General features: G+C 38.7%; 57 protein-coding genes and 1 other annotated feature. Of the genes, 24 read left to right on the plus strand and 33 right to left on the minus strand.

Translation table 11 applies throughout. The annotated features are described in order from the left end of the window. Window positions 1-141 precede the first annotated feature (141 nt). On the minus strand, window positions 142-900 hold the full coding sequence (locus MLE14_RS10845; protein ID WP_243298393.1) for a hypothetical protein: 759 nt from the start codon (window positions 898-900) through the stop codon (window positions 142-144). A 154-nt stretch (window positions 901-1,054) separates the two neighbouring features. Here MLE14_RS10845 and MLE14_RS10850 point away from each other — a divergent pair, with 154 nt between their 5' ends. From MLE14_RS10850 to argS, 5 genes are all read left to right on the plus strand, one after another. Then, window positions 1,055-2,377, plus strand: coding sequence for a hemolysin family protein (locus tag MLE14_RS10850; RefSeq protein WP_243298394.1), 1,323 nt, complete (start codon window positions 1,055-1,057; stop codon window positions 2,375-2,377). 232 nt (window positions 2,378-2,609) lie between these two features. Then, on the plus strand, window positions 2,610-3,020 hold the full coding sequence (locus MLE14_RS10855) for a MerR family transcriptional regulator (RefSeq protein ID WP_243298395.1): 411 nt from the start codon (window positions 2,610-2,612) through the stop codon (window positions 3,018-3,020). 54 nt (window positions 3,021-3,074) lie between these two features. Then, on the plus strand, window positions 3,075-4,436 hold the full coding sequence (locus MLE14_RS10860; RefSeq protein WP_243298396.1) for a hemolysin family protein: 1,362 nt from the start codon (window positions 3,075-3,077) through the stop codon (window positions 4,434-4,436). 757 nt (window positions 4,437-5,193) lie between these two features. After that, window positions 5,194-6,369 carry an FtsW/RodA/SpoVE family cell cycle protein gene (locus tag MLE14_RS10865; RefSeq protein WP_243298397.1) on the plus strand — a complete coding sequence of 392 codons (1,176 nt, stop codon included), beginning with the start codon at window positions 5,194-5,196 and terminating at the stop codon, window positions 6,367-6,369. A gap of 41 nt (window positions 6,370-6,410) precedes the next feature. Continuing rightward, window positions 6,411-6,617 (plus strand) — a binding site (T-box leader). Between the two features lie 49 nt (window positions 6,618-6,666). Next, window positions 6,667-8,346 (plus strand): arginine--tRNA ligase, encoded by a 1,680-nt coding sequence (gene argS, locus MLE14_RS10870; protein ID WP_243298398.1) that lies wholly within the window; start codon window positions 6,667-6,669, stop codon window positions 8,344-8,346. Between the two features lie 221 nt (window positions 8,347-8,567). Here argS and MLE14_RS10875 read toward each other — a convergent pair whose 3' ends face one another. From MLE14_RS10875 to MLE14_RS10920, 10 genes are all read right to left on the minus strand, one after another. After that, complete coding sequence (locus MLE14_RS10875) at window positions 8,568-9,341, minus strand: ABC transporter permease (protein WP_243298399.1); 774 nt, start codon at window positions 9,339-9,341, stop codon at window positions 8,568-8,570. Then, window positions 9,319-10,302 (minus strand): ABC transporter ATP-binding protein, encoded by a 984-nt coding sequence (locus tag MLE14_RS10880; RefSeq protein ID WP_243298400.1) that lies wholly within the window; start codon window positions 10,300-10,302, stop codon window positions 9,319-9,321. Before MLE14_RS10880 ends, MLE14_RS10875 begins: the two co-directional genes overlap by 23 nt. 207 nt (window positions 10,303-10,509) lie before the next feature. Beyond that, window positions 10,510-11,022: a hypothetical protein gene (locus MLE14_RS10885; RefSeq protein ID WP_243298401.1), complete on the minus strand. Its 513-nt coding sequence runs from the start codon at window positions 11,020-11,022 to the stop codon at window positions 10,510-10,512. A 193-nt stretch (window positions 11,023-11,215) separates the two neighbouring features. Continuing rightward, window positions 11,216-11,422 (minus strand): copper chaperone CopZ, encoded by a 207-nt coding sequence (gene copZ, locus MLE14_RS10890; protein ID WP_243298402.1) that lies wholly within the window; start codon window positions 11,420-11,422, stop codon window positions 11,216-11,218. 16 nt (window positions 11,423-11,438) lie between these two features. After that, a complete protein-coding gene (locus MLE14_RS10895; RefSeq protein ID WP_243298474.1) occupies window positions 11,439-11,765 on the minus strand; it encodes a metal-sensitive transcriptional regulator in 327 nt (108 codons plus the stop codon). Between the two features lie 182 nt (window positions 11,766-11,947). Further along, window positions 11,948-12,295, minus strand: coding sequence for a cytochrome C oxidase subunit II (locus MLE14_RS10900; RefSeq protein WP_243298403.1), 348 nt, complete (start codon window positions 12,293-12,295; stop codon window positions 11,948-11,950). Window positions 12,296-12,505: 210 nt separating this feature from the next. After that, window positions 12,506-12,922 (minus strand): DUF350 domain-containing protein, encoded by a 417-nt coding sequence (locus tag MLE14_RS10905; RefSeq protein ID WP_243298404.1) that lies wholly within the window; start codon window positions 12,920-12,922, stop codon window positions 12,506-12,508. A 20-nt stretch (window positions 12,923-12,942) separates the two neighbouring features. Next, window positions 12,943-14,208, minus strand: a complete 1,266-nt coding sequence (locus tag MLE14_RS10910) for a glutathionylspermidine synthase family protein (RefSeq protein WP_243298405.1) — start codon at window positions 14,206-14,208, stop codon at window positions 12,943-12,945. Further along, window positions 14,201-14,509: a hypothetical protein gene (locus tag MLE14_RS10915; RefSeq protein ID WP_243298406.1), complete on the minus strand. Its 309-nt coding sequence runs from the start codon at window positions 14,507-14,509 to the stop codon at window positions 14,201-14,203. Before MLE14_RS10915 ends, MLE14_RS10910 begins: the two co-directional genes overlap by 8 nt. A 3-nt stretch (window positions 14,510-14,512) precedes the next feature. After that, on the minus strand, window positions 14,513-14,974 hold the full coding sequence (locus tag MLE14_RS10920) for a hypothetical protein (protein ID WP_243298407.1): 462 nt from the start codon (window positions 14,972-14,974) through the stop codon (window positions 14,513-14,515). A gap of 144 nt (window positions 14,975-15,118) precedes the next feature. On the opposite strand from MLE14_RS10920, the gene MLE14_RS10925 reads away from it, so the two are divergent. Then, a complete protein-coding gene (locus MLE14_RS10925; RefSeq protein WP_243298408.1) occupies window positions 15,119-16,156 on the plus strand; it encodes an ion channel in 1,038 nt (345 codons plus the stop codon). A gap of 23 nt (window positions 16,157-16,179) precedes the next feature. Here MLE14_RS10925 and MLE14_RS10930 read toward each other — a convergent pair whose 3' ends face one another. Then, the gene (locus MLE14_RS10930; protein WP_243298409.1) at window positions 16,180-17,274 is read right to left on the minus strand and encodes a citrate synthase/methylcitrate synthase; all 1,095 of its coding nucleotides are present in this window, start codon (window positions 17,272-17,274) and stop codon (window positions 16,180-16,182) included. Between the two features lie 107 nt (window positions 17,275-17,381). Between MLE14_RS10930 and MLE14_RS10935 the strand changes: the two genes are divergently transcribed. Both MLE14_RS10935 and MLE14_RS10940 read left to right on the plus strand, forming a co-directional pair. Then, entirely contained in the window at window positions 17,382-18,260 is an 879-nt protein-coding gene (locus MLE14_RS10935) for a LysR family transcriptional regulator (RefSeq protein WP_243298410.1), read from the plus strand. 153 nt (window positions 18,261-18,413) lie between these two features. Next, the gene (locus MLE14_RS10940) at window positions 18,414-19,760 is read left to right on the plus strand and encodes an HD domain-containing protein (protein ID WP_243298411.1); all 1,347 of its coding nucleotides are present in this window, start codon (window positions 18,414-18,416) and stop codon (window positions 19,758-19,760) included. Here the strand turns inward: MLE14_RS10940 and MLE14_RS10945 are convergent. Both MLE14_RS10945 and MLE14_RS10950 read right to left on the minus strand, forming a co-directional pair. Continuing rightward, the gene (locus MLE14_RS10945; RefSeq protein WP_243298412.1) at window positions 19,753-20,316 is read right to left on the minus strand and encodes an HAD hydrolase-like protein; all 564 of its coding nucleotides are present in this window, start codon (window positions 20,314-20,316) and stop codon (window positions 19,753-19,755) included. The genes MLE14_RS10940 and MLE14_RS10945 overlap by 8 nt on opposite strands. Window position 20,317: 1 nt before the next feature. After that, window positions 20,318-21,289, minus strand: coding sequence for a hypothetical protein (locus MLE14_RS10950; RefSeq protein ID WP_243298413.1), 972 nt, complete (start codon window positions 21,287-21,289; stop codon window positions 20,318-20,320). A 173-nt stretch (window positions 21,290-21,462) separates the two neighbouring features. On the opposite strand from MLE14_RS10950, the gene MLE14_RS10955 reads away from it, so the two are divergent. Continuing rightward, window positions 21,463-22,011 carry a DUF2569 domain-containing protein gene (locus tag MLE14_RS10955; RefSeq protein ID WP_243298414.1) on the plus strand — a complete coding sequence of 183 codons (549 nt, stop codon included), beginning with the start codon at window positions 21,463-21,465 and terminating at the stop codon, window positions 22,009-22,011. Between the two features lie 32 nt (window positions 22,012-22,043). On the opposite strand, the gene MLE14_RS10960 is transcribed toward MLE14_RS10955, so the two are convergent. Then, window positions 22,044-23,030 carry an HD domain-containing protein gene (locus tag MLE14_RS10960; RefSeq protein ID WP_243298415.1) on the minus strand — a complete coding sequence of 329 codons (987 nt, stop codon included), beginning with the start codon at window positions 23,028-23,030 and terminating at the stop codon, window positions 22,044-22,046. Window positions 23,031-23,301: 271 nt separating this feature from the next. On the opposite strand from MLE14_RS10960, the gene MLE14_RS10965 reads away from it, so the two are divergent. From MLE14_RS10965 to MLE14_RS10980, 4 genes are all read left to right on the plus strand, one after another. After that, the gene (locus tag MLE14_RS10965) at window positions 23,302-24,072 is read left to right on the plus strand and encodes a sporulation protein (RefSeq protein ID WP_243298416.1); all 771 of its coding nucleotides are present in this window, start codon (window positions 23,302-23,304) and stop codon (window positions 24,070-24,072) included. A 1,025-nt stretch (window positions 24,073-25,097) separates the two neighbouring features. Continuing rightward, window positions 25,098-25,841, plus strand: coding sequence for an ABC transporter ATP-binding protein (locus tag MLE14_RS10970; protein ID WP_243298417.1), 744 nt, complete (start codon window positions 25,098-25,100; stop codon window positions 25,839-25,841). After that, the gene (locus tag MLE14_RS10975; protein ID WP_243298418.1) at window positions 25,819-26,880 is read left to right on the plus strand and encodes an ABC transporter permease; all 1,062 of its coding nucleotides are present in this window, start codon (window positions 25,819-25,821) and stop codon (window positions 26,878-26,880) included. The genes MLE14_RS10970 and MLE14_RS10975 overlap by 23 nt, the downstream gene beginning before the upstream one ends. Before the next feature lie 30 nt (window positions 26,881-26,910). Then, window positions 26,911-27,579: a TetR/AcrR family transcriptional regulator gene (locus MLE14_RS10980; protein ID WP_243298419.1), complete on the plus strand. Its 669-nt coding sequence runs from the start codon at window positions 26,911-26,913 to the stop codon at window positions 27,577-27,579. 25 nt (window positions 27,580-27,604) lie between these two features. Here MLE14_RS10980 and MLE14_RS10985 read toward each other — a convergent pair whose 3' ends face one another. Next, the gene (locus tag MLE14_RS10985; RefSeq protein ID WP_243298420.1) at window positions 27,605-28,309 is read right to left on the minus strand and encodes a nucleotidyltransferase domain-containing protein; all 705 of its coding nucleotides are present in this window, start codon (window positions 28,307-28,309) and stop codon (window positions 27,605-27,607) included. A 167-nt stretch (window positions 28,310-28,476) separates the two neighbouring features. On the opposite strand from MLE14_RS10985, the gene MLE14_RS10990 reads away from it, so the two are divergent. Next, window positions 28,477-29,247 (plus strand): class I SAM-dependent methyltransferase, encoded by a 771-nt coding sequence (locus MLE14_RS10990; protein ID WP_243298421.1) that lies wholly within the window; start codon window positions 28,477-28,479, stop codon window positions 29,245-29,247. 19 nt (window positions 29,248-29,266) lie between these two features. Here MLE14_RS10990 and MLE14_RS10995 read toward each other — a convergent pair whose 3' ends face one another. Together MLE14_RS10995 and MLE14_RS11000 are read right to left on the minus strand one after the other, a co-directional pair. Next, entirely contained in the window at window positions 29,267-29,611 is a 345-nt protein-coding gene (locus tag MLE14_RS10995) for a hypothetical protein (RefSeq protein WP_243298422.1), read from the minus strand. A 42-nt stretch (window positions 29,612-29,653) separates the two neighbouring features. Further along, window positions 29,654-30,436: a serine hydrolase gene (locus MLE14_RS11000; RefSeq protein ID WP_243298423.1), complete on the minus strand. Its 783-nt coding sequence runs from the start codon at window positions 30,434-30,436 to the stop codon at window positions 29,654-29,656. Between the two features lie 91 nt (window positions 30,437-30,527). On the opposite strand from MLE14_RS11000, the gene MLE14_RS11005 reads away from it, so the two are divergent. Continuing rightward, complete coding sequence (locus MLE14_RS11005; protein ID WP_243298424.1) at window positions 30,528-31,250, plus strand: YwaF family protein; 723 nt, start codon at window positions 30,528-30,530, stop codon at window positions 31,248-31,250. Window positions 31,251-31,287: 37 nt separating this feature from the next. On the opposite strand, the gene MLE14_RS11010 is transcribed toward MLE14_RS11005, so the two are convergent. Continuing rightward, window positions 31,288-32,577: a polysaccharide deacetylase family protein gene (locus MLE14_RS11010; protein ID WP_243298425.1), complete on the minus strand. Its 1,290-nt coding sequence runs from the start codon at window positions 32,575-32,577 to the stop codon at window positions 31,288-31,290. A 159-nt stretch (window positions 32,578-32,736) separates the two neighbouring features. Between MLE14_RS11010 and MLE14_RS11015 the strand changes: the two genes are divergently transcribed. Together MLE14_RS11015 and MLE14_RS11020 are read left to right on the plus strand one after the other, a co-directional pair. Then, on the plus strand, window positions 32,737-32,991 hold the full coding sequence (locus tag MLE14_RS11015) for a YciI family protein (RefSeq protein WP_243298426.1): 255 nt from the start codon (window positions 32,737-32,739) through the stop codon (window positions 32,989-32,991). A gap of 62 nt (window positions 32,992-33,053) precedes the next feature. Next, on the plus strand, window positions 33,054-33,782 hold the full coding sequence (locus MLE14_RS11020; protein WP_243298427.1) for a glycerophosphodiester phosphodiesterase: 729 nt from the start codon (window positions 33,054-33,056) through the stop codon (window positions 33,780-33,782). Window positions 33,783-33,867: 85 nt separating this feature from the next. Here the strand turns inward: MLE14_RS11020 and MLE14_RS11025 are convergent, their stop codons facing one another. Further along, window positions 33,868-34,395 carry a hypothetical protein gene (locus MLE14_RS11025; RefSeq protein WP_243298428.1) on the minus strand — a complete coding sequence of 176 codons (528 nt, stop codon included), beginning with the start codon at window positions 34,393-34,395 and terminating at the stop codon, window positions 33,868-33,870. A gap of 324 nt (window positions 34,396-34,719) precedes the next feature. On the opposite strand from MLE14_RS11025, the gene MLE14_RS11030 reads away from it, so the two are divergent. Then, a complete protein-coding gene (locus MLE14_RS11030; protein WP_243298429.1) occupies window positions 34,720-35,034 on the plus strand; it encodes a winged helix-turn-helix transcriptional regulator in 315 nt (104 codons plus the stop codon). 161 nt (window positions 35,035-35,195) lie between these two features. Here MLE14_RS11030 and MLE14_RS11035 read toward each other — a convergent pair whose 3' ends face one another. Further along, window positions 35,196-35,729: a YceI family protein gene (locus MLE14_RS11035; protein ID WP_243298430.1), complete on the minus strand. Its 534-nt coding sequence runs from the start codon at window positions 35,727-35,729 to the stop codon at window positions 35,196-35,198. A gap of 689 nt (window positions 35,730-36,418) precedes the next feature. On the opposite strand from MLE14_RS11035, the gene MLE14_RS11040 reads away from it, so the two are divergent. From MLE14_RS11040 to MLE14_RS11050, 3 genes are all read left to right on the plus strand, one after another. Further along, window positions 36,419-36,928 carry a hypothetical protein gene (locus MLE14_RS11040; protein WP_243298431.1) on the plus strand — a complete coding sequence of 170 codons (510 nt, stop codon included), beginning with the start codon at window positions 36,419-36,421 and terminating at the stop codon, window positions 36,926-36,928. Window positions 36,929-37,000: 72 nt separating this feature from the next. Further along, window positions 37,001-37,144 (plus strand): hypothetical protein, encoded by a 144-nt coding sequence (locus tag MLE14_RS11045; protein ID WP_243298432.1) that lies wholly within the window; start codon window positions 37,001-37,003, stop codon window positions 37,142-37,144. A gap of 99 nt (window positions 37,145-37,243) precedes the next feature. Then, window positions 37,244-37,666: a hypothetical protein gene (locus tag MLE14_RS11050; protein WP_243298433.1), complete on the plus strand. Its 423-nt coding sequence runs from the start codon at window positions 37,244-37,246 to the stop codon at window positions 37,664-37,666. 81 nt (window positions 37,667-37,747) lie between these two features. Here MLE14_RS11050 and MLE14_RS11055 read toward each other — a convergent pair whose 3' ends face one another. From MLE14_RS11055 to MLE14_RS11085, 7 genes are all read right to left on the minus strand, one after another. Further along, window positions 37,748-38,503: an iron ABC transporter ATP-binding protein gene (locus MLE14_RS11055; protein WP_243298434.1), complete on the minus strand. Its 756-nt coding sequence runs from the start codon at window positions 38,501-38,503 to the stop codon at window positions 37,748-37,750. Beyond that, the gene (locus MLE14_RS11060) at window positions 38,497-39,447 is read right to left on the minus strand and encodes an iron chelate uptake ABC transporter family permease subunit (RefSeq protein ID WP_243298435.1); all 951 of its coding nucleotides are present in this window, start codon (window positions 39,445-39,447) and stop codon (window positions 38,497-38,499) included. Before MLE14_RS11060 ends, MLE14_RS11055 begins: the two co-directional genes overlap by 7 nt. Continuing rightward, window positions 39,440-40,390 carry an ABC transporter permease gene (locus MLE14_RS11065; protein ID WP_243298436.1) on the minus strand — a complete coding sequence of 317 codons (951 nt, stop codon included), beginning with the start codon at window positions 40,388-40,390 and terminating at the stop codon, window positions 39,440-39,442. Before MLE14_RS11065 ends, MLE14_RS11060 begins: the two co-directional genes overlap by 8 nt. 199 nt (window positions 40,391-40,589) lie before the next feature. Beyond that, window positions 40,590-42,752, minus strand: a complete 2,163-nt coding sequence (locus MLE14_RS11070; protein WP_243298437.1) for a heavy metal translocating P-type ATPase — start codon at window positions 42,750-42,752, stop codon at window positions 40,590-40,592. Continuing rightward, window positions 42,749-43,111 carry an ArsR/SmtB family transcription factor gene (locus tag MLE14_RS11075; RefSeq protein WP_243298438.1) on the minus strand — a complete coding sequence of 121 codons (363 nt, stop codon included), beginning with the start codon at window positions 43,109-43,111 and terminating at the stop codon, window positions 42,749-42,751. Before MLE14_RS11075 ends, MLE14_RS11070 begins: the two co-directional genes overlap by 4 nt. Before the next feature lie 239 nt (window positions 43,112-43,350). Continuing rightward, complete coding sequence (locus tag MLE14_RS11080; protein WP_243298439.1) at window positions 43,351-45,507, minus strand: type IA DNA topoisomerase; 2,157 nt, start codon at window positions 45,505-45,507, stop codon at window positions 43,351-43,353. A gap of 198 nt (window positions 45,508-45,705) precedes the next feature. Then, on the minus strand, window positions 45,706-46,926 hold the full coding sequence (locus tag MLE14_RS11085) for an amidohydrolase family protein (protein ID WP_243298440.1): 1,221 nt from the start codon (window positions 46,924-46,926) through the stop codon (window positions 45,706-45,708). Window positions 46,927-47,079: 153 nt separating this feature from the next. Between MLE14_RS11085 and MLE14_RS11090 the strand changes: the two genes are divergently transcribed. After that, the gene (locus MLE14_RS11090) at window positions 47,080-47,712 is read left to right on the plus strand and encodes a GntR family transcriptional regulator (RefSeq protein WP_243298441.1); all 633 of its coding nucleotides are present in this window, start codon (window positions 47,080-47,082) and stop codon (window positions 47,710-47,712) included. A gap of 161 nt (window positions 47,713-47,873) precedes the next feature. Here the strand turns inward: MLE14_RS11090 and brnQ are convergent, their stop codons facing one another. Next, a complete protein-coding gene (brnQ, locus tag MLE14_RS11095; protein ID WP_243298442.1) occupies window positions 47,874-49,232 on the minus strand; it encodes a branched-chain amino acid transport system II carrier protein in 1,359 nt (452 codons plus the stop codon). A gap of 362 nt (window positions 49,233-49,594) precedes the next feature. On the opposite strand from brnQ, the gene MLE14_RS11100 reads away from it, so the two are divergent. Further along, complete coding sequence (locus MLE14_RS11100) at window positions 49,595-50,503, plus strand: carbohydrate kinase family protein (RefSeq protein ID WP_243298443.1); 909 nt, start codon at window positions 49,595-49,597, stop codon at window positions 50,501-50,503. 250 nt (window positions 50,504-50,753) lie between these two features. On the opposite strand, the gene MLE14_RS11105 is transcribed toward MLE14_RS11100, so the two are convergent. The 4 genes from MLE14_RS11105 to MLE14_RS11120 form a co-directional block, all read right to left on the minus strand. After that, on the minus strand, window positions 50,754-51,611 hold the full coding sequence (locus tag MLE14_RS11105) for an MBL fold metallo-hydrolase (protein ID WP_243298444.1): 858 nt from the start codon (window positions 51,609-51,611) through the stop codon (window positions 50,754-50,756). Window positions 51,612-51,718: 107 nt separating this feature from the next. Then, entirely contained in the window at window positions 51,719-52,867 is a 1,149-nt protein-coding gene (locus MLE14_RS11110; RefSeq protein WP_243298445.1) for a DUF6612 family protein, read from the minus strand. Between the two features lie 238 nt (window positions 52,868-53,105). Next, window positions 53,106-54,635: an MDR family MFS transporter gene (locus MLE14_RS11115; protein ID WP_243298446.1), complete on the minus strand. Its 1,530-nt coding sequence runs from the start codon at window positions 54,633-54,635 to the stop codon at window positions 53,106-53,108. 70 nt (window positions 54,636-54,705) lie between these two features. Continuing rightward, the gene (locus MLE14_RS11120; RefSeq protein WP_243298447.1) at window positions 54,706-56,760 is read right to left on the minus strand and encodes a multicopper oxidase family protein; all 2,055 of its coding nucleotides are present in this window, start codon (window positions 56,758-56,760) and stop codon (window positions 54,706-54,708) included. 131 nt (window positions 56,761-56,891) lie between these two features. On the opposite strand from MLE14_RS11120, the gene MLE14_RS11125 reads away from it, so the two are divergent. Then, the gene (locus MLE14_RS11125) at window positions 56,892-57,359 is read left to right on the plus strand and encodes a MarR family transcriptional regulator (protein ID WP_243298448.1); all 468 of its coding nucleotides are present in this window, start codon (window positions 56,892-56,894) and stop codon (window positions 57,357-57,359) included. Window positions 57,360-57,671: the final 312 nt, after the last annotated feature.

Here is a 57,671-nt window from a genome sequence, read left to right on the forward strand (position 1 = left end):
GATTTTGCCTCCGGCTTCCTTCAGATTCCACCTCACGATGGACACCCTTGCCTTTAGCTAACAGTTCCTACTGCCAAGCCTGTAGTGGACTTTCACCACCAAGTTATAGCCCATGCCGGGCGCACCAAACTAAGAGATGGACTACACAAGAGTCCATCTCTTCTCTTTCAGGTTATAAGTGACCACTATATCTGGGTTCCTCTTCATATTTTCATACGCATCTTTCATCTCGTCCATATTCCAGTATGTACCTAATTTATAAAAGGGAATCTCAAATTTTGCTCTTGATGATTTTACTTTTTCGGTATCTATAACACAGCCCTCATAAAGTAATCCCGAAAGATTCTTTAAGGAAGAAAAGTCGATTGGTTCAGGTTTAGAAGTCTTTTTAAAAAACATAAAACCTTTATGCTTTTGTTCCCTCTTCATTACATTCATGATGATATAGCGAAGAACCCCGTAAAAATCATCTAAATTCCGATAATACGTTTTGTTAATCCAGCCATCATCATGTGCTAAATAGACAAAGCGGTTATTTAACTTTTGAAAAAAAGCACTTCTTAAAGGATGCTTCATATGATTCAGGAAAAGCAATTCTGCTATTTCTTGACCGTCTAATTCATCTAAAGCTTCAATATCATCAAAATCAACCCAGCTGAACTCACCATAACTTGAAACATCTTCTTTAATTAGATCCTGGATTTTTTCATGTTCAATATAATTAAATAGGGAGCGAAGATGCAGCTGCACATCATCAAATTTGTGTTCTAATAAAAGAACTGATTCTATAGGATTATTCATCGATTTGATAAAGTCGGTGAACGTTATTCCATGTGATAGTACATATTGTTCTGATTTGTTCATTTGCATATAAAATAAATCCGAATCCAGTTGTTTCATTACTCCCGACCTCCATATCAAAATCAATACTCCTATTTTACCAAATGTTTGAATTTCAGAATACTGATTTAATCCAAAGTGCATGACTTTAAAAAACAAGGGGAAATTAAAAAAAGGCTATTATACGGAGGTGTAAGCCTGTTGCAGGTGAAAATTGGCACTAATTAATATTTTTCTTGTGATCATTCTTATAGCCTTAACGGCGTTTTTCGTTTCCTCTGAATTTGCGATTGTAAAAGTTAGAACTTCCCAGTTAGAAGCTCTTATTGCGGAGGGGAACAAAAAAGCAGTTGCAGCTAAGCGGGTTACGACCCACTTAGATGAATATTTGTCTGCTTGCCAGCTGGGAATTACCATCACAGCATTAGGTCTGGGGTGGCTTGGAGAGCCGACCGTCGAGAGCCTTCTTTTTCCCCTTTTTCAGAGATTTGAAATTCCTGAATCGATAGCCCATGTCATTTCATTTTTAATAGCCTTTGCTGTAATCACGTATATTCATGTTGTTATCGGAGAATTGGCACCAAAAACAGTTGCTATTCAGAAAGCAGTTGACATTACTCTTTCAGTCGCTAAACCATTGATTTGGTTTTATAAATTAATGCGTCCTATGATTTGGGTATTAAATGGCTCAGCACTTCTCATAGTTAAAATGCTAGGAATGAAGCGGGTTTCCGAAAATGAACTGGCTCACTCTGAAGAGGAGCTTCGCATTCTTCTTTCTGAAAGTTATGAGAGCGGAGAAATCAATCAATCCGAATATAAATATATGAGTAATATCTTTGAATTTGATGATCGGGTAGCTAGAGAAATAATGGTTCCCCGTACCGAAATTGTCGCAATCAATGTTGATGCAAGCCTTAAAGAAATCCTTGAGATTGTAAAGGAAGAGGGTTTTACCAGATACCCAGTGATCGAACAGGACAAAGATAACATTATTGGATTTATTAATATCAAAGAATTGCTCACCGATTGTGTGTATCAAAATTGCCCAGAAGATGCACCTGTTTCTAAATATTTAAAACCCATCATAAGGGTTATAGAAAGCATTCCGATTCACGATTTATTAGTAATTATGCAAAAAGAACGCTCTCATATGGGGATTTTATTGGATGAATACGGAGGAACCGCCGGGCTTGTTACAGTAGAAGATATTTTAGAAGAAATTGTTGGTGAAATTAGAGACGAATTTGATAAAGACGAAGTGGCTGAGGTCAGAAAAGTCGGAGACGGTCACTTCCTGCTAGATGCTAAAATCCTTCTTGAAGATGTAAATCAATTATTCAACATCGATATAGACGAGGAAGATATTGATACTCTGGGCGGCTGGCTCTTATCCAAAAAGATGGACATTCAAAAAGGAGACTCAGTTACTGAACAAGGTGTAACATTCACAGTAAGTGAAATTGAAGGGCATCATATCCTTTATATTGAGGCAAAAATGAAGCCTTTACCAACCAATGAACCTACTCTTGAATAATAAAAATGCAGCAAAAACTGGCATTTGGCCAGTTTTTTATTGTCCAAACTCATATGCCGACACCATCTCATTTTGTAATACTTACTTGAATTTTCAGATAGATGTAATCGTTTTTTCAGGGAAAGAATAAACTTATAGTGATACCTGATGGGAAAACCGTCACGTTTGACTGTATAGTTTACGTAATTTATAATTAACCATTATATAGTAAAAGAGGTGATATGATGGGGCAGTGTATCGAATTAGCGAACTAGCAAGTATAGCTAATGTTTCAAAAAGAACAGTAGATTACTATACAAACATGGGTCTTCTTGTAGCAGAGCGTTCAAAGGCCAACTATAGGATTTACCATGAAGATGCAGTTGAGGATTTAAAATTTATTGAACATTGCAAAAGCCTTCATATTCCTCTTGAAGAGATTAAGAAAAAACTAGAATTACAGAAATCGACCACTATTAATGATTATGACGTGGAAGATCAAATATCTTCCGTTTCAGAGCATATGAAGTATTTGCAAGACGAAATCAATAATTTACTCTCCATACTGCAGAAAATGGATTCAAAACGGAAAGAAGCGGTATCGGAAAAACTTTCCCCAGAAAGTGTATCCTTAATGAAATCGCTTCGTTTGATTTCAAGCTAAAATATATGGAGGTGACACCTTATTTGCTCAGAATAGAGCGATAAGGGAATTTATTTGGACATATTTAACTTGGTGCTTTTTGCCATATTGATTGCTTTAACAGCATTTTTCGTCTCGACCGAGTTTGCGATAGTAAAGGTTCGAAGCTCTCGGATTGACCAATTGGTGGAAGAAGGTAGCAAGCGGGCAATAAGAGCTAAGAAAGTAATAACCAATCTTGATGAATATTTATCAGCCTGTCAGCTTGGTATTACGGTTACGGCATTAGGATTAGGTTGGTTAGGTGAACCAACCGTTGTTAGAATACTAGAACCGATATTTAGTAAGTTTAATTTGCCTGAATCAACTGCTCATGTTGTGTCGTTTGTTATTGCCTTTTTATCGGTTACCTATCTTCACGTGGTTGTAGGGGAATTAGCTCCAAAAACAATTGCTATTCAAAGAGCAGAGTTTATTACATTAACATTTTCCGGTCCATTAATCTTTTTCTATCGGATTATGTTCCCGTTTATCTGGCTATTAAACGGATCTGCTCAGCTTTTAACAAGGGCTTTTGGCTTTCACTCAGCCAAGGAGCACGAGGTTGCCCATTCTGAAGAAGAACTGAGAATCATACTATCTGACAGTCTCAAAAGCGGCGAAATCAATCAATCTGAGTTTAAATATGTAAATAAGATTTTTGATTTTGATGATCGGATTGCTAAAGAAATTATGGTACCAAGGACAGAAATAGTGAGTCTTTCTAAAGACGATACATTAGATGTGTTTCTAAGTGTTGTAAAGGACGAAGGATTCACTAGATACCCAATTATTGATGGTGACAAAGACCACATTATCGGACTAATCAACGTAAAAGAAGTGATTACTGATCTCTTGACGATTGATCAGCCTGAAAGTGTTACGATTGCTGACTATATTCGCCCCATTATACGGGTTATCGATACCATTCCAATAAATGACTTATTGGTCAAAATGCAAAAAGAACGGATCCACATGGCGGTCCTGATGGATGAATACGGCGGAACCTCGGGATTAGTGACAGTGGAAGATATTATTGAAGAAATCGTTGGGGAAATCCGTGACGAATTTGATATGGATGAAGTTCCGCAAATAAGAAAACTTAAAGAGCATCACTATATCGTCGACGCCAAAGTTCTTGTCAGTGAAGTAAATGACCTGTTAGGCACAAATATTAACGATGAGGACGTAGACACAATTGGCGGATGGATTCTCACAGAGAACTATGATGCCAAACAAGGTGACATAGTTGAACAAGATGGATATTGCTTTAAGATAAAAGATATGGAGGATCACCATATCAAATATGTAGAGGTTTATAAAGTAAAGGAAAGCTTTGAATCAAAAGCTCCCCTTACGATCCAAAATACAGAGACTGTGAATCAGTCTGTCTTTTGAAAAAAAAATAAAGACAATAGGAGGATCCAGCGTTAAGCTGGTCCTCTTTTTGATTTAAAATGGATTATAGTTGTGAAAGGACACACGGGGTTTGACTGATAGGATTTAGTTTTGACTGATAGAACTCGGGTTTGACTGATAGGATTTAGTTTTGACTCATAGAACTCGGGTTTGACCGATAGAATTCAGTTTTGACTGATAGAACTCGGGTTTGACCGATAGAATTCAGTTTTGACTGATAGAACTCGGGTTTGACCGATAGAAACCCGGTTTTGACTGATAGAAGTCTTATTTTGACCGATAGAAACCCAGTTTTGACCGATAGAAGTCTGATTTTGACCGATAGAAACCCAGTTTTGACCGATAGAATTCAGTTTTGACTGATAGAACTCGGTTTTGACCGATAGAAACCCAGTTTTGACCGATAGAATTTATTTTTGACCCATAGAATACCATTTTGACCGATAGAACAGGTTTTGACTGATACATTCCCGCTTGACCGATTGCAAACCAAGGTTATGACCATCTATATAACCAAATTTTTTACAGATAAAACCTTTAAGAGAATATTTCTCTACCCATTAACACCCAGCTAACCCAAATTAACCCATAATATCTTGTTTTCCTGCACGTAACTGTCATAATTTATCAAAATACAATCATTGTAAGCTCTAGTTTTCTCTGATACCATTTATATGGTACTTATAAATTGATTTAATAATAAGTGACTTCTGTTTATATAGAATAAGGTGACGCTATGAATACACAACAAAAAAAAGTTGGAGAACGTTTTGACTGGAATCTTTGTTTAATCCTGTTTCTCTTTCTTTTAGTCAGCATTACAGCTATCTCAAGTGCACAAACAACAGACAACGATCCAACCAATTATGCGCTTAGACAGGCCGTTTTTTATGGAATTGGTGCGATCATTATTGCGATTGCGATGTATTTTGATACAGAACAATACCGTAAGCTTTCTTGGTTCTTATATGGGATTGGAATCCTTTTGCTCATTTTATTATTTGTGGTTCCGGCAAACTTATTGGCCCAAGATTATCCGAAAAGTTGGTTTTATTTCCCAGGTATCGGGTCGCTGCAGCCCTCTGAATTTATGAAAACATTTTTAATTTTTATGTTAAGCCGGACAATTGTAGAGCATAATGACCGGTATTTTCAAAAGACAATCAAAACTGATTTTTGGCTGCTAGCTAAAATCGGTTTTCTGACCCTGATTCCTTTAGGACTTGTTATGCTCCAGCCTGACCTAGGTACTTCCCTAGTATTTATCGCAATTTTTGCAGGATTGGTTTTAGTTTCAGGTATTACTTGGAAAATCATTGTTCCCGTATTTGGAACGATTGCCTTGATTGGAACCACCGCTTTATTACTCGTTATTTACAATCCTGAATTTTTAGAGGAGAAGTTCGGTCTGGTTAAGTATCAGTTTGACCGGATTTATACATGGTTAGATCCGTATAATAACCCGCAGGACGAAGGGTATAACTTAATCCAGACCTTGACAGCTATAGGTTCTGGGGAAATTACAGGAAAAGGCTATAATGAAAAAGTGGTGTTTGTCCCAGAGCAGCATACTGACTTTATTTTCTCAGTAATTGGGGAAGAGTACGGTTTTATTGGAGCAAGCTTTGTAATCAGTTTATTCTTCCTGTTAATATATCATTTGATTAAAGTCGCCCTTGAAACGAGAGATCCATTTAGCTCCTATGTTTGTACAGGTATCATTTGTATGATTACCTTCCATGTATTTGAAAATATAGGGATGCAAATTCAGCTGCTTCCAATTACGGGGATCCCGCTTCCGTTTATTAGCTACGGGGGAAGTTCTTTAATGGGTACCATGCTTGCGATGGGTGTCATCTTTAGTATTCGCTACCACCATCGAACGTATATGTTTGCTTCCGATGAGAAGTAGGTTGACAATTTAAAAGTTACGATTATAATGGTTTAAAAAATAATAAATCGATGAAAAAGAGAGTAATCAAAGTATGTTTTGTAAGCGAGTCAGGATTTGGTGTGAGCCTGATAAACCTCTTTGATGAACCGCACTTTGGAGATGTGTTTGTGAACTTTCAGTAGCAAACACCGGCGTGCAGCCGTTACCTGATAAGTGGTTCTTAATGGACTAATAGAGTGGTACCGCGGGATAAGCTCGTCTCTAATATGAGAGACGGGCTTTTTTGTATTTGAAAACTTTTAAAGGAGGCCAGCTATGTTACACTCACTATGCTCCACCCTGCTCCAATCAGGTATACCTGAACTGGGCTTAAAAGAAATTGAACAACTGCTCGAAAAACCAAAACATAAAGATCATGGAGACATTTCTTTCCCATGCTTTGCCTTGGCTAAGCATAGAAAGACTTCCCCGCAACAAATTGCGAAAGAGCTGTCTCAAAATCTGTCGGGTCCTCTCTTCCAAAAGATTGAAGCTGTCGGCCCCTATGTAAATTTTTTCTTTGATCCGGCAGCTGTTGCCAAAGAAATGGTTAACGATATCTTAGCTAAAAATTCAAGCTTTGGGACCAATCGAAATGGGGCGGGGGCCAAGATTGTCGTGGATATGTCGTCACCCAATATTGCCAAGCCTTTTTCAATGGGACATCTGCGCTCCACTGTAATTGGGAACTCCCTATGCTTAATTGGTGAGAAAAATGGCTACAAAATGATTAAAATTAATTACGTTGGTGACTGGGGCACACAATTTGGCAAATTGATTTATGCTTATTTACAATGGGGAGACCCGGAAAAAGTCGCCCAAAATCCAATTCAAGAGCTGTTTACTCTATATGTAAAATTTCACGCTGAGGCTGAGCAAAATCCTGCACTTGAAGAAGAAGGCCGGAAAGCGTTCCAGCAATTAGAGTCTGGTAACGAGGAATATATGCAAATTTGGAAAAGCTTTAAAGAGGCATCTCTCCTTGCTTTTCAAAAAGTATATGATCTTTTGGGAATCAGTTTCGATTCTTGGAAGGGTGAATCTTCTTATAATGATAAAATGGAGGCTACCATTTCCCTTCTTGAAGAAAAAGGTTTATTAATAGAATCTGACGGTGCTAGTATCGTTTCTTTGGAAGATGAGAGTTTGCCTCCATGTTTAATTAAAAAACGGGATGGGGCCACCCTTTATGCAACTCGTGATTTAACTGCCGTGTACGATCGTTTTCATGACTACCAGTTTTCTCGGGCCTTTTATGTCGTGGGTCACGAACAATCCATTCATTTTAAGCAAGTGTTTTCTGTTCTAAAAAAGCTGGAAGCCCCGTTTTCTGACTCCCTAGAGCACATCCCTTTCGGACTCTATTTAAAAGATGGACAAAAAATGTCTACTAGAAAAGGAAGGGTTATTTTACTGGAGGAAGTCCTGGAAGAATCTATTGCAAAGGCTCGCGAAAATATTAAGGCAAGAAATCCGGATTTGCCTAACCTGCAAGAGGTGGCTAAAGAAGTAGGTGTTGGCGCCATCCTATTTCATGACTTGAAGCAAGACCGGATGAATTCAATTGAATTTGATGTAGATGAGATGCTGACGTTTGAAGGAGAAACAGGTCCTTACCTCCAATACACGCATGCCAGAGCCCAGTCCTTATTGAGAAAGTCTGGTGAGACTAGCTTTCATTTCACCTATGAATCTCATCAAAAGAGCTGGGAATTAATCAAGGAGCTTTACTCGTTTCCCAATCAGGTAGAACAAGCCTTTAACAGGCGCTCCCCCGCTATCATTGCTCAGTATTTGTTAAAGGTTGCCAAGCTGTTTAACCAATACTATAGTCAGGTAAAAATTTTATCGGACTCCGAACAACAAGAATCAAGACTCGCATTAGTCAAAGCGGTAACGGTCATTTTAAAAGAAGGCATGCGGCTGCTCGGAATGAAAGCACCTGATCAAATGTAAAGAAAAACCTGGCTAGCGCTTTAGGTTAGGCGCAGGCAAGTGCAAGCCCGGCACTAATCACGCTCGAAACGCCGCGTCCTAATGTATCGCTTGACTAGACCATCCTGGCCGTTGTACTTTTTTCCTAAAAATTTTTACTGCGCGGAATTTACATCTTTGCTAAAAATTTATACTTAAGGTGTAAAGCAAAGAGGGTCTGTCCTACGACAGACCCTGAATGATTAATGCTGACCTAAAACTCCCTTTTCCATAGCTGTTTTTTCGCATTTGAAAAAGACAAGCAGTCCGATAAGCAGGTAGAAAGCTGCATTAACAAGCAATGATACATAATCCAGTACAGAAAATGAACTTAATGCAGCCCCATCTATCATCATTTTCCGAATCATGTCAACCCCTTTTACAAATGGCGCAAATTCTAAGAATGGTGCAACTGATAATGGCACGAAGGTAAGTCCCATAAAAACAAACTGTAGAATCTGTAAAAAGGCGTTTATTTGTTTTATGATTATGGCGAGCCCTGCAATCATAAAGCTGATCCCATACATACTAAACAAGGTAACCATTAAAACCGGCAATAAGGAAACAGCATTCAAATGCAGCGATGTTTGCGCAGTCCACATTGAAGAAAGCAATAAAAAGACCAAAATCCCGAGATGAACAATCGTATCTCCAATGATTCTTGCCAATAAAATTTTCCATGCACCCATTGGAGACATATAAAGCTGCTCAAGTGTACCGAGAGTTGCTTCGTTTGACACGACCCAGCCGATATCCTGCATTGCAAGCATCGCTAAATACCAAAAAATATAATTCACAATCACATATTGAACATTGGTTTCCATTGTTGTCGGATCCCCAACAATTTGAATTCCAAAAAACATCATTAGAAAAATACAGTAAAAAGTAATAAGCATGCTGACTGTATTGGGCCAATACCTTTTTAAGACGATGACTTCTCTGTGCAAATTAGCATTAAAGAGATGCAGCAGTTTCACGGACCCCATCTCCCTTCACAATATGGATAAAGGCTTGTTCAAAATCCACAGTTGTCCTGTCTATTTTTTCGATGGTAACTCCATATTTTTTAAGACTGTCAATAATAGCATAGAATTCATGGCCATCTGCTATGGTGAAATTTAAAATTTGATTGCCCTGTTCATCGTTTCCTGCTGTCAGCATGTATTTCTCACTGATATCCTTCATTTGCGATTCATGAAGTGGCGAAGAGATTGTAAAAGCATAAGCTTTACTTTCAAATAAGCTAAGCAGGTGATGAACCCGTTCATCAGCAACGACTTTTCCCTTATTAATAATCACTACACGCTCACAAACATCCTGAACAACCGGCATATCGTGTGAACTCATTAATATGGTTTTTCCCTCTTTTTTAGCGATATCTTTTAAAATATTTCTTATTTCATAGCTTGTTTCCACATCCAATCCCAATGTTGGTTCATCGAGAAAAATAATTTCGGTATCTGCTAATAGCGCAACAGCGATTGAAACCTTTTGCTGCATTCCTCTTGAAAGCGAGTTAACCATTTCGTGCGCTTTATCAGTTAAATTAAACATATCAAGCAGTTCCGTAATTTTGTCTTGAACTGATTTTTTGGACAATCCTCGATTCCCCGCAAAATATTCGAGGTTTTCTTTTACCGTTAACCGCCAGTACAAGTTACGACTTCCCTCCAGTACCACACTAATATGTTTTAATGCTTTCAACCTTTTATGATGAATCGAAATACCGTTGATTAATACCTCTCCCCTTGTCGGGATCAGCAGACCGCACATCATTTTAATAAAGGTGGTTTTTCCCGCGCCATTAGGCCCTAGTAAACCAACCGTTTCCCCCTTATGAACCGTTAAATTAATTCCATTTACCGCTTCTATAAATTCTTTACTTTTCCTCTTCCTATACGTTTTGCTGAGATCATGAATTTCTAAAATTGGAATCATGCTCCCTTTACCTCCCTTTCCAACGGTCTATCTATAAGGTACTGGACATTTCCATATGCTTCCTCGGCCTCAAGACCGATTCAGCCTCCACATTGGGTGGGATATAAACTGAGCAGAGACGAATTTATCCGTACAAAAGGAATATTACTTTCATACATAAAAAACCCTTTACCATCAATGACTGGTAAAGGGTTTTTACGTTATTAATTATTTGCTGACTGATGCGCCACGGTAAAAGTTTGTGATATAAGATCTACCTGAGTTGTGGAATATCATAATCAGTACCGGAACAATAACAACTGACGAAAGAAGAATAATATACAGCACCTGTGAGCTGGTATTGAAATGCTTTCCTGTTTCATCACTATATTGATCCGTGAAAGCTGTAATTTCATCTGTTAATTCAATAGAAGCTGTATCAATAAACTGTTTATTGGTTGCATCGTAATAAAGAAGTTCATGGCCAGTATAGTAGAAGATATTATCACGTACTTCGTTAAATTCAACGAACATTACGTCTACCTCAATTTCACCAACTACGTTTCCTTCCTTATCTACTTGATTAGTCGTAAAAGTCTGACGATCCTTTACTTCTGCAGACCCGCCGTCATAGTAAGAAAAGGATCCGCTAATACGCTCTTCCAATGCTTTGTAAACTTCTTCAGAAACAGACACAGCTGCGAATGCTGGGACTGTAGTAACCATTAATAATAAAGCCATGATGATAAGACTTGCTAATTTTTTCACTGTAACCCCTCCCAAAGTATGAAATCTATATCATGCCTGTTTAATGATTAAATTTTTAAACATTATCACTTTATAAATTATAGCAAGACAACTAGGTTTGAATCAATACAATCTCCTTATATTGTAAAATAAAATAGAACCAACACAGAGTGCTGGTCCTGTATATTTATTCAACTTCGTAGCCCTCTTCATCAATGGCTTCTTTTATTTGCTCGATTGTTACTTTATCTGGAGAAAATTCGACTTCTACTTTTCCTTCCTCAAGAGCAACAGCTACTTTTTCAACTCCATTAAGACCGCCTACAGCACCTTCTATAGCTCTCACACAATGTCCACAAGACATTCCCTTTACATCCAGTACGATACTTTGCATGGACTGCACTCCTAACTTATTTTTTCATTAGCTTTTGCACAGTAATTAAAAATTCATCAAGGATTTCTGGATCGCCTTCTTGAATCCGGTCAATTACACATCCTTTTAGATGACCCTCTAATAATATTTTAGAGACGCTGTTTAGCGCTGACTGAGTGGCTGCAATTTGAGTAATCACATCATCACAGTACGTATCAGACTCAATCATTCGCTTAATTCCTCGAATCTGACCTTCAATCCGGTTTAGCCGGGTTGCTAAATTCTTCTTTACAGAGTCAGGATGATGACTATGTCTAGTGTGATGACCTTTTTCATGTTTTTCACTATGTTCAGGTTGTACCATTTCCTCCACCTTCATCCCTCCTCTCTAGCTTATTTTATCATACCCCCTATAGGTATGGAAAGTAAATTAACTTCTTTTACCCTTTATTTTATAAAAAAATCATAAATATATAGAAAAAACCAATAAAAAATGTACAAAATTTAAAAAGCCACCGCATATCATGATGGGTGGCATTCTTTTAATTATTCGACAATCAAAGTTGATTTCATTTCAGTATGACCTGTTCCGCACATAATATTACATACAAGTGTATATGTACCAGGCTCCAAGTTTAGCGTTTTTGGAGTTCCGGCTTCAATTGAATCCCCAGTTTCTTGGATTTGAATCCCGTGAAGACCGCTTTTATTTTCTAATATAATAGAAACCTCACCGCTCGAAATTTTATATTCTTCCTGATCAAAAGCCCAGTTTTCTGCTACGATGTTTAACTGCTGATCCGCCAGTTCACTAGAAGAACCTTCCTTATCTCCGCCACAAGCTGTTAAGAACAATACCATCATTGAAACAATTAAAGCGAATACCTTTTTCATGGCGATTCCCTCTTTCAAAATCGTAATAAAAGTATATCTTTCATTTTATTTTATACCTGACCATTTACAATACGACACTTGCTTTTTGACAATTTAATGGCAAAATCAAGGGCTTATCACTTTGCTGCTAAACTGCGGCCGCACGATATTTTCAGGGATCAAAAAAGCAAGGATTCATGATAATGTTCATGTCTCCTTGCTTTTACTGATTTAATAAGTAAGACTTGCTGCCACAACAATCCCTACTACAATCGAAGCTGCAAAAAGACTAAAGCCCACGGCCGTATTGCCTTCCTCCACTTTTTTAGCCAGATTGGTTTTCGGGGTAAGAACATATTCAATTATGAAATAGGCAATCACTTGTGTGGCAATTCCAATGAGACCCCATAAAAAGGCATCCAGAAGACTAACACTGCTGGCCCAAACGGTAAAAATAACGATTGCCAGTCCCAGAGCTTTCCCCCATAGCTTTAACGCTACTGCCAAATTCCCTTCTTTAATCAATTGTCTTTCTGAAAATTTAGTTGTTAATGCAAATACCCTTAATCCTAGCAGGATTAGCCCAAAACCGACACCGACATGAGATACAAAACTAACTAATAATTCAGCGGAAAAAACATTTGACATCCATTCATTTCCTCCATTTCTTATTCCAGACCAATTGGTAGATAGTAGGAGGCATTATCTGTTATTTGCCCTCCAGCGCGAATACCAATTGAGCTAGGCTTTCCATTTACTAAAAAGCATCCGAACATAATTTTGACTGGCTTTTTGCCCTGTATCGTTTGGACTATACTATCCATAAGCGGAACGAACTTTTGATAGACAGGTAATGAATCATCATACGTTTTATTGTTATCCTCCATCCATTTCTCACCATGCTGATTCCAGATTTCAACGGTATCGCCTTCCCTGCCAAAGGATGGCTTCTTAACATAGGCTTCTCCTTTTGCCTGAAACGGATCAGGATCTAAATAGGTTGGAAGAAAATAAGTGTTGATGATATCATGCTCTTGTGAAGAATAAAAAGGATGATTCCTGCTATGTAGCCCCCAAATTAAAGCTTGAATGGCTTTTGATTGCATTAAAAAAGCACTTATAGGGTTAATCATTGCCAGCTTTTTTTGTTTTATAAAGGCTAAAAAGATGGTTCCGACTGGCGTACCCGATTCTGGATCCCGATCCTCAATTAAATGCTCTAATGGGTACGTTTGCCGATATAATACATCGATCCGTTCACCTTCGGGAGTATAGATCCCTTCCTCTCTTCCATCTTTTAAACTGGAATGCTCAAGAATTAATAAATCTTCAAGACTTACGTATTCGGCTGCTATCCCGCTAAGTTCCATTAAATATTTCGTGGTCCAAAGGTCTTCCTCATGATCACCATGTGAAGTAAAAACCACTTTGGGGTCGCCGCTTCTTCCCAAGTTCCTCCAAGCAAGAGCAATTGCACGTCGTATGGCTTTTTGTAGCTTTTCTTCTTCCGCATGATTCGGATTTTTACACTGAAAATGGTTACATATAAGTTCATTGATATAAAACGTTTCTTTTATAAAGGTGGGTGTATCCGCATTAAATTCCAATAATTTAATTTGGTTGTTCGACACGGCAAAATCAAGTCGGCCAATCACGCATTGTTCATCTAATGAGGGAGTTTTTAAATAGGGAATCAGTTTATTAGGAAATCCAAGCTGCTCTAATACCTTATCATCTAGTTGAGAAACGAGCTGATTGGTCTTCCAAAATATGTTCCCCACACATTCTGCAGCATGTCTTACTTCCTTTATGAAGGAGGAACTTACCCGCTTTATGTCATATAACGCATACTCAGTTCCATATAAGTCATACCAAAAGTGTGGGATCTTTTTATAAAAAAGGTCTCGATCGATTTGATGGGCCGACTTATCCACCAAATCCACCTCTCGAGCCGCTTCCGATTCCAGATTTATAATTGTTGTAATAACTTTTATAGCTGCTAAAATTGTTCAAATCTGATTTTTTGGAAAAGTATCTGCCGCCATAATAATAGCCGCCGTAATACCTTGAATCGTCATCATCACAATAATAAGTCCCTGACTCATCATCCCAATCCCAGTCGTCACAGTCAGTCCCCGTTGGGGCAGCGTATGTAGGATCATTATTGCATCCAGCCATTGAAACAGTCATAATCGAGGCTACCACTCCGGCCATCAGCTTTTTTGTTTTTTCCATCACTCATCCCCCTTCCATCTGGTATCCTGTCTTCGTCACGTAGAGAACATAACATAAACGATCTTCGTCAATTTCAGCAGAGTCCCGCTCCCATTCTATCCCATTGAGATATATGTAAATCGTACCTATGTAACTAAGCACGTCTAAATGGTTCGTAAAATATTTTGATTCTAAAACAGGATGAAAATTGACCGATTTTAATTCCCTTATTTCCAGCTTAATCGAATCTTTTGCGGATATATCCTCTTTTTCCTTTGGCTCTTCGTTATACTTTTTGACGTAGATAATATGTTTATCTTCTTCAATTGCTGAAGAATCCTGTTTGTATGTCACTCCCTCTTTTACAAAAAACTCACATTCACGCCTGGCTAAAATTTGTTCTAGCTCGATATTTTTATAGTGATATAGGGCGGTAAATTCATTTTCCCCCAGAATTTCCCGATATTCTAAAAAAAGTGACTTCATCGCATACTCCTTCCATTTTTTAATACATCTTCTCATACGAAAGAACCAAAAAAAAGATTCAATTTTTAAAAAATGTAGTAAAATTTATTTATTTCAATATGCTATGATGGAAAGTAATGACAGCCAAAAAGGATGGGTGAGTAAGTGAGCATCATAATAAGACTCTTAAAGAAAGTGAGTAAGTTAGATTTCGGAGTTATATTAGTTCTATCCCTGTTAATTATACTCTTTGGGACTTTTTCAATATACCTGATTGAACCTGAAAACTTCCCTAGCCTGTTTGATAGCTTTTGGTGGACAATGACTACGTTAACAACGGTTGGCTATGGAGACTTTTTTCCCACTTCAGTCGGGGGCCGATGGATTGGTATATTTCTCTTTATCTTTGGAATTGGAATCATCGGACTTCTAATTACAAAAACGGTCGATTCATTGGCAACCTATTCTCGTTTAAAAAAGGAGGGAAAGCTCGTGTACAAGCAAAAAGAACATTACATTTATATCGGATGGTCTAAAAAAGTAGAAAAAGCCGTTTACGAAGTCCTTGCAAACGACAAACTTGCAAAGATTGTACTTGTTAACCAGCTGTCTCATTCACCAATGGAGCATGGTCAAGTCCATTTTGTTCAGGGAGACCCCACGCAAAATGAAACCCTGCTTAAAGCAAATATTTTAGAAGCCAGACGAGTAGCTATTTTTACAGATACAGACATTGATGACCCCGGATTAGCGGATGGAAAAACATTACTCATTGCTTCAGCTGTTGAATCATTATCGGAGGAACATAGACGGAGTATTCATACCATAGTAGAAGTCCGCGAAGAAACCCATATCTCCAAGTTTAAACATATCCATGTGGATGATTTTATTCTTTCAGATGACTCCGTTTCATTGTTAATGGCTAAAGCCACCCTGCAGCCTGGCACAACCTCTATTTTCAGACAGCTGCTAAGTAAAAGATACGGGGGAGATATTTATGAAACACATCCCCTTCCTCATTGGAAAACCTATAAAGATGCATCACTCGAGTTATTCGAGAAAGGGGCGGTTTTATTAGCGGTTAATCAGGATATGATGGTTGCGGTCAATAAAGATCAACCCTTATCAGCTTCTGATATCCTTTACATTGTCTGTGATGAACCGACCTATGAACAATTAAAAAGTCAAAAAGCACTTTTATAAGTCAAAAGTGCTTTTTTCGTTTATTATAGAGCTGGCACTTTCCCGATATATTCAGCCTGCGGCCTGTATATCGTATTATCATCTGCCTGCTCAATCACATGCGCGGTCCATCCGACCATTCGGCTCGCTGAGAAGGTAGGCGTAAATAATTCCTTTTCCATTTCAATGGCACGCATGACAGCCGCTGCATAATATTCTACATTCGTATACAATTTGCGACCGGGCTTCCACTCTGCTAATTTTTCAATCACTCGTTCCTCTACTTGATAAGCAAGGGCTAACCATTCATCCTCCGCCCCCACTTCTTGTGCTATTTGTCTCAGGGACTCTGCTCTGGGATCTTTTGTTTTATACACCCGATGTCCAAATCCCATGATTCTTTCATTGTTGCTAAGTTTAGCATCTATCCATTGATCCGCATTTTTAATTGAGCCAATTTCCTCTAGCATTTCAATTACACCGCTTGGAGCGCCGCCATGTAACGGACCTTTCATAGTTCCTACTGCTGCTGTGATAGCTGAAATCATATCAGATTCAGTAGAGGCTGTAACCCTTGCTGAAAATGTTGAAGCATTAAACCCGTGTTCCATTGTTAAAATCATGTAGGCTTCTAATGCTCTCACATGGGCTGTCTTTGGTACCTCTCCGTTTAACATATACAAATAGTTCGCCACAAAATCTAAATTTTCTCTTGGCGGAACAAACTCTTCTCCTTTTTTCCTTCTATACCAATAGCTGATAATCGTTGGAGTCATAGCTGTTAACACTATAGCCTGTCCCAGTGTGGGCTTCCAGCTATATGCCTCAGTACCAAGTGACGATATCGCAGTTCGCAGAGCACTCATAATGCTTGTATTTAAGGGAAGTGAATCAAGTATCGTTTGGACATGCCCTGGCAAAGAGCGCGCTTCCTTAAACCGCTTTTTCAATTTATGCAGTTCCTCCAGACTTGGCCAAGTCTGATGCCAGATAAAATACGCGACTTCCTCAAAAGACTTAGTAAGAGCTAGTTCCCTGGCATGTTCTCCCCGATACAATAGTATGCCGCTTTCCCCATCTACTAAACTCAGTGCTGTTTGGGCGGCAACCACACCTTTTAAACCTTTTGACACGTTCATCCTCTCCTTTCTCTTATTTCTATTTTATGCCGAACAATACTTTAAAAAAATTAAATAATATTTTATATTTTAATTAATAAATTTAATCAGCGAGAGAGGGAAAAATGATGGAACTCAAATGGTTACAAACATTTTTACTGGCAGCTAAATACGAAAACTTCCGCAAAGCAGCAGATGAGCTGTTTGTTTCTCAGCCAACCGTAACCGTTCATATTCAATTACTTGAAAAAGAATTAGGCTGTAAGCTATTTAAACGAGAAGGCCGTCAGATTATGCTTACGGAGGTAGGGAGAAGCTATATTGAACATGCGCAAAAGCTGCTTTCTTTTTATGAGAAAGGAATTGAGGAAATCAGCCGAATCCAACAAGGCTACCAAACGAAACTCACCTTAGCGGTTTCACCAGTTATCGCTTCTTCTATCTTGCCAGCATTGATACGATCCTATATAAATCTTTATCCGACAATTGATTTAGATATCCAGGTTGTCGATTCACGTGACATCCCAGAGCATATTATGAACGGCAAAGCAGATATCGGCTTATCCCGGCAGCAATTTCAAATGAAGGGATTAACCTGTATCCCTCTTCAAAAAGATCAGGTAAAGCTGATTGTTCCGCATGATGGATTTGATCCTGAATCTGGTCCGCCTATAGAAGTTGATGAGCTTTTTATAAATAAGAGGCTTATCGTTCATTCCCATCCTGAATACTGGGAGGATTTGCTTCCTTCCATCAAATCTGCTTATCCACAAATAAAAACGATGTTTGTATCACAGGTCCATGTAACAAAGCGTTTCATTGAAGAAGGTCTGGGTATTTCGTTTTTGCCAATATCCATTGTCCAAAGGGAGCTGCTGGAGGGCCGCTTATTAGAGGTAGAAACTCCTGACTTTCCCAAGGTCTCTGCCCAATCTTATGCCCTAACTAAATATGAAAGTGGTGAAATTCATCGCTTTATTCAATATATTTCGCAATATCGCATTTAATCGGCAGGGAAACATGGGGACGGTTCTTGTGTTTCATACCTAACTTCTGAAACACAAGAACCGTCCCTCTGTTTCACCTCTTTTTCAGGACTACCCACTTTTCATTTAACGTGGTAGAATATTGTAAATATTATGCATTGGAAGGGTGCCAACATGGATTTACTTAACAATGTCCATTACCTTAAGGTTCAAGAGCGTGAAATTTTAAATAACACTATAGAGTTTGCTTCACGTGCCCATCAAGGTCAAATCAGGGATACAGGTGAACCTTTTATTATGCACCCGCTGATGGTTGCCCACATGCTGGCAGACTATCGGGCAGATCTTGTAACACTTCAGGCAGCCGTTCTGCACGATGTAATCGAAGATACCGCCGTTACAAATGATGAAATCCACGCTGCTTTTGGCAAAAAAGTATCTTTTATCGTTCAATCACTCACTAAAGGCAAAAAGCCGCTCCATATGGACCGTTTTGAATATATGCAATGCTACTATACCCAACTGTTATTAGCTTCGAGTCATGATATTAGAGTAGCACTAATTAAAATTTTTGATCGTTTGCACAATATGCAAACGCTGCACGGAAAACCGGTCTCAAAACAAGTAACCTACGCCAATGAAACTTTAACTTTTTTTGCTCCTTTATTAAAAAAATTAGGGCTTCGCGCCATTCTCCATCAATTAGAAGAACAAGCGTTTTTCTATTTAAATGAGGGAAGGCTTGAAAAAACAAACTTATTAATTAACCAATACAAGAAACAGCTAGAACCCATTCGGGATAGGCTCCAATTTCATTTACACCGGGCTAAACTGAACATATCAATCCAGCTTGATCAAACCCCTGTCTATTCACTTTTGTCCTCTCTCCAATATGACGGTACCTTAGAAAGGGAAGTGTATGTCCGAATTCACACCAGCTCAGAGAAAGACTGCTATCGGACCTTAAAGGAAATTCATTCTATTTGGAAACCAGTAGACGTGGAATTTACCAATTTTATGCATCAGCAAGCCGCTCCATTTGATCCGTTTATCGAAACATTTATTGAAGCAAATGATAAGCAAAAAGTAACAATTAAAATTATGACAAACAAAAATGCCAATAAGTATGATTATGGGATTTTATCTATTCTTAAGAGACCGATTAATCCCTTTGAAGTTTATCGGTCCCTCGAAAAAAGCGCAGAAGATATAAATGCAGAAGCAATGATCCATGAGTGCTTTTTACCGATGATTCATGTCTTTAATCACTATGGAGAGGTCGTGGTTTTACCAGAGGGTTCAACAGTTGTTGATTACCTTTTTCACGTCTACGGGGAAAAGGCATTTTTCACAAACGGCATTATGATCAATGATAAGGTTTCAAAAGTGAATAAATGTCTTCAGGCAGGTGACCGGGTTTACTGTTCAATCGGAACGAAACCTTCTGCTGCTCCTGATTGGATTCACTATGCTACGACCAGCAAAGCTATATTGCATTTAGAAAAACAAAAATTCATTTGAATATGGAATAAGGAAAATCATGATAACTATCGATTTTCACATCAGCAACATCTGACCTTCCCTGAAACATGATAGTAATTAACCCAAGCTCTTTGCCTGGAATAAGATCTAGGTCACGATCTCCTACTACACCATCAAGTGAATATTTATTGTGGAGGTATGAATAAGCCGACCTATCCGGTTTTCTTGGATAGCCGTCTTCCTTTCCGATTACCTCCTGGAACAAGGACTTCATACCATGAAAATCCAGAACCTTTTCGACAATATCGCGTTCTTTATGAGTGACAATGACATTGACTTCCGACCGATTTAATACCTCTTTTACAAACGGAAAAGGCTGATAGGCATCCATCTCTAGCTGTTCCTCAAGTTCTCTCAACTTTTCAATTTCAGCTTTGGAAATTTGAAAATACTCAAATGCATGAGAGAAAGAAACTTTCATCTGTTGGAAAAGGTCCTTTTTATCAATTCTCCCCTCCAATATTTGATTCATTAATCTTACGTAAAGCGGATATGTATCAAACAGGGTTCCATCGAAGTCCCATAGAAGTTTCATTCTAATTAAACCTCTTTTCCAGGCTTGCCGTATGTTGAAGAAATACCCTTTTTGCTGCTAATCTTACTTTTTCCATTTCCTCACTTGTAAAATCCGCCACTATACAGCTTAACGGGATACCGCTTAGTTTTTCTATGTCTTCGACGATTAAGTAAGATGAATAGTGATGTGGAAAATCGGGATTCTGATCAGCCTCCGCTATCAGCTGATTTATGATCCGCGGCGTTTCCTCGTAGATTAATTCTACTAATTTGGCACGGTATTCCAGTTCAAAGCTTTTTAAACCTGGAAATCTTTTGAAATCATCCGCATGCTGGGCCTCGTGCTTTAAGTAAGAAACCTGAAATTTAGATGAATCTAGAATATCTTTGTATGCCTCATAGACACAATATAATTCTTCTTTTTTAGCCCATCCGCCTGCTCCCCGCCTTCCGCATGTTGCAAAATCCAGCCAGCCCCTCAAGATAAAGCCGTGCATGAAAATAACTTTCAATCTCTGTTTCCCTAAGGGAATCTCCACCTCATATTCTCTTTCTTCATTGGCAGTCCAGATATAAGGTCCATAAAAAGGCTCAGTTTTCCCGCCCAGAAAGTGAAAGCGTTCCTTTTCGAAGAGGATTTTGATGTCTCCCTCAAGCTCCTCCATGGTGCTGCCTGGTTTTTTTACTAACATTGAAAGGTTTTGAGCTAACTTCTCTTCAGCTTGCTTCCGTTCTATTTGTTGCAGAAGCACTTGGCTAAGATATGAAAAATAACAGTCTAAGAAAGGTTGGAGTTTTTTAGGAATTGGGGGTTTTGGAAAAGTAGGCTTCCAGGCAAAGAACCGTTCAAACAAATCTTCCCGAAACCTTTGCCATTCCTCTGACAGATTTTGCTCACGCTCCAATAATTGATAAGCCTCTCTTATATTTCCGCTTAAACAATGCTTCCACACCTGCCGGCTCCATTCTTCCATTGAATTAATTTGGTTCATCAGCGGTTCCTCCAAGGCTAGCCACATAATTATATAAGACTTTTCTAGAAATAAATTTTTCTGAAAAGTTAAGATAAATCGTGTACACTAACATTATATTCTATTTTCTGCGTCTTTAAATTTTAATTGTAGGTTAGACTTAATAAGGATCATCAGCGAATCAGGAGGACCTTATGGAACAGGAAATTCAAACACAACCAACAATCCATCCAAATAAATATGAAGGGAAAAAAGGCTGGTTAATTTGGGTCATCATCTTCCTTGCCGGGAATCCAATTGCCAGCATCTATCATATTACAACGAATCTCATTCCCTTTTTTCAAGATGGGGACTGGAATGACATTACAACGAAAGGGACTGAACTGTATCACCCGATTTTTGGAACTGTTATTGTATTAGAATTGGCTATGTATATCTTTATTGCGGTTATGACTGTATTCTTGCTGTATCAAATGCTGCGGAGAAGAGCCGTCTTTCCAAAACTGTTTATCTCATTTCTAATAGCTGATCTAATTATTGGCTTTCTCTATGCTGGCGGCTATATGATTGTTACGGCTAATGTTCCTGCTTTCCAGGACGTACGCGAAGATCTTTACATTGAAATTGGGACGTCTGTTGGCTCACATGTCTTGTTTGCTTTAATCTGGATTCCATACTTTTTAAAATCAAAGAGAGTAAAAGCTACTTTTACTACAGATCCATATGAGGACTCTCTAGAATAAGAAACCGCTCTATAAACTTGGCGGTTTCTTTTTTATTCGGCCTTGTAAAAAGATACTACTCGAATCCTTGCCCCTCTTTTAAACCTTTCTATTGCCGTCTCATTCAGCTTTCCAACCACTTTTGATATCGCAGAAGCCCTTACTGTTATCCCATTGTGGACCACCATTGGGTCGAGCAATCTTGGTTTATTTTTTATCGAATAATCATAATTTTTTTCATCCGTGACAACATCCACATTGGGATGGATTTGTCGCATAATTTGCCGCATGTCTGGATCTTTGCTCTGCTGTAAGATTGACCAAACCCCCTGATCATCTTTAAGCAGGTCATCCATTTTGAGGATTTTTTTTCTTAACCCAAGCCTTATCGCAATCGAGAGTTTCCAATTGCCATAAGCATTTAGAGGGTCCATAAAGAAATCAATAACCTCTTGATAATAAAGCTTGGTAAACCTCTCAGCAGCTTCTAAGGTCTTAAAACACAATAAACCATTTTGAACCGTTAATGATTCCAGCAATTTTTGGATTTCCTCTATGTTTAAATCAAAATAATGAAACTGATCTCTAATCGTATAATCAATCCGATCTGCACATAGGTCAGGCGACGGCTGCTCTAAAATCGTCCACTTAGAAAAGTCATTAAAGATTTGTTCTGTAGTATAGCCGTAATTATGAAGTATGTCTGGAATTTCTGATTCTTCTATCACTCTTCTAAAGATTTGTTCATGGTAGTCCTCTTCCAGATTACGAAGAGCAAAGTCGGAGACATGGGAAAAAGCAGTATGAGAGACATCATGCAGAAGCGCTGCCATTTGCTCCTCTATACTTCCTCCCATCCTCTTGACCAATAGCATGACGCCAACAGAATGCTCATACCGGGTTACATTCCATTTAGGATTCACTAAATAACTGGAGCCCCCCTGATGAACACCCCGCAACCGCTGAACTGGCCTTGATTGAAGGAGATCGGTTAATACAGGTTCTAGCTCAAAGCTTCCATAAATAGGATCCTTAATCAACTGTCTCACCTCGTATCTATGTATCTTTTAACTCTTTCTTTATTTCTTATGTTTCCGATGACCGGAATAAACCCCATAACTGTATTATAAACTTTATAGGATATAAATGGATTATAAATCAGGAAGTATATGTGATTGGGCTTTAGTTATATATGAAAGACTAACTTTTTATCCGATTTTCAATATCACAAGAAACTTTTCATCCTTTTTATCGTATTAGTTATAGAATTGTATAACACTTATTAAACCTATGAAAAAAAGGAGTGGGAGTATGTCATTTTTTAAAAAAGCATTGGCCTCAATTGGAATTGGTAATGCCAAGGTAGACGCGAGACTCGCAAAGGATGAGTGGAGACAAGGTGAAGAAGTCCGGGGAGAAATTGTCCTTACAGGCGGAAATGTAGAGCAAAAAATTGAGGACATTTACATGGAAGTATGCTGTACATACATCCGTGAAGTGGATGACAAAAAGATCACGGATACCGCTGTATTAGACCGTTTCCGCATTGTTCAGCAAACTGATTTACGGGCTGGTGAAGAAAAAAGGGTTCCGTTCTCCTTTATCCTCCCATATGAAACTCCGATTTCTGCAGGGAATTCAAAAGTTTGGGTCCGGACGACATTAGGGATTGAACAAGGGGTAGATGCAAGCGATTTTGATAGCATCTATGTCCGTCCGAGTGAGCTGACAGAAAAAGTTATTAACACCTTCCATCAGCTTGGATTTAAGACTCGCAAAGTGGAAAACGAATATGTAAAACGGTATGCACGCGGACGTTATCCTTTCCTTCAAGAATTTGAATTTTATCCTGTATCTGGTCCCTTCTACCGTGCCTTCGATGAGGTGGAAGTAGCTTTCCGTTATCGCAGCGAGAATGAAGTCGACCTTCTTATGGAGGTTGATCGCAGAGGCCGTGGGCTGATGGGCTTTTTAAGCGAAGCGCTGGAAATGGATGAGTCTAAGCTATCCCTTTCCGTGAACCGAAATAATGTTCATCAGCTACCAAGCATGATTGAAGATGTATTGAAAAGATATCGATAATTTATGCTTAGTTATTAGCAGCCGGTTTCTCTAAGGAGCCGGCTGCTATTTCTTTTTTTATAAAACTCTTTTCGTAAACTTTGATGCTTCTCAATACTAATTTGTGTCCAAGATGATTGAGGTGAATTCGGACAGGTTTGCTGAATTCTAAGGCATTTGTGTCCGAATGAGGGGCTCATTCGGACAGCTTTCCTGTATTTTACGCCTTTCCTGTCCGAATCAGAGGCTCATTCGGACAGATTTCCTGTATTTTACGCCTTTCCTGTCCGAATCAGAGGCTCATTCGGACAGCTTTCCCGTATTTTACGCCTTTTCTGTCCGAATCAGAGGCTCATTCGGACTGATTTCCTGTATTTTACACCTTTCCTGTCCGAATCAGGGGCCAATTCGGACAGCTTTCCCGTATTTTACGTCTTTTCTGTCCGAATCAGACTATCATTCGGACAGATTTGCCGAATTCTAAGGCATTTGTGTCCGAATCAGAGGCTCATTTGGACAGATTTCCTGTATTTTACGCTTTTCCTGTCCGAATCAGAGGCTCATTCGGACAGATTTCCTGTATTTTACGCCTTTCCTGTCCGAATCAGAGGATCATTCGGACAGCTTTCCTGTATTTTACGCCTTTCCTGTCCGAATCAGGGGCTCATTCGGACTGATTTCCTGTATTTTACGCCTTTCCTGTCCGAATCAGGGGCTCATTCGGACAGCTTTCCCGTATTTTACGCTTTTCCTGTCCGAATCAGGGGCTCATTCGGACTGATTTCCTGTATTTTACACCTTTCCTGTCCGAATCAGAAATCTTTATAAAACCATTAGTGTCGAAAAAAACAATCTTTCGAAAAAAAGCCTTTTGGTATAAATGCCTTGTTAATCTAAGTCCGTTAAAGACATCCCCACTTCTTTAATAAAACAAGTTTATAAAAAAAGTAAGTAATTACTCACTTTTTGGTTGACATCCCCCACAAAGAGCATATTATATAAAGTGAGTAATCACTCACCAAACTGATTCCTAGGAGGGAGCAAGTATGAGTGTAAGTATTGCCATTGAAAATATTAGTAAGAGCTTTGGCAAAAAAGTCGTTTTAAACCAAATTGATTTAAAGATTGAAGAAGGAAAGATATACGGATTTATTGGTCCTTCTGGTGCAGGCAAAACCACGTTAGTCAAAATGATAGTTGGAATGGATCGTCCTGATTCAGGAACGATTCATGTCTTAAACAAAAAGGTGCCTAACCTAGAATTATTGCAGGAAATAGGTTACATGGCACAATCGGATGCCTTGTATACGGAGCTCACCGGTAAAGAAAATCTTCAATTTTTCGCTTCCCTTTTCCGGCTAAAAAGGGCTGAAATGAAGGAGCGCATTGCTTACGCTGCTGCGTTAGTGAACCTCACCGGCGATTTAAACAAAAAAGTTTCGGCCTATTCTGGCGGGATGAAACGCCGACTATCGCTCGCGATTGCTTTAATTCAAAATCCAAAAATACTAATCCTGGATGAACCAACTGTTGGGATTGATCCAGAATTAAGACTGAGTATCTGGAATGAGCTGCTTCGATTAAAAACCGAAGAAGGCAAAACAATTATTGTTACGACTCACGTTATGGACGAAGCGGAAAAATGTGATTTTATTGCAATGGTCAGGGACGGTGCGATCTTAGCAAGTGGTACACCGGCAGAATTAAAGGATTATTATCAGGCTGAAAGCTTTGATGAAGTATTTTTAAATGCGGGGAGGGTTAACCATGAGAATCGCAGCCCTAATTAAAAGAATTTGTCTGCAAATGTTTAGGGAAAAACGGACGCTTGGACTATTGTTTGTCGCACCTTTACTGATTTTATCTCTTATGTATCTTTTATTTAATGGAGAAGCGGTTGATTCAAAATTAGGAGTAGCTAATATCGAAGAAAGTCTAATCGGCACATTGGAGGATGCTGATATAGTCATAAAACAATACGATTCAATCTCTGAAGCTTCTAAACTAGTTGTCAGTGAAGACTTAGATGGTTTCTTGGCAATGGATAATGGAAACTTTATCTTAACCTTACAAAATAGTGATCCTACTTCCGCGAGAGCAATACAAATGAAAATTAATCAAGTCATCGGTGCCGAGGCTCAGGCTCAATTGGTCAATCAGATTGGAGGTCACGTTGACATTCCCCAAGTAAACATAGAAACAGAATATGTGTATGGAAATAGTGAGACTGGTTTTTTTGATGTACTAAGTCCGATATTGGTAGGTTTTTTTGTATTCTTCTTTGTGTTCCTGATTTCGGGAATTGGTCTGTTAAAAGAGCGAACAACAGGGACACTGGAGCGATTAATGTCTACCCCAATCCGCAGAGGGGAGATTGTAGCATCCTACTTAATCGGTTATGGTTTATTTGCTGTGCTCCAAACCTTTATTGTAGTCTTATATTCCATAAATGTTTTAGATATGATCCTTATTGGCTCGATTTGGAATGTCATCTTTATTAACCTTCTGCTTGCGCTTGTTGCCCTTTCGCTGGGTACACTTTTATCAGCTTTTGCTGCGTCTGAATTTCAAATGGTTCAATTTATCCCTGTCGTTGTGATTCCGCAAGTCTTTTTTTCCGGCATTATTCCGCTTGAGGGGATGGCTGAATGGCTGCAGGCACTTGCTAAAATCATGCCGATTCATTATGCTGCCGATGCTCTAAAGGATGTCATGTACAAAGGACATGGACTCAAGTCGATTAGTGGGGATATTCTAGCTTTAACTGTATTTGCTGTCATCTTTATTGTCTGTAACATATTCGCTTTAAAGAGATACCGTACGTTATAATAAGGACAGATTTCTAAGGAAGTGGTCTCTATGTCTAAGCACAACCTTTTGGATGCAATGATTGCCCAAACAAAACGATCAAAGAAACAAACCGACAAACAGCAAAAAATTGCAGAAACAGCAATCAAACTGTTTGCTGAAAAAGGCTACGCCAACACCTCGACAAGTGAAATCGCAAAAGAAGCTGGCGTGGCTGAAGGAACGATATTTCGTCACTACGGCACAAAGGACAATCTTTTGCTTTCAGTGCTGCTCCCGTTTTTAAAAGACTCTCTTCCGGCTATGGCAGAAGAGGTTTTTAATGAATTGCTGACCGATCAGGTGGTCAGCTTTGAAGATTTTTTACGGGCTTTATTAAAAAACCGGATCGCATTTTTCAATGAAAACAAAGAAATATTTCAGATTTTTGTAAAAGAGGTTCTCTATAGTGAAGCGTTAAAAAATGAGATCCTCCCTTATATATCGGAAAATATCTTCCAGCGAATTGGCAAAGTCGTAAATCACTTTAAAGAACGGGGAGAACTTGTGGATCTGCCAACGGTCACCATACAAAAACTGCTGTTTACCTTAATTGGCGGTTTTCTCCTTACCCGATTTGTATTAATCCCTGACCAAGACGGAACAATTGATGAAAAAGAAATCGATCAGCTTGTTCAGTTTGTTATGGATGGAATTCGAAAGAAAAGCCAGAGCGTATAATTCTCTGGCTTTTCGTCTTTATTTTTTATTTTCCCGCTGAATATCCCTCTGCGAGACGCCCCCCAAACGGTGCGAGTACTTCGTCTGTTAGAGCAATGATTAATTTCTTTTCACCGGTTCGGTAATAGGTATGAAAGGCCTCGTAAAATTTTTCTGCAAACATAGGATTAAATGCAAGCAAAGCACGATATACCCATTTAGAAGACCCTAGCCACTGCTGATTGGTACGCAGAATAAATTCATGGATCAGGTTGGCTAGTGCATTGGCTATCCATAGCTCTTCTTTCGGGTTCTCCGCTCCAATGAAGTCGTCCAAGACATCGGTTACCATATACCTTTTTGATTGGATCGTTTCTTCTGACCATGGCTTTGGTCCCGCTTCTAAGAGTCCTTCCGCTTCCTTTTTAACCTTTTGTATAAAATCATGTTCTCTAATAATCTTCCCTTCCGCGATCATCCTGGCAAGCGAAGCTCTCGCGCGATTTCGGTCTGACTCAAAAAACTGATTGTACGAAGCAAAATTATGTACGAACACCTCAATTGGCCAATCAAATGCATAAAACGTTTCCCGATAAGCATTCGGAAGATCTTTTTGAAAAATGACAATATCCAGGTCTGATGTAGATGTTTCCTCTCCCCTAACCACACTTCCTGAAAGAAGAGCACCGTCACAGTCAGAAAAATATTCTGCAATAAACTTAAGAGCAGCTAATTCTGGTGAAAGTTTCATTGTTCTACCCCCAGGGATTTAAGATAAAATTTCCTCAAATCCTATGATTCATTTTTCTTATAATAATATATAAATTTATTCATATTTACTAATACAGTATTCCATCTTAAGATAAAACCATAAAGGGGAAGGGAGGAAGTCGTTTCCTTTGTGAAACGATGATGAATATGGATCATCAACAATCTGTGAAGAAACAGTTCGGGCAAAATGCTCATAATTATGTGACGAGCCCTCTCCATGCCAAGGGAGATGACCTTGCTTGGATGAAACAATGGATAATTGAGAACGGAAAAGGCGGGGTCCATCTAGATATTGCTACTGGAGGAGGGCATGTTGCCCATACATTTGCACCTTTATTTGATCAAGTGATTGCTTTGGATCTAACTCCCGAGATGCTTACAGTTGCGGAAAAATTTATAAAGGAACAAGGTCATTCCAACGTATCCTTCCAATTAGGAGATGCCCAGGCCTTGCCTTTTGCAGACGAAACATTTGATGTCATTACTTGCCGGATTGCTGCCCACCATTTTCCGCGAGTTCAAGTGTTTGTACAGGAAACGTATCGGACATTAAAAAAGGACGGTGTCTTGATCATCGCAGATAATGTTACCCCTGAAAAAGAGGAATTAGATCAGTTTTATAACGAATTAGAGAAAAGACGGGACCCGAGTCATTTCCGTGCTTATAAAAAGTCAGAGTGGATTTCAATGCTTGAAGAAGCAGGATTATGGACAGATTTCCTTGTCACCTTCAAGAAAAAATTTATCTATGAAACTTGGTGCCATAATATGAGTCTGCCTGCGGAGAAAATGAAAGAATTAAATAAATGGATTCTTTCATCCGAAAAATATATAAAGGATTTTTTCAAAGTGGAAGTAAAAGAAGATACGGTACAGTCGTTTCAGGGGCAATCTGTTGTGGTTGTAGCATCAAAATAAAAACTAACAGAGCGACTTTCTATGGGAAACGGCATTTTACTACCGGTAGTTTGACATTTACTACCGGTAGCCGGGCTTTTACTACCGGTAGCCCGACTTTTACCTCCGCTAGCCGGGCTTTTACTACCGGTGACACGACCTTTACTTCCGCTAGCACGACTTTTACTTCCGCTAGCCTGACTTTTACTTCCGCTAGCCTGACTTTTACTTCCGCCAGCACGACTTTTACTTCCGCTAGCACGACCTTTACTTCCGCTAGCACGACCTTTACTTCCGCTAGCACGACCTTTACTTCCGCCAGCACGACCTTTACTTCCGCCAACCTGACTTTTACTTCCGCCAACCTGACCTTTACTTCCGCCAACCTGACTTTTACTTCCGCCAGCCAGTATTTATCGTTTAGAACTTAAGACATTAGACATTCATACACGTATTTCCCAATTTGCCTGATGGCTTGCCTGCCGGTTTCATTATGTTCTAATTGGTCAGTCAGGACGGCTATGTACGCTGTTTTTTCTCCGGCGGTTGTAATCATACAATCATGTTCTGCCCTATCTAATTCTCCTGTTTTGTTATAAACTTTCACTTTTTCAGCATCGATATAGGCAGGCAGCTTATGAGTGAACTGCTGCTGAGCCATGATTGAAAGAATCGCTTGAGAGCTGTTGTGTGATAAAAATGATGCCTGATGAATGGTTTTTAAACAGCATGCGATATCACTTGCACAGGTTATATTTTCAATTCCTTTTTCTTTAGATTCAAGGTCCATTAATTTACGATTCAGCTGAGTATACTTCAAGCCTAAGTCCTTTATACAGGATTGAATTACATCTAACCCAATCAAATCTATTAACATGTTGGTGGCTGTGTTATCGGAGACCGTAATCATTAGCGTCATTAAATCCTGAACAGTTACTCGAACTGGGTCTGAAAAGGAAGCTATTACGCCGGAACCTCCTACTTTTTCTTGCTTAGGCACATGGATTATTTCGGCAGGATCTATTATTTTTTGCTCAACTTGGCGATATCCGGCTATTAAAATAGGAATCTTAATCAGACTTGCGGATAAAAAGATTTCATCACTGTTGACTTTGATTTTTTGGTCACCAATTGCAATAAAAGCACTAAATCTGCCTGAAAATTGGTCGTTTATTGCCTTTATTTTCTCTTCTAATACAACTGTGTTCATATGATTTTCCCCTTCCCTTTTGGTATTATTTTTTATCTTTACTCTATGGGGCAGTCTATTCGTTTGGTTATATGAGTCTGGAGGTGATTCGATGTTCGAAGCATTAGTAAGTGCCAATAGTCCCTATTCTTCCTTTAAGCTATTTTCGGTTTCCCACCTCGTTATCATCGTGTTTACAATTATGCTTATTGCTGGATTTTATAAATGGAAAAAACCATTGCAGCCATATCGGGATTTGATAAGATGGGGATTGCTTTTTGCCTTAATAGGTTCCGAAATTTACTTTAATGTATGGAACATCGTAATCGGAGAATGGAGTTTACTTTATACTCTTCCTTTTCAGCTTTGTTCGATTTGCATTTACTTATGTACATTTATGCTCCTCACCAAAAATTACAGACTGTTCGAGATTGTCTATTTCTTAGGATTAGCCGGAGCTACTCAAGCCATTTTAACGCCTGAGCTTTTTTATGATTTCCCACATAGCCGATACTTTCAGTTTTTTATAGCTCATATTGCTATTATACTTTCACCGCTTTATATGACATGGATTGAGGGTTACCGAATTCGCTTTAATTCTGTGATAAGAGCCTTTCTTACATTAAATGTTATTGCGGCTGCTGTTTTTTTAATAAATGTAAGGCTTGGGGCCAATTATATGTTTCTTATGCGGAAACCTAATAACACCAGTTTGCTTGACTTCCTCGGTCCATATCCAAGGTATTTGATTGCATTAGAATTTATTGCATTTTTCTTATTTTTGCTTTTGTATTTTCCATTTTATCAAAGAAATTCTAAGAATGAAGTCATGTGAATAAAAAAACCCAATCCTATCAGGACCGGGTAATATCCTATTTATACGGTTCCAGCTCTAATAATGTTGCTACATCAACGAGCTCAAAATTGCGTTTTTGCAGTTCTTCGATAATAATTGGTAGTGCTTTTGGAGTTTCCACTCGTTCCTTCGACGTGTGCATAAGTATAATATCTCCGTTTCGGATATTTGAAGCGACATTTTCCACAATTTCCTCACTTACGGCTCCATCTGCCCAGTCAATCGTGTCAATTGACCATAGGATAATATTATAGCCCTCTTGTTTCGCTGCGTTTACGACATCTAAGTCAGTATCCCCAAATGGAGGGCGGAAAAGAGCTGGAGCCTTACCGATAACAGCCTCGATCGCTGCTTCGGTCTTTTGCAAATCTTCTACAACTCCCTGAAAATTCTTCGACTTTAGATTTTCATGCAAGTAGCTATGACCTAACACAAGATGTCCGCTCTCGGCTGCTTTTTGAACCACATCCGGGTATTTCTCCACATTCTCTCCTACAAAAAAGAACGTTCCTTTTACACCATACTGATCTAAAATATCAATGACGGAATTGGTTACATTTTCTTCATCAGGCCCATCGTCAAAGGTTAAGGCGACCATTGGTTTATCTGGTCCGTTTAGCCACATATTGCCGTAGCCTTGTGCAAAAACCTGGATGTCTTTTCTCCATGCCAGCATATTTTCCCACGTTTCAGCCGGAAGATGACCAGACGTTCCTTTAATGTCCAGTACGTACTCTTGTGTCGTTGTATCCAATGTCTTTTCACTAAAAACTGAAATATGATGAACTCCTTCTTCTTCTTGCGGAATGATAAATTTTAACTGAAACTCTTCATTAAGCTGATATACGTAAATTTGATCGGTTCCGTAGTATCGATTTTCATCCGGTTCTCCTAATGCCTCTTCAATCATGGAATAAGTGATAGAATGAAGCGATTCACTGTAGGAACGCAGGTCAAAGACTGGTCCTTCTTTTATATAGCCAACTGTTACTCCTTTTTCTGTATAATCAGCATAATACCCGTAACCCGCCTGATTCACCCGGTCAGGTTCTCCCCATTCTGCTTTTATTTCTTGAAAATTAGTTTTTCCTATTTGAAATGGGGCATCTTCTACAATCCCAGCTTCAGCAGCAGCTACTATTGCCGAAATGAGATCATCTTGCTCGCTAGGATTAGGATCGAGTGCCGATTCGTCCTCTGAGTTTTCCGATACTTCCTCTGGCCTTGGTTGGTCCACCTTCGCTTCACAAGCTGCCAATAATAATATGAATACGGTTCCAATAAAAATCACAAATTTTTTTGACAAACTCTTCTCCCCTTCCCTTCCTCTATTTTATCATCTGGAGATCTACTAATCTTTAAAAATTTTCGGATAGCTTAATTTCCTGCTTTGGTTAGATTTTCAGCTGCAATAAAATCCTGTATGATGAAAAAGAGATGATGAAACGAAAGGAAGAGATGAACTATGCCATATTATGCAGCTTTGTTACATATGCAAAATCCCGAAATCAATCAAACATATCGCCCAGATCATTTGGAATACCTCGAAAATCTAAAGGAACAAGGTAAGGTGTATCTCAAAGGGCCATTTACCGACGGAGCTGGGGGACTTGTGATTTATAAAGCAGATTCACTTGAAGAAGCTAAACAATTAGCGGAAAATGATCCTTATGTAAAACTTGGGGTCAGAAGACTTGAATTGCACGAGTGGAGTATCTAGGTGTTGGGCCTGTCGCCGCTCGCAAATTTGTCTTATAGATAATCAGGACTGGAGTTGCTGGGATGAGTAAAACACTTATTTTTGCCCATCGAGGAAGTAAAGGCACCCACCCCGAAAATACGTTGGCTGCCTTTCAAAAAGCCATAGAATTAGGGGTAGATGGAATTGAATTAGATGTACACGTGACAAAAGATGGTGAGCTTGTTGTGATTCATGATGAAACGGTTGACCGTACGACAAACGGAACCGGTCGAATTTGCAATCTGACATTAGCGGAAATCAAGCAATTCGACGCTGGCAGCTGGTTTTCTCCAAATTTTGCTGACGAAAAAATTCCTGCCCTGACAGAAGTACTGCAGCTCTTAAAATCAACAGATATCCTTATTAATATAGAAATAAAATCTGATATCATTGCTTATGAGAATATTGAGGAAAAGGTACTGGCTGCAATTAAGAATAGCGGATTGAACGAAAGCCAATTTATTATCTCCTCCTTCAATCATTATTCTGTCGCGCGTTTTAAAAAACTGGCACCCCAAATCGAGACAGCGATTTTATTTATGGAAATTCTGTTAGACCCATGGGAATATGCAGCCAATATGGGAGCATCTGCGCTTCATGTGTATGAACCAGTAGCCTTTACTGAAATGTCCAAGTGTGCTATGAAACATGGCTTTCCGGTACGAGTATTTACAGTCAATAGCCACGAGCATATGAGAGCTCTTATGGACTTACAGCTTTCAGCTATTTTCACTGACTTCCCTGAGGATGCCTTACGGATAAGAGATTAAATAAAAATTTTTGGATATAGAAACTCGCTGACATAAAGTACAAAAGATCAAGGAAGATTTTTTCTCCCTTGATCTTTTATTTCTATTACATAAATACCATATCGAAAGTTGGAGCAGATACACCAACTTTTTCAAATACTTTATTTACAGCATCGATATAGTTTTGTTTTAGAGTTTCTGCTTCTGTTAAATCTTCACTGCCCGCCTGAAGAATTTCAGCTTTTTTAATGTAGAATTGGCTGATGATGTTGGCAGCATCTGTAAGATCTTTTTGATAATCAGCCAGTGTTTCTGGAATTTCAATAGCTGCAATTTCATCAGAAATAGCTGCAGCTGCATCAGCTGGCTTCACTTCAGCTGCTTCAATGCCTTCAGGTGTCGTAAACCCTGCGAATGTTGCTTCTGCATTACGAATCACTTTAATGACTTCACCTTGGTAAGAAAGCAAATCTGTTTTTCCTTCATTGGATACTTCATTTTCTTCTGCTGCAGGTGCTGCAGTTTCTTGTGCCTCTTCTGATGAACTTCCGTTATCGCTCGATTCAGAATTACTTCCGCATGCTGCTAGCACAAGTACTAACATTGAAACTAAAAGCAATAAAAACTTTTTCATTATGTGTATCCCCCTAATGAATATCTGTTTATTTATCCTGACTGTTGCTAATTGTACCACTTTAGTAAATTTTTTCAATCCTTTTAATTCGAAAAACGAAGTATATTAAAATATTTATTTTTTATGAATTGAGTGATAATTTATAAATTTCGTTTGATTTTTAAATTTTATTAAAATAATGTTAAATACGGGCTAGTTATCTTAAACCGGAGATCCCGAAAATTTATCAAGACATTTCGCTAATCCTGTTAAAATGTGCATTTTTATTTATTTTCATATGTTGAAAAGCTATACTATACTCAAGTAACCCTCGAGGTGATATGAATGAAGGAGTCATCATTGTGTCCAAAACTGGAAAAGGCAATGGAACTAATCGGCAAGCGCTGGACCGCTATGATTATTTATCAGTTATTAAAAGGTTCCCACCGTTTTTGTGAAATTGAAAGTTCTTTTCCTATTAGCGGCAGACTTTTATCAGAAAGACTCAAGGAATTAGAAAGCGAAGGAATCGTGAAGCGCGAAGTATTTCCGGAAGTTCCCGTGCGTGTGGAGTATTCCCTTACTGAAAAGGGGCAAGCTCTTGCACCTCTCATGAAGGAACTAGAAAAATGGTCTGATCAATATGTAAGTGTTCAATAAGATACCGCCCTCCTTAAGAGCTGGCGGTTTTTATTGGATTGCAATCGGGATATAAACAACTTATCTTCCTCTTTCTCATCCATGTGTCCATTATCAAGTCGATTCTCACAAAAACAAAAAAGGTGCTCCGTTTGTCACGAAACACCCCGCTTCATTTATTATTATGCTTGTTTAGTCGCTTCAATTTGGATTGAGATTTTTACTTCATCTCCAACTAAAACTCCGCCAGTTTCTAATGCAGCATTCCAAGTTAGGCCATAGTCACTGCGCTTTATTTTTCCTTCCCCACTGAAACCGGCTACTTCTGCACCCCAAGGGTTTTTGCCTTGACCCTGGAATTCTACAGTGAATGTTTCACTTCGTGTAACACCATGAATAGTTAAATCACCCGTTACTTCATATGCCCCTTCTCCAGATTTCACAATATTAGTTGCTTTAAAAGTCATGTTTGGGTGGTTTTCAACATCAAAGAAATCTCCTGAACGCAAGTGATTATCACGGTCTTCGTTGCGGGTATCAACACTTGCAAGATCGACACTGAATTCAATAGCAGCCGTCGTTAAATCAGCTGGATCTGCTTCAATCGCTGCTTCAAAGTTTTTGAAGCCTCCTTTAACTGTTGCAAACATCATGTGTTTTACAGCAAAATCAATGCTGCTGTGAGTAGGATCAACCGTCCATTTTGTTAATGGCATACTCCTCTTCCTCCTTTTACTTACTTTTAGTAAACTCATATACAAATTAAAGAATACTAACTTTTAGTAAGTATGTCAATTTAAAAACTATCAGAAAACTGATAAAAAATTAAATATTTATTTCCCCTGCCCTGTACCGTAAATGAACCCTTGTATATTCCAGCTTTCTAAGACACAACCTAAGGTTATCAAACTAAAAGTCGAGTTGAATACTGTTATGGCGCTTAATACTTATATTTTCATCTCCATTATTTGTGTAATTGTATTTGCCCTTTCAAAGAAAAAAGCACATGAATTCGAGCTGTTACTTATAATTTTATTAATCGAATTTTTATTTTTAACCTACTTCGCAATCATAAGCACTAATTACAGTTACATTAAAATATCGACTAAAGCTCAAGATTATGTGACATATCAAATATTTGAAATTGTACTTCTTCCCATGTTAGTACTTCTTACGATAAGCTACACATCATTTTTAAAATCGGCCTTTGCCAAATGTCTGCTTGGGCTCACATTGGTTGGCGTCCTATGCTCTATCGAATATTCACTTCTCAGACTAATCATCATCGAATATAAAGGCTGGCATTTTTTCTATTCGATTACAGCGTATAGCCTAATTTTTATATTGATACAAACGGCTAAGCACTGGTTCCGGAAGATACTAATCAACGAGGGAATGATCAAGCATGATTCTTCCTAAAAACTTCGACCAAAATGAATGGTTCATTTTAATATCTCTTATTGCAGTAATATCGATTATTTGCTTTTTACCAAAACGATTCCCTCATAGTATTACGATCCTAATTTTTGCTTACGCTGTAACGGTCGGCCGTGTTACGGATCGGTTTTTAGCAGCACCGTGGGCTGACTTTTACGATATTATGGATACGGGCAAATTTGATTTGTTTGATTTGTTTTCCTATGTTTTGTATGCGATGTTTAGCTACCTTTTTATCTACATATTTCACCGGATGAAGATGAAAGGCTTATTGATTCTCGTATATATTGTATTATGGTCCCTTTTTTCAGTTGGGTTTGAATGGATATCAGCTCAATTTGAGGTTGTGAAATATAAGGGTTGGGTTCCTTATCTATCCTTTAACTATTACTTAGCAATCGAAGCTTTAACGCTTTTATTTTTTACTTACCTCAAAAAAGTGTATAGAAAAACGGTTTTAAAACAATATGAGTGGTGACATTTCCCAAGAAAAAAAAGAGAAGCATGGTTCAAACTAAGTGTACCCCCCGATAAACAAGGAGGGATTTTCATGGCTGAACAATGCTTTTACTGTTTAAGAGAAGTTGACGACAATCAGCTTCATTTTGTAACCTTTTTGGCTTCAATGAATGAACGTGAGGAAGCTTTATGTAACGAATGTTACCAAGAATGGCTGCAAGGGATTAAAGAATAATGTCGGCTTGGGTATACCCCAATCCGGCATTTTTTGCCGTTAAAATCGAATATACACAGATTTTAGAAGAGTAACAGAAGGAATGGTTTTGCTTTTGAAATGAAAGGGAAAATTGTTCCTGTTCAGGAAAAAATCGATGGAAGAACAAAACCGAGAGCTTGGATCCGCAAAACAGATAATGAAGTAACGTTCGTGGCTCTTTATTCATATCACCAAACAGAGGGCAGAACATTTATGAATATAGCTCTTCCCCTTCCCTGGACCTCAATGATTGGAATCTTAGAGCTGAGTCAGAGAGAAAAACAGCTTCAATTAACAAGTAAACGACTTAAAACGAGCGATGCCGATTCGGGTATTTATGTAACTCTTAGGGACAAGCTATTTAAATTGCCGCTCGAAGAATGTTTTCAGGTATCTGAAATCCAAGAAGGAGTTTTAAAAGCTCATCATCAAATGTGGATTATTTCAATTCCCTTTTTATCAATCGAATATGATATTTTTCATAAAGATTATTTGCATTAATCGAAGAAAAACAACCACACCATTTCTAGCGCGGTTGTTTTTTATTGCATTTCGGATAAACCCCCGGTGAGACAGGCAACTTCAAAAGTAGATACAGATTTTTTTATTCTGGATGTTTTCAATCTCGATATCCATGTCATAAATTTCTTTAAGAATGACTGGGTCAATGATATCTTGGGCTTTGCCCTCATTAACCACCTTTCCATCTTTCATCGCTACAATATAGTCCGAGTAGACTGAAGCAAAGTTAATATCATGCAGGACGATCACAACGGTTTTACCGAGTTCTTCAACTAGTCGTCTGAGTGTCTTCATTATTTGCACCGAATGTTTCATATCCAAATTATTTAGTGGTTCGTCCAAAAGTATATATTCGGTATCCTGGGCGATGACCATTGCAATGAAGGCTCTTTGCTTCTGTCCGCCGCTTAACTGATCGAGATACTTGTCTTGTATGTCGGTCAGTTCCATATAATGAATCGCTTCATTGACATACTTCCAATCTTCATCTGTCAGTCTTCCTTGAGAGTATGGGAAGCGCCCAAAGGAAACTAGTTCTTTTATCGTTAAGCGCAAATTAATATGATTGGATTGTTTGAGGATAGAAATCTTTTTTGCAAGGTCATTGCTTTTCGCCTTTGTAATGTCCGTCCCATCAATATAAATGTCTCCCTGATCCTTATCAATCAGGCGGCTAATCATGGATAATAATGTACTTTTCCCTGCACCATTTGGTCCGATAAAAGATGTAATCTTTCCCTTCTGGATTTGAACTGACACATTTTCGATAACATTCTTATCGCCGTAGCCTTTATATACATTTTTTACATCTACCATGATTTCCGCTCCTTTAATAATAGATAGATAAAGTAGATGCCGCCAATAAAGTTAATAATGACACTGATTGGAACCGAAAAGCTAAATATTCTTTCCACAATCAGCTGCCCCCCTACTAGGGCGATAATACTTACCAGCATGGAACCTATTATTAAAAATTTATGTTGATACGTTTTTAAAAACTCATACGTAACGTTTACAACTAACAGCCCTAAAAAAGTAATGGGCCCTATTAAGGCAGTCGGTACTGAGATTAAGATAGTAACGACAAATAATAGTCGTTTCACCACAAAATCATAATTGACACCTAGGTTAATTGCGTGTTCTCTTCCCATCGACATAACATCCAGATATTTAAAAAACTTCAAGCTGTAAAGAACAGCTGCAGCCAATAAAATCAACGCAATCCAAATAATACCCGAGTTCACGTTATTAAGACTGGCAAACATCCGGTCCTGAACGATTAAGAACTCATTCGGATCAATTAATACCTGCATAAAAGCAGAAAAGCTTTCAAATAGCGTCCCTAATATAATACCGATTAATAAAAGAAAATAGATGTTTTGCCCCTTTTTTCGAAAAAGCAATTTAAATAAAAAACTAGAAAACACGATCATGAATCCAAGCGAGACAAGAAAATTGACTTGTGCCTGCATAATCATCACCGTTGCTGATCCGAATACAAAGACGACAACGGTTTGAATCAATAAATAAAGTGAGTCTAATCCTAAAATACTAGGTGTTAAAATTCTATTATTGGTAATGGTCTGAAAAACGAGCGTTGAATAGGCAATAGAAGCACCAGCCAATACAATTGCTGTAATCTTTGTAACCCTTCTGGGTAGGACATAATCCCAGTTCGAACCGATATCAAAAAACAAAAATAAAGCAGTCAGCAGGACGGCAGCAATTACTAATACACTAATTTTATTTTTATTACTCATATGCTTTTCTCCTTAACAGTAAATAAACAAAGATGGCACTGCCGATCACACCGACGGTTAAGCTAATGGAGATTTCATATGGGTAAATAATGACTCGTCCCAGAATGTCACAAAATAGAACAAAAACAGCACCCAGCAAGGCTGTGTGGAACAAATTATTTTTTAAATGGTCACCATGATAGATGCTCACGATATTCGGAATAATCAGCCCCAAAAATGGAATCATTCCGACCGTAAGGACGACCGATGAAGTAATTAGGGCCACAATCACCAACCCGATATTGACTACCTGTTTGTACTTTAGCCCTAAATTTTTTGCAAAATCCTCCCCCATACCGGCGATTGTAAATTTGTTGGCAAAAATATAAGCGACTGCAAGAAGCGGAATACTAACATAAATTAACTCGTATTGGCCCTCTATAATCATGGAGAAATCACCATGAAGCCATGATGATATATTCTGAATCAAATCTCCTCTATACGCAAAAAAGGTTGTGATTGAATTGATAATATTCCCGAACATTAACCCAACCAGAGGTATAAAAATCGTATCTTTAAATTTAATCTTATCTAGTATTTTCATAAAAATAAATGTACCCAAAAGGGCAAATACAAACGCAACCAGCATCTTTTCCAAAGGGCTTGCTGAGGTAAAAAGCATAAGGGAAACTAATACTCCGAGCCTTGCAGAATCCATAGTCCCGGCTGTCGTTGGCGATACGAATTTGTTTCTGCTTAATTGCTGCATGATTAAGCCACAAATACTCATACTTGCTCCGGCCACAATAATTGTAATTAATCGCGGCAATCTGCCAGATAACAAGATTTGTGCTTGAGCTTCTGTTAAATGAAGTAAATCGAATGGCGAAATGGCAGTGACCCCAATAAATACAGAAGCAAATGAGAATATAATTAAAGCGACGAGCAAGTATCTTTTTTTCATATAGCATCCCTTAGACGTTTTCTAGTATTAAATGAAAATTATTATCAATTAAAATAGTAATGAAAATCATTCTCAAAGTCAATGTATATCCATGATGAAAAATTGAAGAATGGCCACAATCCTGGATAGAAGCAGAAACAGCTGCTGTAAAATAAATGAGAGGCTGGCTCAAAAAATACGCCGCCTCTCTTTGCAAAAGCTATTCTTTAAACCGCAGCAATCGCAGACTGTTTAATGTCACTAAAATAGTAGCTCCCATATCTGCCAGAATTGCAATCCATAGGGTTAACCAATTCGGTATAACTAACAATAAGGCAACTGCCTTAATCCCAATTGAGAACGAAATATTTTGTTTAATGACAGTTAGGGCTTTACGGCTCAAACTAATGGTAAACGGCAGTTTCCTTAAATCATCCCCCATGAGCGCAACATCTGCCGTTTCGAGCGCAGTATCTGTACCCGCACCACCCATTGCAATGCCTACCGTGGAAGCAGCAAGTGCAGGGGCATCATTGACACCGTCCCCCACCATGGCTACATCCTTATAGTCGGATCTTAATTTTTTTATAAATGTTAACTTGTCCTGCGGCAAAAGCTCCGCCTGTATCTCTTTTACTCCTACGTTTTTGCCGATCGTGGCAGCAGTACTTTTATTATCTCCTGTGAGCATAATTGTTTTTTCAATGCCCATTTGATGAAGCCTCTCGATTACTTCTCCACTTTCCTCACGCACTTCATCAGCTATAGCCATAATGGCAAGTATCTCTTTTTCAGTACCCGCCGCAATCACGGTTTTGCCTTGATCCTGAAATGCTTGAATTTGTTGTGTAAGGTCTTTATTAAAATCTGTTTTTAAGATTTCTTGAAAAAGCTGCGGACTTCCAATCAGATAATCCGTACCATTTATTGTCCCCTTAATTCCTTTACCAGTAATAGAAGTAAAGTCTTCTACTGTTACCTCAGCAGAAGATACACCTGCGTTTTCTGCTTTTTTCACAATAGCCGAGGCAAGAGGATGTCCAGAGCGGCTCTCTAAAGCGGCAATCCATGCTAATAGCTCATGTTTATTGATTCTATCATGCAAAATTTTAAAATCAGTTACAGCTGGAACTCCCTTTGTAAGGGTACCGGTTTTATCAAAAGCAACCGTTTTGAGCATACCCATTTGTTCCAGATAGATTCCGCCTTTTATCAGTACTCCGTTTTTCGCCGCATTTCCAATCGCGGACACAATTGAAATAGGGGTCGAGATTACCAATGCACATGGACAGCCGACCACTAGAACCGATAAGCCTTGATATACCCATGTTTCCCAGCTTCCATTAAAGAAAAGTGGCGGAATAATAGCAGCTAATGCCGCAATTACCATAATGACAGGTGTATAATACTTCGCGAATTTATCAATAAAAGCTTGAGTAGGTGCCCGTTCTCCTTGAGCTTCTTCAACAAGATGAATAATTTTAGCAATTGTGGTATCATCGGCGAGCTTAGTTACTTTAACCTCGAGCAATCCCTCTTCATTTAAAGTGCCTGCATAAACTTCGTCATTTACCGTTTTCTCAACTGGAACAGATTCTCCTGTAATCGCTGCCTGATTAACGGCAGAATACCCGTTTACAACCACTCCATCCATCGCAATCTTCTGTCCTGGTTTCACAATCATGATGTCACCGACTGCGATTTGGCCAACATGGACCATTATCTCTGCACCATTCCGTCTAACCAGAGCTTCTTTTGGTGCATAGTCCATAAGGGAACGAATCGATTGTCTTGCCCGTTCCATCGAAAAGCGTTCAAGCGCTTCACTGATTGCAAATAGAATAACCACAATCGCCCCTTCTGCCCATTCACCAATTATGGAAGCTCCAATAATCGCTACTGTCATAAGGGTTTTCATATCAAAATCTAAATGAATCAAATTCTTGAAACCCACTTTAAAGAGGGAGAAACCGCCTATAACAATAGCTGATGCAAATAAAATCGATGTTACCAAATTGTCTTCTCCGTTTACGAATTGAGAAACATATCCAATGGCAATTAAAAGAGATGCATATAAAAGTGTGCTATGTTTTTTATAGAAAGGTTCTTTATCTTCCTTTTGAATAATTTGTGGGGTTTCTTGCACCTCAACCGGTTTTTCAGGGATCACCTTTAAGTTTTCAAATGCCCCGGCTTTTTCTAAATCTTCAACGGTTGTATTTCCATAAACAGAAATTTTCGATGCGCCAAAATTTACTTTTGCATCCTGAACCCCAGGAAGCTGTTTCACATTTCTTTCAAACTTCCCGGCACAATTAACACAAGAAAATCCCTCTACTCGATAGACGGTTTTCTTTTCTATGGATTCAGTTGCTTCACTCATGCTTCCACAACCTCCCTTTGGTGAGCAAAGGCGACTAAGATAAGCTGCTTGACGTGTTCATCATCTAATGAATAAAAGACTAATTTTCCTTCTTTTCTATATTTGGCCAAACCTAGATTTTTTAACAGACGCAGATGGTGAGAGGCAGTTGCCGTTGTAGCACCAACAATGTTTGCTGCATCACAGACACACAATTCATCCTCCACTGCAAGGGCATATGCGATTTTGATTCTGGTTTCATCTGATAATGCTTTAAAAACCTTAACAACATCGCGGGGTTTCTCCTCAGCCAGTTTGTTTTTCACCCGGCCGACTTTTTTCTCATCTATACAAGTAACTTCACAAACGTCATGAGCCATAAATTCTCCTCCGTCCTATTATTCAAATGAATATTTGACTGTTTTTATATCATTAATGTATTCCTTTATAGGCAAATAGTCAAATAATTGTTTGATTGTAGTATTCGGTCATTCAATTTCTAACCAAGACCATTTCTTCTCTCTTTTACTGATTTTTGTCCTTTATCCTGCATCAACATAAAAGCCTGTTCTTATTGATTGATTAAGAACAGGCTCTTTTTTTGATTGATCATAAAACCTCAGTTATTTTTAAACTCCATCTTCCAGCTGAAATAATCTTGCTCAGGATTCTTTTCATAGCGTAAATAAGCATTAAACTTTTTCCCGCTTTTACTGGTGAGGCCTTTGACAAAAGCAACTTGATTCGTGAGTATGGATTTCACCATCGATTTTGTTGCTTTTTTCTTCATAGTGGCTAAGAATTTATCATTCTTCCAAATGACAAACTTACAGCCGTTCTTCCAATTGGAGCAGCCAAAGCCTTTACTTCCCTCCAGCACTTTGGATCCGCACACAGGGCAGTTACCGAGAGCCTCATTCAGTTTCTTTTCTGAAGATACCTGATGAATCGTAATATCCTGCCCCGCTTTAATGGTTTCAACAGCTTTACTCGTAAATTGAAACACAATATCTAAAAACTGCTGTTTTCTAACTCTATTTTTCTCAATATCCGAAAGGGACTTCTCAAGTCTGCCCGTAAACTCTAAGTCAAAGAGTTCTTTAATCGGAAAAGTTTCAACTAGTCTTCTGCCAAGCTCTGTACACATCAGATTTTTATTCTGAGTTGTAATATAGCCGACTTCCTTTAACTTTTTGATTGTTTCCGCTCTTGTTGCCGGTGTGCCGATGCTAAATCCGCTTAAAATACTCCCCAATAATTCCTCACTATCTTCCTCTTTATAGCTCTTTCCGCAGGTTTCCATCACCCTTAGCAGTGTCATCTCTGTATGTGGTTTTGGGGGTTTAGTGACATGAGAAGAAATCGTATCGCCTAGAACCATCACCCGGTTATCTGCCTCTATAATCGGAAGAATCGTATCCTTAGATTCTATTCTTTCAACCTTCTTCCATCCCTCTGCCAGCTGAATCTTACCTTTCGTGTGAAAAATCCCAGAAAGACCAGCATCGATCACTTTAGTTTGGATTTTGGTCTCCTCATATTCTGCAACGGGCATGAACTGCATAACAAAGCGATTTTTGACTGCATTGTAAACAATTGCCTCATCCTCTGATAAGCGCTTTGGTTTCAAATACGTCGGAATAATCGCACTGTGACTCTCTACTTTGGCGTTGTTAAAAATACGTTTAGAACGGGCAAATTTAATCTCATCTTTATAAGGAAGATCTTCAGCTATTGTTTTTAATACTTTCGCCGTTTTCTCAATCAAACTTTCCTCTAAGGCGACACTCGACGTCCTCGGATAGGTGATTAGCTTCTTTTCATATAACCCTTGGGCAACTTTTAACACCTTATCTGCTGTCCACCCTTTATATTTGTTCGTTATGTACCCTTGCAAGTTAGAAAGATTAAAGAGAAAGGGGGGAAATTCCTTCTTACGTTCTACTTGTTTATCTGTCACAATCCCCTTTTTATTTAAAATGGCCTGTTCAATTCTCTCGAGCGTTTCTTTCTTTTTAAATTTGTCCTCTCCATCTTCTGTATAAGAACCTTCATAGGTTTGCTGATTTTCTAATTGAAAGGTTGCCGTAAGTTTAAAATATTCCTCTGGCACAAAATTCTCAATTTCCCGGTCCCGGTCATAAATAATTTTTAATGTCGGCAATAAAACTCTACCTATATTTAACGCCTTTCCTTTTCCTTTTTGATACTTTAAGGTCGCAACGGAAGTAAGGTTAATTCCAATCACCCAATCAGTCCATTGCCGGCTGATTCCCGCGTCCAGAAGCGGCCGCATTTCTGTATTGGGTTTAAGCTTTTCCAGTCCCGAAAGAACAGCTTCAGGTGTCCACTCATTTAATAGGAGACGATACACTGGCTTATCAGTCTTAATTTTGTAAATAATACTGTCGCCGATTAATTGACCCTCACGATCATAATCGCAAGCTGAAATAATTGTGACTACATCGTTTCTCTGCATTAAATAGTGAATGGTTTTGAGCTGCTTGCTGGCTCCTTGATCCGGCTTTTGCCGATATTTTGGATCCGTTTTTACCTTATATTGAAAGGTAGAGGGGATGAAAGGGAAATTTTCTAGCTTCCAGGATGTCATTTTACTGTCGTAATCTTTGGCATCGAATAGCTCAAGCAAATGTCCAAAAGCCCACGTAATAAAATAGCCATTCCCTTCAAAATAGCCATCTTTTTTTTCCTTAACCTTTAAGGCATCCGCAATATTTTTCGCAACAGATGGTTTTTCGGCAATAATTAATTTCATATTTCATCACCTATCAATGGAAAAATTTCAAAATCTGGGATTTGATTACTATGAATGGAGGGTACATAAAGAAAAGAGGGGATGATGAGGTTTTTGTGTTCCTAAGTATATCATATCAATTTGTCAAATAGAGAAAAAAATCGAAAAAAAACCAAAGCTGTTACGCTGCAAAATTGCTAACTGCTTTGGTTTTTATGCTTAAAGATTTCCGTAGACTAAATTTCCCCGATGAAAGACAGCCGCACGCTTAGCCCTTCTCGCCACTGCCTCTGCGGAACAGGATGCTTCAACAAAAACCGCTTCAAGCTCATCACCGATCACTGGCCAAACTTTCTCTCCCTTTTTATTCAATGGGGTTTTCCCTCCCGTAATAAATCCAAGTGACTGTGACAATGATAATTCATCCACAAATCCATACACTTCAGCCAATCGGCTTGCCTTCTCTAATTGATCACCAGTCCCAAAAGGAGACCAATGGTCTGTGAGACTATCAGTTCCTAGCTCTACTTTTACCCCTTTTTCATGCAGTAATGGAAGGGGCATAATCATTCTGCCAATTGGCACCGTTGAAGTAACTGTCATTTGAAGTGCTGCAAAACGCTCGGCAAGCTCATTGACTGTTTTCTCAGGAACGCCTGCAAATCCAAACGCATGGCTAACCGTTACTCTTCCCTGCCATCCAGCTTCTTCAGTTAAATCTGCGAGTTTTTTCATCGTATAAATGCCTAAATGATCCCGATCGTGGATATGGATATCGATACCCGCATTAGCTTCTACAGCAATGTCCATTGTAGCATGAAGAGACTTTTCAATGTTTAGATCTACTGTGCCCGGATCGACACCCCCCACTAATGTTGCACCCTGTTTCAACGCCTCTTTAACAAGGTTCTTCATTTCTGAACGGAGTAATCCATGCTGCGGAAATGCGACTACTTCAGCTGTGATTTTTCGTGAATACGTATCAAGTGCCTGCATCGTCGCTTCTAAGTTCCCCAGACCAATCCAAGGGTCTATATTACAGTGAGTACGAACATGAGTAGACCCGTTACCAAGAAGCAAATTCAAAATCTTTTCAGCCCGTTCCCTGGCAAAAGGTAATTGCTTTGGGAGCAGGTCACGTTCCTCGATAAATCTGCCTATTATATTTTTTACCGGACGGACCGCTTTCCATGGTCCGCCATAATAGGTTTTGTCAATATGGATATGCATCTCTTTAAATGCCGGTAACATTAGCTTACTCTTTGCATCAAAAATAGGTAATTTATTATCATAATAATTGAATTCCGAAACGATTTTAGCTATTTTTCCATTTTCAATCAAAATGTGAAACAGTTTGGTATTGGTCCCGACTACCTCATCATTTTCATACTTATAACCTGTTTCTAATCGAACATTTGTTAACCAATAAGAGGAATGCACGACGTTCACCCTTTTACATGTATTTTTTTATAACTCTTTCGAGCTAAAAGCCATATACCAGAATTTAATATATTGGATATTTCTAAGAGCCAGTTTTTGATGTATACTGTATTATATAGAATTCAACAATTTATACAAGGTGGTGAAACGAGCATGCCGATTCCAACAAACCATTTAAAGCCTGTCCGTAAAACGGCTAAAGAGAACGTATTTACTCAGCTTCAACAATGGATTATTGATGGGACCTTGCTGCCAGGTGAAAAATTAAATGATACAGAACTAGCTGAAGTATTAGGTGTTAGTCGAACCCCCGTCCGAGAAGCCCTACAACTTCTTGAGGTTCAAGGCTTTGTTAAAATGTACCCTGGGAAAGCCACTCAAGTAACGGAAGTCAAAAAGGAATCTATTTATGAGCTCCTTCCCCCGTTAGCGGTGCTGCAAGCTTTAGCTGCAGAACTCGTCATTCCTCATCTAACTGATGATGTCATTTCATTACTAGAGAGTACCAATGATCGATTTGCAAAAGCAGTCCGTTCTGAAAATTATTTTGCTGCACTTAAAATCGATGAAGAATTCCACCAAATCATCGTTGACACCGCACAAAATTCATATATCCATCAGATTATCTCACAGCTCCAGGCTCATGTTCGAAGACTATTTTTTCATAACTCTATTAAGTTAACCGAAAAATCCGTCGAGGAACATGCCAAAATCATTGAGCTATTGAAAAACAAGGATGCTGAAAATGCTTCTGCCTTAATGCGAACCAATTGGCTTAAATACTGATTAACGCTTTTCGCAAAAAATAGAGTCCTAAATAGACAAAGGATAGACCCATTGGTGATCTATCCTTTTTTCAATTCTCTCATTTTTGTTATTCATGCCTATATTTTAACTTGAACAAAAAAGTACACCACTAATGTACAGCACACATTTACTATTATGATTTATGCCTCATAAGCAGCTGTTACTTTTTGAAATCTGGCAAGAATACCTGTGACTAGCGTAACCACAATAAATGGCACAAGCCATCCGAGTCCTTGCGTATAGAGCGGTAAATAATCTTCATAGAACGAAACAATAGGAGCCAACCATCCATAGTAGTCCATACCTAATAAAGAACATAATGTTTTAAATCCATCTACAATGCTAATCAGGAATGTAACTGAGATTGCCCCTACATAAACCATACGAGCATGATTAAATAGCGGTGACAAGAAAGTTAATAGCATTAGAACAATGGCTAACGGATATAGGAACATGAGTACAGGAATAGAATAAGTGATAATGTTGGCTAACCCAAAGTTTGCAATCACAAATGTTAATAGAGTAAAGAATACGACTAATGTTTTATAGCTAAATCTTGGAAACAGCGTATGGAAATATTGTGCATTTGCCGTGATTAAACCGATAGCTGTAGTTAAACAAGCAAGAATGATTAACACGGCCAGCATGACAGAGCCAAATGTTCCAAAATAATAAGAGGCTGCTCCGCTTAAAACCGGTCCTCCCGTATCAAAAAGACCTAATGTTTCTACAGTCGTTGATCCTAAATAGGCAATCCCAACATAAATAAGTGCAAGTAATCCAGTGGCAATAAACCCGGATTTAGCAGTTGCCCGCAGAATTTCCCCTTTTTCTGTAATACCCAGAGAACGAATCGCATTTATGACAATAATCCCAAATACTAGGGAGGCGAGTGCATCCATGGTATTATATCCTTCTAAAAATCCTTTAACAAATGCCCCATTTGCGTAGGAATCTTGAGGAACTCCAGCATTCCCCATTGGGTTTATAACAACTGCACCCAAAAGAACAATCAATAAAACGACAAGGGCTGGAGCCAATAGTTTCCCTACATGATCGACAATTTTCTTCGGATTTAATGACAAAACAAGGGTAATCGCAAAAAATAGAATTGTGAAAATAAGCAATCCGCCTTGTGAATTTTCAGGGAAGAAAGGAGCAATTCCTACTTCAAAAGCAACAGTCCCTGTTCGGGGGGCGGCAAAGAAAGGTCCAATGGTTAAATACAACAGGGCCGTGAAAAATACACCATAGGCTGGATGAACTCTGCTTGAAAGCTCTTGTAAGTTTCGGCTGCCTGAAAACCCCATTGCTAATATTCCGAGCAGCGGAAGCCCTACACCAGTTATTAAAAACCCAATTGCGGCTGGCCATAAGTTAGTCCCAGAATATTGCCCAAGCTGAGCTGGGAATATTAAGTTACCAGCACCGAAAAATAGAGCAAATAGCATAAATCCGATTGCTACATAAGATGAAAATGATAGTTTTTTATTATTCATTGTCGTTTATCTCCTCTAAGTTGCGTTTTTAACAATAAATTCTCGTATGCAATATATTAATGAAACCATCTTACTATCAATATCAGCAAAATGCAATATATTCGGCCTAATTATTTTGATAATTGCGAACTACCTAAAAATATCTGATTCGAAAACATATACATCATACCTTATTTTTCATGGAAATTACCCATGGCTGCATTATTGCAACCTCTCATTATACATGAACAATTGTAATATATTGCAGGTAAAACACCACGAATTTGGAAATATACTGTAAGAAAGATTTCATCCTAGTATATTTAATAGATTTCTTATACAATCATTTCATTCATAGAAAACACGTATTGAAAGGAACCATCATGAAAAAAGGAATTATTTCTTACGGCGAAGCTTTTGTCGATTTTATCGCTCAAGATTATTCGAATACGCAATTTAAACGATTTATAGGCGGGGCAACCCTTAATTTGGCAGTAGGTGTTCAAAGACTTGGAACCCCCTCATACTATTTATGCAAGCTTGGCCAGGACAAAATCAGTGCATTTATAAAATACGAGCTGATTAAGGCAGGGGTAAATATTGATTTCAGTATTGTATCTTCCCATAAAAGAATAAGCGAAGTTTATGTTCACCTTAATCAGCAAGGGGAACGTTATTTTCACTCCTACGTAAATGAAACACCAGACGAACAGCTATTAGAAACCGAGTTGAATCAGGAGCTTTTTAAAAAAGCTTTCCTATTTTATTGCGGCTCTGGCACTTTATTTCATCCAATCGCATACAAAACAACACTTGCTGCATTGGAATTGTCAAAGAAGCACGGGACCCTTATTGCGTTTGACCCAAATATTCGTATCAAACGATGGGAAAGTGAACAGTACTGCCGCATGGCGATTAAAACGGTACTTCCCCAGGTCGACATTCTCAAATTAACAAAGAGCGAACTTTTATTTTTAATGGAGACAGATACAGTTGATGAAGGTTTAAAGAAACTAGCTTCATACTCTGTTCCCTTTGTCTGGATCACTCTGGGGGAAAAAGGGGCACTGGCAGTCTTCCATGGCCAGCCCTACCATACAGAAGGTAAAAAAGTGCAGGCTATAGACACAACAGGAGCTGGAGATGCTTTTATGGCCAGGATCCTTCACTGTATTCATTCCGATGGATTACCATCAGATAAAAATGAAATCATCCGGTATACAAAATTCGGCAATAAACTTGGAGCTTTGGCTGCAACACAAAAAGGGGCTTTAACGATTTTTAATAAATGATTGAAGGACATGGGTTCCGCTACTTGTGATAAATCAGGTTATTTCAAAATTATAGGACATAAGTTCCGCTAACAAGGCAAAAACATGCGATTTTGCCTTGATTTTCGTTAAATAACGGATCATATGTCCTGTCCTATAATTAAATTTGCTGTTTTTAAGGAAATAACGGATTATATCTTCGCTGCTGATAACGCTAGAATTGTTCGCTGAATTAGCCCTTCCACCATCAGTTAAAAAGTGCTAATTTTTCTTATTGGATTTCATGATCAACATACTTCCCGTAGCGAGGCATTGCAATTGTATCAAACTCGCGAACCAATTTTGCCAAGCTTTCAGACAACAATTCCCCAGACATCGGCAACCCATGTCCAGTAACTGCAACCTCTGGTTTCAATTGTTCAATTGTAATAACCGACTCCTTGGCAGTTTTCCAATCAGGGGTAAAATATCGGGGGGGACCGCTGATTTCAAGTTCTTGTGTAATAACTTTATAGAGAACATCCTGCTTAACGGTTACAAAGGCATCTCCAGCGAGTAAAGCTCGATCTTTCTCTCTAAAAAATGAAACATGGCCTGGTGTATGACCTGGTGTATGAATCCAGCGGAAATCAGGCAAATGCGGGACTGATCCATCTGATGGCAGTTTTTCAAGATAGTTGCCGATGTTTATCGGTTCATTAGGAAACAGTGGAGACACTTTCGCGACCATGCCCCCTTCAACAGATGGATCTGGCTCGGGGTAGCTCTTTTCCCCTGTTAAGTAAGGAAATTCTAATTCATGAGCAAATACAGGAACATCCCAATGGTCCACCAGCTCAATAATGGAGCCAACATGGTCAAAATGTCCATGTGTTAAAATAATAGCTTTTGGCCGGCTGTTTCTGCCAAAACGTTCCTCGGTCTCCGAAATAATTTCTTCAGCAGCGTGAGGCATGCCGGCGTCAACTAAAACAAATTCGCCAGCTTCTGGTTCTCCCACAAAAATAATATTTACAATTTGATTCGTATAACAGTATAAATCAGGCAATACTTCAATTCCAACGCCACTCCCGACTGATGTTGCAGGAATAAATTTATAATCCCGTCCGTAATTCATCTCCTTGTCCATATATACCCTCCTTGGAATCGTGCATATATGAATTATTGTCTCTCTATTTAAATAAAGTAATCATAAAAAACACACCCAGATAACCTAGGTGTGCCTAAAATTTGCTTTTATTGTACACTCTCAGCAATTTCTAACATTTGCTCTTTTGTGAATTCTGTTCCCGCTCCTGCTAATTCAATTAACAGACTGTCTTGTTCCCAGCTAACACTATAATAACCATCCATCTCATAGTAAATCCCCTCAGTGTCATGAACCGTAATGGCTTCCCCTTCCATGTCCGCTAAGCTCATGACCTCAGCAGGGTAAACGGTAACCATTACCCAGTTTTCAGGGTCTTTGTCATAGCTTAACATTACACTGTCCATTGTTTCATCATAATAACCTTCCGTATAGACATAGCCTTCTGGAAGCTCGGCGGGTTGCGGAATTGTATAAGTTACTAATTCCTGCATTTCTTCTACGCTCATGCTTTCAGCAAATAGGTCCGTTTCTTCCTCTGCTACCGCATTCTCTTTCACTTCTGCCGGTATTTCAATAGGCTCGACCTTATTTATATTTGAAGTAGTAAATTCACCCTTCAATTTCATTGGAGTAGTCGTTCCTTCTTCAACCATTTCAAGCTCAACATCAAAAGTTTGGGAAGTTTGATAGAACGTTTTCTTATCTACACGAATTTCCATATCTAACTTATTAATCTTAATGGATTCAATCATTTCCTCCATATAAGGATCTGAAGAGAAATCTCCCATTGAAGACACAACCAAATCCTCAATTAATATCTTGAATGCCTCATCATTACCTGACAATTTTAAAACATACGCATCCTCTTCTTCAGTCATCTGAAATTGATCGGTAAACTGAGACAATTTTTCCATTTCTTCTTGATTAAGCTGATCAAAATCACTTAGCCCCATTTCAGCAGCATCCATTTTCATCCATTCGCCAAACATGCTCATGTACGCTTCTTCATCTTGTACATACATTTCCATATCCATGCTCATCCCTGGCATTCCCATGTTCAGGTTGAGATGCATAGCATCTGGTTTGTGCGAGATGTCTCCTGTTGCTTTCATCGTTGACTGCATATCCATCATATCGATGTCCATATTCATATCAACCGAATAACTTTCAAGCGATTTACTAGCTTCAATAGTCTTATCTAGAACTTGAGATTTATTTAAAGACTCTCCCGTACCGCAAGCAGATAAACCCATTATGAATAAAAAGCCTAAGATTAATAGACTATATTTTTTCATGTCACTTCTCCTTCTTGGATTTGATGTGTAAAACAGATAATATTAGGAATGCTTACATCATATTAGCATCTGTCTGAAAAAAAGTTTATCTATCAAATAATGGTATTTTTTTATAGAAATTTTTATAGTGAACATGATTCCCAATGGGCTCATCAGAAATCAGATAAAAATCATATAAAAACCGGAATAATCATACCTTCGATTATTCCGGAATGTTAACTTAATGGTTATTATCGTATTATTTAAACGATTTATCTGCTTGGACGGCATGAACCTCATCTTTATTAACTTCCATTCTCTCATTACTCATCCAAAAAACAATCAATAAAGTGCAGCCTGCTGGGATTAATGCCCACGTAAAGGTATTTACAATCGATGAAGCTAAAGCATCTGTGATAGTAGATAAAAGTCCTTCTGGTAATTGACTACGAGCCGCTGATGATAATATATGATTGGGATCAACATCTGCATTAAACTTTCCAAGCTGACTTGTTAGCTTCTCCATTTGCCCTGAAAAATCATGCTTTTGAATAATCCCAAAAATGGCGATCCCAATTGTCATTCCTAAATTTCTAATAAAATTATTAGTAGATGTGGCAGCTCCTCTTTGGTTAAAGTCAAAGTGATGAATCGCTGCCATACTTAAAACGGAAAAGGAAAAGCCTACACCGAGACCTACCAAAACCATATAAAGTGTGAGTAAGGTTCTGCTTGTATCTGGTGTTAACGTACTCAGCAGAAAAAAGCCTGCTGTCAATATCGCTCCTGCGAGAACCATTATATTGCGGTAGCTGACTTTCATAGACAGAATGCCTCCGACCTGTGCAGTGACTACTGAACTAAGCATCATTGGCAGTAAAATTAGGCCTGAATTGGTTGCTGTTCCCCCGTATACTCCCTGCACAAAGATAGGGATATAAACCACAGCTGCCATAAATATCCCCCCATATAACAAGGCAAGGATATTACTGCCCGCAAATAAACGTTTTTTGAACATTTCAAAAGAAATAATCGGTTCCTTTGCCCTTTTCTCTGCAAATAAAAACAAAACAAATAGGGCAATGAATCCAGCTGACAGACCGAGAATGACCGGAGAATTCCATTGATACAATTGTCCGCCCAATTCTAGGAAAAAGAGAAGACAGACAACAGCACCTACAAGCGTTATGGCTCCCCACCAGTCAATCGACTGTTTTTGATGAATTTTCGTTTCCTTGTAGAAAATAACTACTAATAAGAAAGCAATTACTCCTAGTGGAAGATTAATATAAAATACCCAGTGCCAGCCGACGAAGTCAGTAAGGTAAGCACCGACTAGAGGTCCAAAAATACTCGACAGACCAAAGGCAGTTCCAAAAATGCCGCCAATTTTTCCTCTGGACTCTGGCGGAAAAATATCAAAAAGAATAGTAGAAGCAATCGGAATTAACGCTCCTGCCCCAATCCCCTGTATTCCCCGGTAAATGCTTAATTGGCTAATCGTGTCCGCTGTTCCGCAAAGGGCCGAACCAATCATAAAAACAGTGGCACCGAACAAAAAAAATCGCTTCCTGCCGTACATATCGGACAGCTTTCCAAAAATAGGCATACCCGCAAGCTCCGTGATCATGTAGGCAGACATCACCCAGACAAAATGTTCGAGTCCGCCTAAATCGCCTACAATCGTTCCCATTGCAGTCACAACGATTGTATTATCCATTGCAGCCATGAGAATACCTAACAAAAGACCGACTAGTACAAGGCCAATTTTACTTTTTTGCACAGTCATATTTTTTCACTCCTTATTTTGTTTACTTCATAAGATCCTATTAACTAAGATAATTGATGAATGTTTGCCGTTACTCAGGCTGATTAGGGGTATCTTTTCCTATTTCAAATGGAGTCGTAACACCTTTATAATTCAAATGCAAAGTCATCCCTATTTCCGCATGATCTAAGTTATGGCAATGGTCCATCCAAATTCCGGGATTATTAGCTAAAAATGCGACTTCATATGTTTCGCCTGGTGCAACATTCAGGGTATCTGTCCACCAGGGACTCCCAGTTACTTTTTTACCGTTTCGGCTCAGAACCAGCATATGATGCCCATGCAAGTGCATCGGGTGATCCATAAAGCTCCGGTTTACAAAAGTAGTCTTTACAAGATCTCCTTCTTCCACTTCTAGCATATCCGTCTTAGGGAACACTTTCCCGTTGATTGTATATAAACTATGAAACTCACCATCATAAAATCCGGGTACCGAGTCAAATACTAGCTTAAATTCACGATCAAACGAACTACTTAAATCAAATGGTGTACTTAGGGGACTTCCGTATTTTTCTGGTTTAAAGACTGGATAGTTTTTCATTTTATTAGAGTTAACATTTTCTACACCTTGACTGGAACCATCCTTACTGAAAAGAATGCCTACATCAGGCGTATCGAAAAAATCCTCACCTGCTGCAATCAATTTTACTGGATGGTCAGGCATTATAAACTCAACGTCCATCCGTCCGCCGCCTGCAACCGATAGACGGGTTTTTTTCAAATCACTAGGTTTATTTATGTTATTCCCGTCAATTGCCACAACTTGAAATGCAGTCCCCGCCAGAATAAAATCCCTTGGCAAATTATCAGCATTAATCAGCCTTAGTCGAACCTTTTTGCCTGGTTTGATTTTCTTCTTTTGCAACGTGTCATATAAACCCAAGGCAGGTACGAATCCATTTTTGGTTTCCCAATTATGATAGACGACCGAGATTTCTTCTTCAGTATCCAGTTTTTCCTTTGGCTCAATGATTAAAGACCCAAATAGTCCTTTCCTGACTTGTTTAGAAGATTGCTGGTGCGAATGGTACCAAAAGGTTCCTGCCTGGTCTGCCCGAAATTTATAAATAAAAGTCTCCCCTGGTTGTACTGCATCCTGGGTAACTCCAGCTACCCCGTCCATTGCATTAGGCACATTTACGCCATGCCAGTGGATGGAAACCCCATCTTCGATATCCTTATTAATTAGCTTTACTTCAAGAACCTCCCCCTGCCTTACCTGAATCTCGGGCCCTGGAAGCTCTCCATTAAAAGTCCAGGCTTCAATTGTTGTACCGGAGCTTAGCGTTACTTGCTTTTTTTCAGCTCTAAGTGTGATCCGTCGATCAGGGACTCCTAATGGCAGACCCTTTAATTCTGTCACACTTACACTATGCTCCGTATGACCGCTTATCTCGTGGGACATAGCGATTACTCCCGGAAGCTTGCTTTCTTCCTTTGCTGTAAAAAACAAAGCCCCAGAACCAATGACAATAGAAAGAGCAATCAGACTAAATCTCGTTATGCTAAATCTTGGCCAAACCAACATCTGCGAATGTTCGAGAGCTCTTGTTAAACGCCTATTCTGCGTATAAAGATATAGAATACTGGCAACATAAAATCCAAATAACAAGGTAACTTTTGGCGCCATAGGATCTACTAATGGAACAAATGCAATAAAAAGACTGGCAAAGCTAACAACCGCTAAAAAACGAATAGGGATTTGTACGAATTGATCGGCTGTTATCTTTCTTTCTTCCTGCTGAATCACATCAGTCCCATTATTCCGAATGGTTCGAGCTATCCGAGGAAGAAAATATACAGCCGTAAAAAAGGATACCGGGATAAGAAACGTAAGAGACCCAACTGTCATATTTTCTGCAAACTCCCAGCCTAAACCTATTCCATTAATCATGGCAATCGCTACCTTCAAAATGACAAAAAATTCTGCTGCAATGATTGCCAACAATAGAAATTTGAGGATTAGTAGAAACTTTTTCCTCTTCACCTGAAAAGGTAATCTTCTCACAAGAATTGCACTAATACCCCAACACAGAAATAGTAACCCGCTAACGATGGCATCAAAGCCATATAGCATTTCAAACATATTTTCCCCTCCCTTTTTCAGTCTTTTGAACTGGTTTTCTCCTAATTGATTTGCTATAATTTATATAAAATCTTCCCTTCTAAATATCTTAGATGCTAAGATATTTGGAATACTAAGGCGAGGGATCTCTTATGAATAAACATCATTCTCATAGAGAACTAATTGGGACAATCAGTCAGCTGCTGCGAAACCAAAGTACAGCAACGATTTTTCTTCATCAGGCTATTGCTGAACGTTTAGGTATCAATCCGACAGACCATAAATGTATGGAATTGCTGCTTAAATATGGGTCTATGACTGCTGGTGAATTAGCTGTAAAAAGCAACCTCACTACAGGAGCTATTACAGGAGTCATTGACAGGTTAGAAAAAGCAAATTATGTGCGCCGTGTAAAAGACCCAAACGACCGCAGGAGATTCATTATCGAAATTGTTCCGGACTGTCTTCCTGCCTTCGAACAGTTATTTCAGTCTATTGGCGAAGAAACAGCTTCTCTTTTGAACTCATACAGTGATCATGAATTAATGGTTATCCGCGATTTTATCGAAAAAAGTACAGAGGTGGCACTTAACGTAACGAGTAAACTGCGTCAAGGTTAGATTTCTGCAAAGCTCATTCTTTAATATTCAATAAAATTCCCCCCCTTTTATTCTTCGTCAATTATCTTAGAAGCTAAACATTTTAGTTACTAAGATAAATAATAAAAGAGGGGAATTTTTCTGTCAAGCAGACAAGTGAAATTTGAAATTTAAAATGAAGCTGGAAATTGCCTAGTTGCACTTATCACACTCGAAACGCCAAAGTCTCGAATTAGCCAACCTGGCCTTCGTACTTTATTCCGTTGAATATGATTCATCACGAAAATTTTATACTTTCAGTATAAAAAATGAGCAAGTAGTTATAGCGGGGAG

It is taken from the genome of Bacillus litorisediminis, assembly GCF_022808645.1.
Classification (GTDB): Bacteria; Bacillota; Bacilli; order Bacillales; family JC228; genus Bacillus_BF; species Bacillus_BF litorisediminis.

Excerpts from the sequence above, each read along its gene's own strand:
- MLE14_RS10845 (WP_243298393.1), bottom strand. The coding sequence starts at position 900 with ATGAAACAACTGGATTCGGATTTATTTTATATGCAAATGAACAAATCA.
- MLE14_RS10865 (WP_243298397.1), top strand. The coding sequence starts at position 5,194 with ATGAATACACAACAAAAAAAAGTTGGAGAACGTTTTGACTGGAATCTT.
- argS (WP_243298398.1), top strand. The coding sequence starts at position 6,667 with ATGTTACACTCACTATGCTCCACCCTGCTCCAATCAGGTATACCTGAA.
- MLE14_RS10880 (WP_243298400.1), bottom strand. The coding sequence starts at position 10,302 with ATGATTCCAATTTTAGAAATTCATGATCTCAGCAAAACGTATAGGAAG.
- MLE14_RS10885 (WP_243298401.1), bottom strand. The coding sequence starts at position 11,022 with ATGGCTTTATTATTAATGGTTACTACAGTCCCAGCATTCGCAGCTGTG.
- copZ (WP_243298402.1), bottom strand. The coding sequence starts at position 11,422 with ATGCAAAGTATCGTACTGGATGTAAAGGGAATGTCTTGTGGACATTGT.
- MLE14_RS10895 (WP_243298474.1), bottom strand. The coding sequence starts at position 11,765 with ATGGTACAACCTGAACATAGTGAAAAACATGAAAAAGGTCATCACACT.
- MLE14_RS10900 (WP_243298403.1), bottom strand. The coding sequence starts at position 12,295 with ATGAAAAAGGTATTCGCTTTAATTGTTTCAATGATGGTATTGTTCTTA.
- MLE14_RS10905 (WP_243298404.1), bottom strand. The coding sequence starts at position 12,922 with ATGTCAAATGTTTTTTCCGCTGAATTATTAGTTAGTTTTGTATCTCAT.
- MLE14_RS10915 (WP_243298406.1), bottom strand. The coding sequence starts at position 14,509 with ATGGAAAAAACAAAAAAGCTGATGGCCGGAGTGGTAGCCTCGATTATG.
- MLE14_RS10920 (WP_243298407.1), bottom strand. The coding sequence starts at position 14,974 with ATGAAGTCACTTTTTTTAGAATATCGGGAAATTCTGGGGGAAAATGAA.
- MLE14_RS10930 (WP_243298409.1), bottom strand. The coding sequence starts at position 17,274 with ATGAACGTGTCAAAAGGTTTAAAAGGTGTGGTTGCCGCCCAAACAGCA.
- MLE14_RS10935 (WP_243298410.1), top strand. The coding sequence starts at position 17,382 with ATGGAACTCAAATGGTTACAAACATTTTTACTGGCAGCTAAATACGAA.
- MLE14_RS10940 (WP_243298411.1), top strand. The coding sequence starts at position 18,414 with ATGGATTTACTTAACAATGTCCATTACCTTAAGGTTCAAGAGCGTGAA.
- MLE14_RS10945 (WP_243298412.1), bottom strand. The coding sequence starts at position 20,316 with ATGAAACTTCTATGGGACTTCGATGGAACCCTGTTTGATACATATCCG.
- MLE14_RS10950 (WP_243298413.1), bottom strand. The coding sequence starts at position 21,289 with ATGAACCAAATTAATTCAATGGAAGAATGGAGCCGGCAGGTGTGGAAG.
- MLE14_RS10955 (WP_243298414.1), top strand. The coding sequence starts at position 21,463 with ATGGAACAGGAAATTCAAACACAACCAACAATCCATCCAAATAAATAT.
- MLE14_RS10965 (WP_243298416.1), top strand. The coding sequence starts at position 23,302 with ATGTCATTTTTTAAAAAAGCATTGGCCTCAATTGGAATTGGTAATGCC.
- MLE14_RS10970 (WP_243298417.1), top strand. The coding sequence starts at position 25,098 with ATGAGTGTAAGTATTGCCATTGAAAATATTAGTAAGAGCTTTGGCAAA.
- MLE14_RS10975 (WP_243298418.1), top strand. The coding sequence starts at position 25,819 with ATGAGAATCGCAGCCCTAATTAAAAGAATTTGTCTGCAAATGTTTAGG.
- MLE14_RS10980 (WP_243298419.1), top strand. The coding sequence starts at position 26,911 with ATGTCTAAGCACAACCTTTTGGATGCAATGATTGCCCAAACAAAACGA.
- MLE14_RS10985 (WP_243298420.1), bottom strand. The coding sequence starts at position 28,309 with ATGAAACTTTCACCAGAATTAGCTGCTCTTAAGTTTATTGCAGAATAT.
- MLE14_RS10990 (WP_243298421.1), top strand. The coding sequence starts at position 28,477 with ATGGATCATCAACAATCTGTGAAGAAACAGTTCGGGCAAAATGCTCAT.
- MLE14_RS11000 (WP_243298423.1), bottom strand. The coding sequence starts at position 30,436 with ATGAACACAGTTGTATTAGAAGAGAAAATAAAGGCAATAAACGACCAA.
- MLE14_RS11005 (WP_243298424.1), top strand. The coding sequence starts at position 30,528 with ATGTTCGAAGCATTAGTAAGTGCCAATAGTCCCTATTCTTCCTTTAAG.
- MLE14_RS11015 (WP_243298426.1), top strand. The coding sequence starts at position 32,737 with ATGCCATATTATGCAGCTTTGTTACATATGCAAAATCCCGAAATCAAT.
- MLE14_RS11020 (WP_243298427.1), top strand. The coding sequence starts at position 33,054 with ATGAGTAAAACACTTATTTTTGCCCATCGAGGAAGTAAAGGCACCCAC.
- MLE14_RS11025 (WP_243298428.1), bottom strand. The coding sequence starts at position 34,395 with ATGAAAAAGTTTTTATTGCTTTTAGTTTCAATGTTAGTACTTGTGCTA.
- MLE14_RS11030 (WP_243298429.1), top strand. The coding sequence starts at position 34,720 with ATGAAGGAGTCATCATTGTGTCCAAAACTGGAAAAGGCAATGGAACTA.
- MLE14_RS11035 (WP_243298430.1), bottom strand. The coding sequence starts at position 35,729 with ATGCCATTAACAAAATGGACGGTTGATCCTACTCACAGCAGCATTGAT.
- MLE14_RS11040 (WP_243298431.1), top strand. The coding sequence starts at position 36,419 with ATGATTCTTCCTAAAAACTTCGACCAAAATGAATGGTTCATTTTAATA.
- MLE14_RS11045 (WP_243298432.1), top strand. The coding sequence starts at position 37,001 with ATGGCTGAACAATGCTTTTACTGTTTAAGAGAAGTTGACGACAATCAG.
- MLE14_RS11050 (WP_243298433.1), top strand. The coding sequence starts at position 37,244 with ATGAAAGGGAAAATTGTTCCTGTTCAGGAAAAAATCGATGGAAGAACA.
- MLE14_RS11055 (WP_243298434.1), bottom strand. The coding sequence starts at position 38,503 with ATGGTAGATGTAAAAAATGTATATAAAGGCTACGGCGATAAGAATGTT.
- MLE14_RS11060 (WP_243298435.1), bottom strand. The coding sequence starts at position 39,447 with ATGAGTAATAAAAATAAAATTAGTGTATTAGTAATTGCTGCCGTCCTG.
- MLE14_RS11065 (WP_243298436.1), bottom strand. The coding sequence starts at position 40,390 with ATGAAAAAAAGATACTTGCTCGTCGCTTTAATTATATTCTCATTTGCT.
- MLE14_RS11070 (WP_243298437.1), bottom strand. The coding sequence starts at position 42,752 with ATGAGTGAAGCAACTGAATCCATAGAAAAGAAAACCGTCTATCGAGTA.
- MLE14_RS11075 (WP_243298438.1), bottom strand. The coding sequence starts at position 43,111 with ATGGCTCATGACGTTTGTGAAGTTACTTGTATAGATGAGAAAAAAGTC.
- MLE14_RS11080 (WP_243298439.1), bottom strand. The coding sequence starts at position 45,507 with ATGAAATTAATTATTGCCGAAAAACCATCTGTTGCGAAAAATATTGCG.
- MLE14_RS11090 (WP_243298441.1), top strand. The coding sequence starts at position 47,080 with ATGCCGATTCCAACAAACCATTTAAAGCCTGTCCGTAAAACGGCTAAA.
- brnQ (WP_243298442.1), bottom strand. The coding sequence starts at position 49,232 with ATGAATAATAAAAAACTATCATTTTCATCTTATGTAGCAATCGGATTT.
- MLE14_RS11100 (WP_243298443.1), top strand. The coding sequence starts at position 49,595 with ATGAAAAAAGGAATTATTTCTTACGGCGAAGCTTTTGTCGATTTTATC.
- MLE14_RS11105 (WP_243298444.1), bottom strand. The coding sequence starts at position 51,611 with ATGGACAAGGAGATGAATTACGGACGGGATTATAAATTTATTCCTGCA.
- MLE14_RS11110 (WP_243298445.1), bottom strand. The coding sequence starts at position 52,867 with ATGAAAAAATATAGTCTATTAATCTTAGGCTTTTTATTCATAATGGGT.
- MLE14_RS11115 (WP_243298446.1), bottom strand. The coding sequence starts at position 54,635 with ATGACTGTGCAAAAAAGTAAAATTGGCCTTGTACTAGTCGGTCTTTTG.
- MLE14_RS11120 (WP_243298447.1), bottom strand. The coding sequence starts at position 56,760 with ATGTTTGAAATGCTATATGGCTTTGATGCCATCGTTAGCGGGTTACTA.
- MLE14_RS11125 (WP_243298448.1), top strand. The coding sequence starts at position 56,892 with ATGAATAAACATCATTCTCATAGAGAACTAATTGGGACAATCAGTCAG.